Here is a 56,432-nt window from a genome sequence, read left to right as displayed (position 1 = left end):
CGGTGGTTGACCCCGCGGACCTCGACGCCGTCGAGCGCCAGCTGGGACGCGCGCCGCGCGGTGTCCTGGAGATCGCCTACCGATGCCCCAACGGTGAGCCCGGTGTCGTCAAGACCGCGCCGAAACTCCCTGACGGCACACCGTTTCCGACGTTGTACTACCTCACCCACCCGGTGTTGACCGCCGCCGCGAGCAGGCTGGAATCGTCGGGCATGATGCGGGAGATGACCGAGCGGCTGCGCAACGACGCGGACCTGGCTCGGGCATATCAAAAGGCGCACGAGTCCTATCTCGCCGAGCGCGACGCCATCGAACCTCTCGGGACGACGTTCTCCGGCGGCGGCATGCCGGATCGGGTCAAGTGCCTGCACGTGCTGATCGCCCACTCTCTGGCGAAGGGGCCGGGCACCAATCCCCTCGGCGACGAGGCGCTGGCTGCACTGGCCCACGATCCCGCGATGGAAGGCATTCTCGATCCGGAAAGGTGGGCCCATGAGTAGGGTCGGCGCCATCGACTGCGGTACCAACTCGATCCGTCTGCTAATCGCCGACCGGGTCGATGGCAAGTTGGCCGATGTGCACCGCGAGATGCGGATCGTCCGGCTGGGCCAAGGAGTCGACGCCACAGGGCAATTCGCGCCCGAGGCGCTGTCGCGCACGGAGTCGGCACTGGCCGACTATGCCGACCTGATGCGTCACCACGGCGTCGACAACGTGCGGATGGTCGCGACCTCGGCGACCAGGGATGCCGCGAACCGTGACGTGTTCTTCGCGATGACGGCCGAGGTGCTGGGGGCCGTCGTGCCCGGTGCGGTCGCCGAGGTGATCACCGGCACCGAGGAAGCGGCCTTGTCGTTCAACGGCGCGGTCGGCGAACTAGGCTCGGCCGCAGCGCCTTTCGTGGTGGTTGACCTGGGCGGCGGGTCGACCGAAGTGGTGCTCGGCAGTGACGAGATGACCGCCGGCTATTCGGCCGACATCGGATGCGTCCGGCTCACCGAACGCTGCCTGCACTCCGATCCGCCTACCGCAGAGGAGGTCGCCGCGGCGCGTGATGTCGTGCGGGAAGGGCTGCAGGAGGCGTTCCGGGCAGTGCCGGTCGATCAGGCCCGCACATGGGTCGGGGTCGCGGGCACCATGACGACGCTGTCGGCGCTGGCCCAGAAGATGCCGGTCTACGACTCGGATGCCATTCACCTGTCCCGTGTCCCGTTCGGCGAACTGCTGAGCGTGTGCGAGGCGCTGATCGCGATGCCGCGAGCACAACGCGCACGGCTCGGCCCGATGCACGAGGGGCGTGTCGACGTCATCGGCGGTGGCGCGATCATCGTCGAGGAACTGGCCGACGCGTTGCGGCAGCGGGCGGGTATCGAGGAGCTGACCGTCAGCGAGCACGACATCCTCGACGGCATCGCGCTCTCGATCGCCGGCTGACTGTCGACCGCCCGGGATATGCGCCCTTCGGCGGGCCAGGAGTACCTCGAGAAGGGGACTTCTTGCCCTGTTTCCTTCTCGGCTGACGGCGCATCCTTCGTCATGTGACTGCTTTCTTAGAGACCACCGGACCACCGACAGCCGAATTTCCCGATGCCGAGACGCTACGGACGGTGTTGTCGTTGGCGACCCGAGCTCCTTCCGTGCACAACTCGCAGCCCTGGTACTGGAAAGTGGGAGACGAGAGTCTGCATCTCTACGCTGACCGGTCGCGCCACCTGGCCAGGACGGACGCCGACGAGCGTGACTTGATGGTCAGCTGCGGGATGGCGCTGCACCACGCCATCGTGGCGCTGGCGGCTGTGGGTTGGCGAGCCCGGGTCCACCGGTTTCCCAACCCCGCCGATCGCGATCACCTCGCCTCGTTCGAATTGAGCCCCGCCGATCCCATCACCGCCGACATCGCCTTGGCGGCCGCCATTCCGCAACGCCGGACCGACCGCCGCCACTTCAGCCCTTGGCCGGTGTCGATGGTCGACATCGCGAAGATCGGAGCCAGGCTCGCCAGGACGGGGATCCTGATGCGACGCGTCGAGATGTCCATGGACATCAGGGCAATCGTTGCGCAGGCGGTGTGGCAACACACCCACGACGATGCGTATCTGGCCGAACTCGCCGCCTGGAGCGGAAGGCACGCCGCGACGTCGGGCATTCCGGCGCACAGCATCCCCGAATCCGACCCAACGGCCCCCCTCCCGGGCCGACTCTTTCCCGGTGGGTCATTGGCGCAACCGCAGGGCGCCTCCGCGCACGAAGACCACGCGATCCTGTTGGCGCTGGGATCTGTGGCCGACGACGATCTATCCCGGTTGCGGGCGGGTGAGGCGTCGAGCCTGCTGCTGTTGACCGCCACCTCCATGGGCTTGGCCAGCTGCCCGGTATCCGAGCCGCTCGAGATTGCAGAAACGCGGCGAGCGCTCAGGGACGAGGTGTTCGACGGCCGGGAGTACCCGCAGATGATGTTCCGGATCGGTTGGGCGCCCGTCGGTGCCGACCCGCTGCTGTCGACACCGCGGCGCCCTCTCAGCGAGGTCGTCGGCGCCCTCGGCAGTGTCCCCGCGAGCCTGTGATCCTGTGCACCCGATCGAAGTTGGAGGACGTGATGAGCATCTCGATCGTCGCTACTCACCAGCGCGGCCCCGCTGCGCTCATCGAATCACCTTGGGGTGCATAGCATGAACGCACACCACCCGAACGCCGAAACCATCCGCTCCGCACTGATGCTGGCGGTGAAGGCGCCGTCGGTGCACAACACCCAGCCGTGGCGTTGGCGGGCCGGTGAACAGAGCGTCCATCTCTACGTCGACCGCCGACTGCATCTGCCACACACCGACCCCGATTCCCGGGATCTCATGCTCAGCTGCGGTGCCTCACTGAACCACTGCCAGATTGGCTTCGCCGCCCTGGGCTGGCGCGCTGAAGTGCACCGGTTTCCCAACCCGGACGACCCGAATCACCTCGCGGCCCTGGAACTTCATCGGCACGACCCCACTGACGCCGACATCGCGCTCGCAGCGGCCATTCCGCGACGGCGAACCGACCGCCGCCGGTACGGCTCATCGAAGGTTGCACCCGCAGACCTCGCCTTGATCGCGACCCGAGCAGCCGCGGCCGGTGCGACCGTGCGTCAGGTGGACAATCTTTCCTCACTGCGGAGTCTCGTGAGCGAGGCGGCTCGACGCCATGCTGCCGACCATGGCTATGCCGCCGAACTCGCCACGTGGAGCGGTAAATACGCGGCAACCGCGGGAGTACCGGCGCGCAGCGCGCCCAAAGCCGACGGCAGCATCTCGGCGCGTACGTTCGCGGGCGCGAGTCTTGCCCAACCGGTGGGCTCCGAAGCGGAGACCGACAACGCCGTGGTCCTCGCTCTCGGCACAGACGACGATAGCGACCTGTCACGATTGCGCGCCGGCGAGGCGGCCAGCCTGGTCCTCCTCACGGCGACCGCGCTGGGATTGTCGAGTTGTCCTATGACGGAGCCATTGGAGGTACCCGAGACCCGCGCTGTTGTCCGGGCGGAGGTCTTCGACGGTGGTCTGTACCCGCAGATGCTGTTGCGGATCGGTTGGGGACTTCTCGGTGCCGATCCGTTGCCGCCCACCCCGCGACGCGCCGTATCCGAAGTCGCCGCGCGACTCGACGGGTCGCCACTGGCGTAACCGCTCGAAGTCGAATGGATTCCGGACATGGGCCCGGTCCAGGGATTTTCGACCACTTCACCGGTGACGAACGCCTCCGGAACCAAGCGGCGTCGCGGCGATACCGTCATGGAGTGGGTTGACGTCCGGCGGTGAGAGGGGCGCGAAATGGCAGCGACGACATCCGATAACGGCATTCTGGTCGCGGTTGACGGATCGCCGGCCGCAAGGGTTGCCACCGACTGGGCTGCGCGAGAAGTCGTGTTACACCGGTTGCCGCTCAAGGTCGTGCACGTCGTCGAATCGCCCGCCGTGCGGATGTGGCCGGAGATGGCCATGCCGGCCGCAGTCACCGAAAGTCTGCGGCGAAGAGGTCACGAATAACTCTCGGCAGCAGAGGAAACCGCCCAACGGGCCACCGCCGGCGAGGATCTGGCGATCACTACCGAGCTGTTGACGGCCGCGGTCCAGCCCACACTCATCGACCTGTCTGGAGAGGCCCGCATGATCGTGGTCGGCTGTCGCGGTCTGGGCTCGATCGGACGCCGTCTTCTCGCGTCGGTCAGCTGGACCCTCCTACACCACGCCAAGTGCCCTGTCGCAGTCATCCATGACGAGGATCCGCTGATGTCCGAACCGGTTTCGAAGGCACCGGTGGTCGTCGGGATCGACGGCTCACCGGCCTCGGAAGCCGCCACGGTGATCGCATTCGATGAGGCATCCCGCCGCGGAGTGAATCTCGTCGCCGTCCACGCATGGAGCGACATGAGCTACTACGAGTTGCCCGGGTGCGAAGCCGCGGCCCTGCTCCGGGAAGCCGAGGAAACGCTCGGCGAGCGCCTCGCCGGCTGGCAGGAGCAGTATCCCGATGTTCGGATCGAGCGCGTCCTCGTGATGGATCGGCCCGCACACCAGCTGCTCGAGCAATCGGATCGCGCGCAGCTGACGGTCCTGGGCAGCCATGGGCGCGGTGGTTTCGCCGGGATGCTGCTCGGATCCGTCAGCTCGACGGTCGCCGAGTCGGCGCGTATGCCGGTCCTGGTGGTACGACCGTCGTGACGGGTCATCACATGTCGGGGTCGCGGTGGGACCGCTCCAATTTGGAGATGTAAACGGCAGCCTGGGTGCGTCGTTCCATACCGAGCTTGGCCAACAGCCGCGAAACGTAGTTCTTAACCGTCTTCTCCGCCAGGAACATCCTGGCGGCGATCTGCTTGTTGGTCAGGCCTTCCCCGAGCAGATCCAGCAGGACCCGCTCCTGGTCGCTGAGTTTCGCCAAGGGATCGGAATGCTCAGCTGCCCCACGCAATTTAGCCATCAACACGGCGGCCGCGCGGTTGTCCAGCAACGACCGCCCAGCGCCGACATCCTTGATCGCCTGGGCGAGTTCCATGCCCTTGATGTCTTTGACCACATAGCCGCTGGCGCCGGCCAGAATCGCGTCCAGCATCGCCTCGTCCGAGGTGAATGACGTCAACATCAGGCACCGCAGATCCGGCATGCGGGAGAGAAGGTCCCGACACAGTTCGATGCCGTTGCCGTCCGGGAGTCGTACGTCGAGGACCGCGACATCGGGTTGCAGGGCGGGAATGCGCGCCATTGCCTGCGACACGGAGCCCGCCTCGCCGATCACGTCCAGATCCGGATCGGCGCTAAGGAGGTCGATGAGACCGCGCCGGACCACTTCGTGGTCGTCGACCAGAAAGACTTTCACCATGGGTGTCTCACTCCTGAGTTTGAGCCACGGTGTCTCACAATACGGTCTGCGCTTGGCAGATCAAGGCCCAACAGCACCCTTCGGTGGCGGCGGGCGCACTTCGAGCACTTCAGCGGTCGGGCGCCGCGGAGTCGCCGGGGGCCGGTCTTCGATCTCCGGTGCCGTACCGATGCGGATCAACACCTGGGGCGTCGTCTCAGTACCGATCAGCGACGCGACGATGTCCCGGCTCGCCCGCAGCTCGGTGATATGGGTGAGCGTGCATGAAGCCAGGCCGGCCATGGTGGCATCGAGCAGGACCGCCGACAGCATCTCCCCGCATCGAAGCACGCTTTCGCGCTCGTTGTCATAGGTGGACAGGACGACGATCCTCGCCCTGTCCTGACCGTAGGCCCGGCGCCTGTCTCGTTCGTCGTGAGAAACGGGGAAACTGCGTCCCACCCCGACGTGATCGCTCTCGGCCGCCGTGGGAAGAGAACTCGGGGGAATGCCCTCGCTGACCGGGAAAGGCGCTGTCCACCAGTGCAACTCCTCGTGGTAGTAGGGGTCGTAGAAGCGCAGGGACTCGGTTAGTCTCGAGGCCTGAACCAGTTCGGCGCGCAGCTCGTCGGCGATCACGTCCAGTCTGACGGCATCCGCGGTGACGCTTCTGCGCAATTGCGCCTCGACGGCCACCCACTCCGGCGGGGCCGCGAAGGGAAGCCGGTCGGTGCGCCGCATCAGTATCGCGTCGGCGCGACGACGGTGTCCTTCGGTGACGAATTCCATCGGGGAGAAGTCGACATTCGCCAGGTGCACCGGGCTGTTCGGATTCGGATAGCGGTCGATGTCAGCGTCCCAGCCGGCTGCGGCCATCGCCACCGTGAGGTGGTCGAGCACCGCGCCACAGCTCATCAGGGCTTCCCGCCCGGAACGGTCGGTCGAGTACAGGACACGGCTCTTGTCGAGAAACAGCTCAACCGAGGAACCGTCGGTCGTCCAATGCCACGGCTGACTGTTGTGCAACGACGGGGCCCGACACGCCAGGGCCACGGCGTTGGTGATGACATCGGTGCCGACAAGGGTGTGTCGCATTACTCGATCGTGGGCTCGAGTCACCGCCGAAACCAGGGCCAATGGTCCCATTCATCGGGGCTTCTGACCCTGTTCGGCGCTGCCGGCGGGAGTGGACGATCGAGTCATGAGCGCATCGGTAGTGGAGGCGGACAGCGGCGGTGTCGCGCTCGGCAATGCCGGCAACCTGCAAGCGCAGGCCCGTGAGACGCACACCGGTGTCGTGGTGCTCGTCGGCGACAGGGCATACAAGGTGAAAAAGCCCGTTCTCACCGACTTCCTGGATTTCCGTACGCCAGAGCTCCGGGCGGCGGCCTGCGAACGCGAGGTGGCGCTCAATCGCAGGCTTTCTCCCGAAAGCTACCTCGGCGTTGGCCACTTCGCCGGTCCGGACGGCGGATCAGACGAGCCCGTGGTCGTGATGCGGCGTTATGCCGACTCGTTGCGGCTGGCATCGATGATCCGTGACGGTCGGCCGGTGTACGACCAACTGGACGCCATCGCCCAGAGGGTCGCCGAATTCCACCGGCACGCGGCGAGAAGCGAGGTCATCGACGCGTGCGGGCGACCCGGCGCCGTTGCCGCACGCTGGCGACAGAACCTCGACCAGCTCGCGCTCTACACCGTCCGCGGGGTGCTCGGGGAGCAGGTCCGGGAAATCCGGCGCCTCGCCGAACGATTCATGGCCGGCCGTTCGGGGCTGTTCGAACGCCGGATAGCGCAGGGTCGTGTGGTTGACGGGCACGGAGACCTGCTGGCCGACGACATCTTCTGTCCCGGTGACCATCTCGCCATCCTCGACTGTCTGGAGTTCGACGACAGTCTCCGTTTCGTCGACGCCGTCGACGACGTGTCGTTCCTCGCGATGGATCTGGAATTTCTAGGCCGCCAGGACCTCGCCGAGCTGTTCCTCGATTCCTATCGCCGGCACTCCGGTGACACGGCGCCGAGCGCCCTGACACACTTCTACATCGCCTACCGTGCGGTGGTCCGGGCGAAGGTCGACTGCGTGCGCGTCGACCAGGGCCATGACGAGGCGCGTGCCGACGCGCGGCGACACATTGACATCGCGTTCGAACATCTTCGATCAGGGACTGTGCAGCTGATCATCGTCGGTGGTGGTCCGGGCACGGGTAAGAGCACGCTTTCGCGGGCTCTGGCAGAACTATTCGATGCTGAGGTCATCTCCACCGACGACGTTCGGAAACAGATGCAGGGCGCCGGCGCGATCACAGGTTCGGTGGGCGAGGTGAACACCGGTCTCTACTCGCCGCAGAATGTCAGCGCGGTCTACCAGGAGGTGCTGCGGCGAGCGACCAACACGCTTTCCGCGGGCAGGTCGGTGATACTCGACGGGACTTGGCGCAATGCCGAGCAGCGCGAGCGAGCCCGTCGTATCGCCGATCGCGTGCGTGCGCCGCTGGTGATCCTCACGTGCTCGGCTCCGCTGGAGGAGGCGGCGCTGAGGATCGAAACCAGAGCCGAGACAACCTCTGATGCAACCCCCCACATCGCAGCCGCGATTGCGCAGGGATCGGCCCACGTTTACGGCGGTCATCTGATCGACACCACGCGTTCCCTGGCGGATTCGGTCGCCCAAGCGCAGCAGATATGTTGCACCGCAATCTGACCAGCGATAGCAACCACACCGACCGCACCGGCGAAAAGGAGGCAACCGTGCAACGCTTGACGACCCTAGACGCGGGGTTCTTGGAGGCAGAGGATTCCGATCGGCACATCAGCCTGGCGGTCGGCGGGCTGTCGATCCTCGAGGGCCCGATGCCGCAGTACGACACGATTGCAGCGGGTTTGGCCGCCAGATTGGCTGACCTGCCGAGGTTTCGGCAGGTGTTGCATACACACCTGTTGGACCTGCAGCCACCCGAGTGGGTCGAGGTCGACGATCTCGACATCAGCCATCACCTCCACCGGGCGGCCTTGCCGCAGCCGGGAGACGATCATGCGCTGCACAGGTTCGTTGCCGATGTCATGGAGCGGCGCCTGGACCGCGATCGGCCGTTATGGGAGTGCTGGATCGTCGAAGGTCTCGCCGAAGGCAGGTGGGCGATCCTCATGAAGATCCACCACTGCATCGCCGACGGCATCGCCACGATGCACATGTTTTCCTCTCTGGCGGACGGGGGAGAAGGGGAGACGTTCGCCACGGAGATCCGCGCCGCGAAAACAGTCCCGCACCAACGGATCACATCGCCGAAATCAGTTCTGAATCCGTTGACCTGGCCGAGCGGACTAATCCGGATGGCCGCGAACGCGACCAACGCCGCGGCACTGGTCGTCGAGGGTGCTGCCGAGCTCGTTGGTGGAATAGTCAGCCCTGCCACCGAATCGTCATTGAACGGCCCCGTCACGGCGATGCGTCGCTACAGTGCTGCGCGCGTGGGCCTCGCCGACGTCACCAAAGTGACCGAAGCCTATGGCGTCACCGTCAACGACGTCGCGCTGGCCGCCTTGACCGACAGCTACCGCGCCGCGCTCACCCGCCGCGGCGAGAAGCCGACACGTACCTCGCTGCGCACGCTGGTACCGGTGTCGGTTCGGGCGAACGACGCGGTCGGTATCACCGACAACCGGGTCTCGGTCATGCTGCCGTTCCTGCCCGTGGAGAAGGAGGATCCGGTCGAGCAACTGCAGGCGGTGCACCGTCGTCTGACGAAGGCGAAAGCGAGCGGTCAGCGCGAAGCGGGGAGTATCGCCATGTCAGCGATGAACGCCGTCCCGTTCCCGTTGACCGCATGGTTCGTCCGGACGGTGACTCGTCTGCCCCAGCGCGGCGTCGTCGCCCTGGCGACCAACGTGCCCGGGCCCCGAAAGCGGATGACGATCCTGGGCCGAGAAGTCCTCCATGTGCTGCCGATTCCGCCGATCGCGCTTCAGTTGCGCACGGGAGTCGCGATCCTCAGTTACGCAGACGAGCTGGTCTTCGGTGTCACTGCCGATTATGACGCCACCCCCGACGTGGACGAGATCGCCGGCGGGGTGACGGTCGCGATAGCCAAGCTCGTGGAGCGGTGTTGACACGCCGGGTGACATAGGGAGCTCAGCCAACAACAGGCACCGCCACCGGCGTCACGGTGTCTGCACGCGGAGAGGGGATCCGATGGCCGAGAACACAAAGCGTCGTGGTGTCGTGGTCGGCACCGACGGCTCCGCTTCGGCGAAGGCGGCCATCAGATGGGCCGCCCATGACGCGAGCATGCGCAAGCTTCCGCTTACCGTCGTTCACGCCAACGCCGTGTCAACGGTGGCCGCGGCCATGGTGGCGTGGCCCGCAGGTGAGATCCCCCAGCAAGTCCTCGAGCAGGAGGAGGATGACGCGCGGGCCATACTCGCGGATGCCGTTGCCATGGCACGCGAAAGCGCCGACGGCAGAACGCTACTGACCGTAACCGATGAGATGTTCTTCGGCTGGCCGGTAACGACGCTGGTCGACGTCTCCAAGGACGCGGAGATGGTGGTTGTCGGCTGCCGAGGCCGGACCGGATTGCGCCGCACGCTGTTGGGATCGGTCAGCTCCGGGCTGATCCATCATGCTCACTGTCCGGTCGCGGTCGTCCACGACGATCATGCCTCGTCGGGTCGGCTACCCGTGCTCGTCGGAATCGACGGCTCGCGATCATCGGAAGCCGCAACCGCCCTGGCGTTCACCGAAGCATCCTGGCGCGGTGTCGATCTCATCGCGCTTCATGTCTGGAGCGACGCCGACATGCCGAAGTCCAGCATGGATTGGACCGACGTTTTGGCGGCTGCACGCAGGACGCTATCGGAGCGCCTCGCGGGTTGGCAGGAACGTTACCCGGACGTCGAGGTCACCACGGTGGTGGAGTTCGAGGGTCCAGCGCGCCGGCTGCTGGAACTCTCGGAGCGTGCGCAGCTGGTCGTCGTCGGAAGTCATGGTCGCGGGGGGTTCGCGGGGATGCTACTCGGATCCGTGAGCACCGAGGTCGCTGCCGCGGCTCGCGTCCCGGTCATCGTGGCCCGCGGGAGTTGAGTCCACGGACCCTCTGGGAGACCCCGTCGCCGGGATAGGACTGTCGTACAGCATGCTCAAGCTGGTTGACCCCAGTAATGTGCCTGCGACCGTGTTGCGACGGCGCGCGCCGACCCACACAATGGCCTGAGCCGTCAACTGGTCTGCGTTGCACGAGCCTCGACGTACTGCACCACATCATCGAGCGTCCGCAGGGACTGATAGTCCTTCTCCGGGATGTCGACGTTGAATCGTTTGTGGATGCGCTGCAGGAAGTTCAGCCAATCCATGGAATCGAGGTCGACCTGATCACGTAGCAGGACGGTGTCTTCGATCTCGTCGGCGTCGACTTCCGGTGCGATCGTGGTCAATTCGGACAACACCGTGGTACGGACATCGTCGGTAACAGGCATGGTGATCACTTCTCCAGGAGGTCGGGTTGTTGAAGCACTTCGTCGACAGCGGCGAGGAACAACGCGCCGCGGTGTCCGTCGCTGGCGCGGTGGTCGGCAGCCAGCGAAGCCTGCACGGTGGTGGCGATACGGATGGCGCCGTCCGCGGCGCATACGCGTTGCGCGGGTTTACCGAGGCCCACCATGGCGACCTGCTGCGGATAGATCACCCCGAACACCGAATCGACGCCTTGGTCGCCGAGGTTGGTGACCGTGATGGTCGGATCCGACATCTCCGAACTGCGCAATGAGAACGCCCTGGCGCGAGCGACCAGATCGGTGAGGTTGGCCATCAGCTCGTCGAGTTTCTTGTCGGGGACGTCGTGAATCGCCGGCGCCACCAAACCGCCGCCCCGCAGCGATATCGCCACGCCGACGTGCACCGCCGCTGCGGGTTCGAAACTGTCGTTGCGCCAGAACCCGTTGAACTCACCGAACCGCTGGGCGGCCAACGCGACCGCCTTGATTTGAAGGACCGCGGGAAGCACACGTTCGGTGATGGACCGCTCGGCGTTACGCTCGGCCAGCCAGCCCAGGGCCTTGTCGAGGACGATCTCGTGAGCCAGGTAGTAGTGCGGTATCTCGCGTTTCGACCGGCTCATCGCCGCGGCGATCGATCGGCGCATCTCCGCTCCCCGCTTGGCCGCCAGCTCCTTCGGCGACAACGCTTGCGCGGCAGGGGCCGTGGTCGCCGCGGGCGCCGGGGCTTGCGTCGTCCTGGTATGCGCCGCGGCGTGTTCGACGTCGTTGAGCGTGACGGCGCCCTGCGGTCCCGTGCCGGTCACCGCCTCGACATCGACCCCCATCGACTGCGCGAGGCGGCGGGCAGCGGGGGAGACCCAGCGCCGGTGGTGCTCGGGCGCCGTGACGACGGGTGGGACCGGCGGGGATGCCACCGGCGCGGGCGCCACGACAGGCCGAACCTGCGCGACGGGTGGAACTTCCACGGCGGGCGGAACTTCCGCGACGGCTGCCACCGGCTCGGCTACCGGTACCGGTTCGGCGGCTTCGCCCGGTTCGGCCAAGCGCGCCAACGGTGCTCCCACCTGAACCGTCGTACCGACCGGCACCAGGAGTTCGACGACGGTGCCCTCCTGCCAGCACTCCACCTCGACGGCGGCCTTGGTGGTCTCCACCACGGCCACGATCTGCCCGCGGGTCACCGCGTCGCCGGGCTTGACCAACCACTCGTCGAGCTTGCCCTCATCCATGTCGGCGCCCAGCGCGGGCATCGTGAACTCGATCATCGGCGGTCACCGAACATACTGCGAACCGCTTCGGCGATCTTCTCCGGTTGCGGCAGCGCCGCTTGCTCAAGGTGCTTGGCGTAGGGGATGGGTACTTCTTCTGTGCAGACGCGGGCGATCGGTGCGTCGAGGTCGTAGAACGCGTTCTCCACGATGCGCGCGCTGATCTCGCCGGCCAGGCTGCCGGTACGCCAGCCTTCGTCGACCACCACCGCCCGGTGTGTCTTGAGCACCGACTCGAGAAGCGTCGCGTCGTCGAGGGGCCGCAGCACCCGTAGATCGACGACCTCGCAGTCGATTCCGGACAGCGACAGCTCGTTGGCGGCGTCGAGAGCTTTGGGCAGGCTGCCACCGTAGGTGATCACCGTGACGTCCTTGCCTACGCGCCGCACCGCTGCCCGCTCGATGTCCGTCGGCACCAGCGCGTCGACGTCGGTCGAGGTGTTGTACAACTGCACGTGCTCGAAGATGACGACCGGATCCGGATCGGCCAGCGCGGTGGGCAGCATCCCGTAGGCGTCGGCCACCGTGGCCGGCGCCACCACCTTGATCCCGGGGATATGGGCATACCACCCCTCGAGGCTGTGCGAATGTTGGGCTGCCAGTTGGCGTCCGGCGCCGGTGGCCATGCGGACCACCAGCGGCACCGAGAACTGACCGCCCGACATGTGGCGCAGCGCCGCGGCGGTGTTGACGATCTGGTCGAGCGCCAGCAGGCTGAAGTTGACCGTCATCACCTCGACGATCGGTCGCAAACCGCCTAGCGCAGCGCCGATTCCCACACCGACGAAACCGAGTTCGGAGAGTGGAGTGTCGCGGATGCGGTCCGGCCCGAACTCCTCGAGCAGTCCCTTGGACGCGGCGTAGGTGCCGCCGTAAGCGCCGACGTCCTCGCCCATCAGCAAGACGCGTGAGTCGGCGAGCATCGCGTCGCGGATCGAATCGTGCACCGCGGTGCGGTAGGCCGTCTTCATGGCCGACTCCCCGCAGGAGTGAGCACATCGCGGGTCAGGTCGGAGACGTCCTCCCACGTGCCGGCCTCGGCGTAGTCGACCGCTTCGGCCAGTTCGATTTCGGCGGCGGCACGCATGGATGCGACGTCGTCATCGGTCAAGAGTCCCTCTGCCAGGCATCTTTCGGTGAAGGTGCGGACGGGGTCGCGTTCCTTCCAGTGTTCGACCTCGCTCTTCTCCCGGTACAGTTCGGGGTCGAACATCGAGTGCGGGCGGAACCGGTATGTGAGGAACTCCAGGAAGAACGGCCCCGCGCCACTGCGCACGTGGTAGGCCCCTTCCTGAGCGGCGGCGTGACAGGCCAGCACGTCCATCCCGTCCACCGCGAGTGCCGGTATCCGGTACGACGCCGCCTTCGCGGTCATGTCGGTCTGCGACTGCTCCACCGCGATTGACGTCCCCATCGCGTAGAGGTTGTTCTCGCAACAGAACAGCACCGGTAGCTGCCACAGCTCGGCGAGGTTCAGCGATTCGTGGAAGGCCCCCTCGGCGACGGCGCCCTCGCCGAAATAGCATGCGGTGACCCGATTTCGGCCCAGCTGCTTGTCTGCCAGCGCCAGACCCACGGCCAGCGGCAGACCACCGGCGACGATCGCATTCCCGCCGTAGAACCTCACGCCCGCATCGAACAGATGCATGGAGCCGCCTCGTCCGCGAGAGCAGCCCTCCTGCTTGCCGAACATCTCGGCCATGATCTTCGGCATCGGCACGCCGCGCAGCAGTGCGTGAGCGTGGTCGCGATAGGTGGCCACCACGGCGTCCTCGGGTTCGAGCACCCGAAGCGAGCCCGCGGCCACCGCCTCCTCACCGACGTACAAGTGCAAGAAGCCGCGAATCTTGGCCGCGCTGTACAGCTCTGCGCACTTCTCCTCCATCAGCCGCACCCGCACCATGTCGCTGAGCAGGGCGCGTGCCAATTCCTGGTCGGTCATGGTGAGGCCTCCTGGTGCTGCGGTGTTTCGACGGTGGAGGTGTCTCCCTCGGGTAATCCGAGTTCGCGCGCCTTGAGCAGCCGGCGCATGATCTTGCCGCTGCGCGTGTGCGGCAGGCTCTCGACGAATTCGATTTCCTTCGGTGCGACCGCGGCGCCGAGGCGCTTACGCGCCTGACCGGTCAGCTGTGCACGCAGCTCGTCGGTCGGATCGAAGCCATCCTTGAGCGTGACGAAGGCTTTCACCAGTTCCCCGACCGTGGGGTCTGGCTTGCCGATCACTGCGGCCTCGGCGACGGCCGGGTGATCGGTCAGCGCGTTCTCCACCTCGAACGGCCCGATCAGGTGGCCCGCGGACTTGATCACGTCATCGGCGCGGCCGACGAACCAGAAATATCCGTCGCGGTCACGCTTGACCAGATCGCCCGACATGTACAGGCCGTTGGCAAAGCTCTTGTGATACCGCTCTTCTTGATGAAGGTACTCACGAAACATCGACGGCCAGCCGGGTTTGAGGGCGAGTTCCCCCTCGATGTCGGGTTGGTCGATCGCCGACACCGAACCGTCGTCGTTGCGGCGCACCACAAAGGCGTTTACACCGGGCAGCGGGCGACCCATCGATCCAGGCTTGATGTCGAAGGCCGGCGTGTTGGCGATCATGATCCCACCGGTCTCCGTCTGCCACCAGTTGTCGTGGATGGGCAGACCCAACACGCGCTTGCCCCACCACACCGCCTCGGCGTTCAGCGGTTCACCGACGCTCGCGATGAATCGCAGCCGGGGAAAGTGGTATTGCGCAGCGACTTCCGGACCCGCCTTGATCAGCATGCGGATGGCCGTCGGCGCGGTGTACCAGACGGTGACGCCCTCATCTTGGAGGATGCGATACCAGCGCTGGGCGTCGAACTCGGCTTCGTCGATGATCGAGGTGATCCCGTGTAGCAGCGGTGCGATGATGCCGTAGGAGGTGCCGGTGACCCATCCCGGATCGGCTGTGCACCAATAGATGTCGTCGGGATGAAGGTCAAGGGCGTACAGCCCGGTGACATAGTGCATTGTCACCGCGCCGTGCACGTGGCGCGCGCCCTTCGGGGTGCCGGTGGTGCCGCTGGTGAAGTGCAGCAGCGAGGTATCCTCCGCGGTGGTGGGTTCGATCGGGGCGTATTCGGAGGCTTCGTCCATAAGCGGCGCCAGACTGAGCGTGCCGGGTATGGGTTCGGTCTCGGACCCATCGACCAGCAGAATGTGGCGGACCGACGGCAGCTGGTCGCGGATCTTGGCGATCTTGCGCTTGTAGAGCGCCGTCGTCGTCACCAGGACGGCCGCCTCGCCGATGGTGACGCGGGTGGCGATGGGCTCCGGACCGAACGCCGAGAACAGCGGCGAAACCACACTGCCGTTGCGCAGCGCGCCGAGCATCGTGACATACAGCTCCGGAATGCGGCCCATGATCAGAAATACGCGGTCGCCCTTACCCACGCCCAGCCCCCGCAACACATTGGTGAACCTGCGGGTGCGACGGCCGAGTTCGGCGTAACTGAGGTCCTCGATGACAAGGTTCTCGCTGGGGCCGCTGTCGCTGACGAACCGAAGGGCCGTGCGCGACGCCAGCGGTCCGTCGGCGTGGCGGTCGACCGCTGCATAGGCGATATTGCAGCCGCCGCGCGCCATCCCCTCGCAGGGGTCGGGGACCGCCGACCAGCGGAACGCCGCCCGAGTCTGCTCGTAGTCGGCGTAGTTGGGGCGGACCTTCCAGTCCTCGATGGTCTTTTCGATGACGGTCATGGCAGGACTCACATATCCGGTAGGGAAAGAACACCACTGCGCCTGGCGGGCCCGATGTTCACCATCACCCGCTCCAGCAGCGCGGCGTAGGCCGATCCGTCGACGAGGAAGTCGGCCCCGCCGTGATGCAGAAGGTAGGCGTCGAGGCGGCGGTCGAGCGACCAATCGGAGTAGATCCGACCGGCGAACTCGGACCGAAGGAACCGCCAGGCGATGGTGTCGAGCTCCGCAGTGGTCATATCGGCGCGGTCAGTCGGCACCATCGGCATCCCCAATCCTCGCTGTCGGTTGTCGCATTCATGATCGGCGCGACTGACCGACGGAGATAGAGACGAAAGTCACAAGATCAAGCCCCATCGGCCTCCGTCTATGGTTCGTGCCATTTGGCCCTCGGACGTCGGCCGGACGGCCCTATGCGACCAACGAGCCGGTCGTCGAGGATCGCGATATGCCTCCAAACCCAGTCGATCGGGTCAAGGACAAGGTGCGTACGTTCAACAAATACCTGCTGAATCCACTGATGATGCGGTTGGCAGGCCGCAAGCACTGGTATGCCTCCGTCATCCGGCATACCGGCCGCCGATCCGGGCGGCATTACGCCACTCCAGTCGTGGCCGATCAGGTGGACAACGCATTCATTCTTCCGCTGCCGTACGGCACCGACGTCGACTGGTTGCGCAACGTGCAGGCTTGCGGCGAAGCGATCGTGACAAGCGGCGGTCGCAATTACAACGTCGTCGCACCCCGAGTCATCGACGCGCAGACCGCGGGCCGGCTGCTCTCGACCCGGCGTGCACGGGCGTTCGAGCGGTTCGGGATTCACCAGTTCTTGATGTTGGACCGGGTCGGATGATCTCTATGGGCCGCCCACAAGGCGGAATGTCCGAGGAGGCTTGAGAAATGGTGACATGTCCGAACGGCCATCACAATCCGCCGGATTTCGATCTCTGTGGCGACTGTGGGGCGCCTATAGAAGAGCGGTGGCCGGAGGCGACCGCGTGGTACCGGACGAAATGGGCCCTCTTCGGCGCGGGCGCTGTTGTCGCGCTGATGGTTCTGGCGGCAGTGGTGGCGATAGATCGCGGAAGTGACCGAGCTCAGCCTGCAGCGACGACACCCACTGAGCGACAGTCCATCTCACAGTGGTGGGAGCGTGCGCATACTCCTGTCATGAAGCTACAGGATTCCATCGCCGATGCCCGGCACTCCATGGAGAGCCTGACTCCGATAGGTCTGGAGCAGGCATGCCAACGAATGCACGATCTCGCCGGCGTCAATGTGCACACCTACCTGCCAGCGCCTACCCCCGAACTCACCAGCGAGTTGGCGGCAGCGGCGGAGGACGCTCACGCCGCCGCACACATGTGCCTGTCAGCGGCAGCAGGGTCGCGGAACGCTTATGACGGCGAGTTCAAATCGAGCATCGAACAAGCCGAACGTCAGCTGGTCCACGCACAGGAACTCGTCAATGTGGCATTGCTCCACGATCAGTGATCGACTTCCGGTCCTGGCGTCCTGGCTCTCAGCCCCAGCCGGCGGTCACCGCCAGAGCAACCACACACATCAGCACGACGGCCGCGGTGACGCCGTAGGCCACCGAGGCCCTTGTGCTCAACTGAAATTCGCCCATCAAGTCAGCGTCACGCGCGACACCGATGATCACGCCCATCAAAGGGATGAGCAGAATCGCATTGAGAACCTGAGTGGCAACGAGGATCGTCACCAGCGGCGCACCAGGAACCATGACGACAACCGCGCCGAGCACCGTGACGAGGCCGAATGTGAGATAGAACGTTCTCGCCGTTCGGAAGGGGTCATTCAAGGCGGCCTCGGCCCCGGCGTACTCGCACACCGAATAGGCCGTCGACAACGGCAGAATGGATGCGGCCAGCACAGCGGCGCCGATCAGCCCGATCCCGAACAGGGTCGACGCCAACTCGCCGGCGAGCGGCTGCAATGCAAGGGCGGCATCTGCGGCGTCGGTAATGGAGCGACCATCGCGATACAGGGTTGCCGCGCAGGCCACCACGACGAAAAAGCCGATCACGCCAGTCAGCAGGGCACCGGTCACCACGTCGACGCGTTCTAAGCGCAGATCTTCGACCCGCAACTTCTTGTCGACGGCATATGACTGGATGAACGACAGTCCCCATGGCGCGAGCGTCGTGCCGACGGTGGCGGTGACGATTGCCAAGGCGTCCCGGTCGGCGGGCATCGTCGGCACCAAGAGCCCGTGTGCCGCGGCCCCCCAGTCGGGATGAGCGAGTATTCCCGAAGCGATGTAGGCGAGAAACACTGTCGACAACAGCAGCAAGAAGTGCTCGACGCGTTGGAAGTTCCCGCGCAGCACCAGGGTCGAGACGAGCAGCGCCGCGACAGGGACACTGATGTATCGGCTGACACCGAATAGCTCGAAACCGGCTGCGATCCCGGCGAACTCGGCGCATGTTGTACCGACGTTCGCGACGACCAGCGTGACGAGTGCCGCGCCGCCGACGCGTACGCCGTAGCGTTGGCGCACCAGGCCGATCAACCCCTGCCCGGTGACCACGCCCATGCGGGCGGCAAGGACGTGGAACATCACCAAGGCGAGGGTGGACAGCAGCAGAACCCAGAGCAGTTGATAACCGTAGTCGGCGCCGAGCACCGAATACGTGGTGATACCGGCAGGGTCATCATCGGACAGACCGGCGAGCAGCCCGGGACCCACCACCGCCACCAGCGCCCCGATCGCCAACCGACGGCGGCGCTTGATCACCGTCACGTCGGCCGCGTTGCGCGTCGCCGACGCGGCCACACTCCGAAGCGGCGAAAGTGCCTGTTCCTCAACAGGGGCGAGGCAGACAACCGGTCCCTCCACCGGGTGGCGTGGTCGGTCGGCATGGCAGCGACGACGTCGGCGGCCTTACTTTCGGTCAACGCTCGCAAAATCCGTTCCGCGTCAGCGGGGTGGCTGGCTTGGAGGACGTCTGCGGCCACCGCGGCTTCCTTGGTGCCGAGGACCTCGGCCGCGGATTCCGTGTCGAGTCGCGCGACGAGTGCCGCCAGCGCGCGCGGATCGAGTAGGTGAATCGCGGACCGGGGTGTTCCGAGCGCAATGGCATGCCCCCGCTCGGACGTCAGGTGTAAGTCTGTCCATGCGACGGCATCGGCAGGGAGGCGTTTCGCCAACCAGCCGAGGCCCAGGCGACGCAACACGGCATCGAATCCCACCTCGACGCCGACGACCTCCAGTCGGCCATCGTGGCGGCGGGCGAGCACCACGTCGGCCACACGGGTGAGTCGCTGCCCGGTGATATCGACGATCTGTGTATCGAGGACGTCACGCACCAGCATTATCTCGTCATGCGCCAGGGAGCCGGCCGCGACAGACAGTGATTCACCCTCGGTGTTCAGCCGAATGTGTTGCGGGTGAACGAAGTTGACGGCGTGGCACGGGACCAGAACCTGATGCCCTCGCCGTCGGGACAACACGACGTGTTCAGCGAGGGGCAGACCGGCATCACCGTCGGGGCGGGCGGTCACATCGGCGACGCGGCCGATCGTGCGTCCGTCCTGGCCGACAACCTCGCGGCGCACGATTCTGCTGAGCAGCAGCACGTCAGTGGCGCGCCTCGGACAGCATCAAAGACAACGCCTCAGCCCGCGGCCCAGGCCTTGGCCTGCTCCAGTTCGTCGAGACCGAAGAGCGCGATCTCACCGGGGACCATCCAGGCCAGGGCGTGCAGTGTGTGCACCACCCATTCCTTGTCGGTGACCACGGCGATCCTCTTGAAGGCCGAGTGATGACTTATCAAGGCGCCGAATCCCATCTTGACGTCCTCGACCAGCCCGCCAGGGCCAAAACCCTCATAGGTGGGTGCGATGACCTCGACGATCCGCAGCTCGTCGGTCTGCAACTCCTGCTTCAGCGTGGGCTCGAAGGCTCGCAGATCTTCACCACTGAGCCGACCGGACACTTGGAAACCGATCACACCATCGGGCATGTCCGGTAGCACTTCAATCATCGACGATCTCCTCTCGGCGAAGGACTCGGCACGCACAGATCACAACGCTACGACCAACTGCTGCCCGACGCGGGAATTGGTGGGTTCCGCCGCCACATCGATACCCGCCGACAGAGAAGCCTCGTTGATCGCTGAGAAGCGGCATTCACGCCCTGGCCACCAGCACCGACGATTCCGTGTGGGAAAACCGGTGGCGTCCGTGCGGGCCGAGGAGCCAGTGCACGACCGAGGGCACCTCCGCCATCACCCACCGATGTAATCCCCGCTGGCGGCCGAGTGGGCTGGAGTCGACGAGGGCGAGGCACTCTTCGAGCTCCCACCGGGTGCGCACGAACGGGATCATCAGGTGCAGGTTCGGGGATTTGCTGAAGTCCGACGTCGACGACATCCAGGGCGGCACGACGTCCGAAGGCGTTCACCTCGCCGCGATGGCGGGCAGTGTGGACTTGATGCATCGGTGCTTCACGGGCCTGGAATTGCGCGGTAACCGCCTCGTATTGTCGCCGTAGTGGCCGGAATCGCTGGGGGCGTTAGGCTTTCGCGAGCGGCCGGCACTAGGACCCATGGGCGTCGACGCGCGATTCACATGTGGTGATCGAGTTCGGCGAGCACCGCCTTCACGACACTGGGAACGGCGGCCGCGACATCGGACGTCATGCCGACGCCATGGTCGGCGTCGATGATGTCCACGCTGAACCCGACCAGGCGATCGGGCAGCTGCTGCAATGCTTCTCCCAACGTAAACGCTTGAGGCAGCCCGATCGCATGTGAGCTGACGACGCCCACCGCCCCGTCGTCGCCCGGAGTCCATCGCCGAATTCGACCGGGACTGGACCCGTCGCCCATCGCGGCATCGATGACGATCGCGAGTCCGGCGCCGCTCCACGCGTCGAGGAGGGCGCCAGGCTCACCCGTGCAGACGAGCACCCGCACACCCGGGAGGCTGCGACCGGCGATCTCCTCGGCGACGGCAGGGCCGACTCCATCGTCGCGGCGGAAGCTGTTGCCGATTCCGATCACCACATCGCCGCTCACAACCGGTCGACCGTCAGCGTCAGGAAGTGCGCGGAGCACGAGATGCAGGGGTCGTGGTTGCGAATCGCCCTCTCGCACAGCGTGGTGAGCGCGTCCTCGGCCAACGTGAGGTTTGCGCCGACGAGTTCGGCCATCTCATGTTCGATGGCCGCCTGGTTCTGAGCGGTGGGCGGGACGATCACGGCCGACCGCAGAAGACCGTCCGCACCGACGTCATAGCGGTGATACAGCAGCCCGCGTGGCGCCTCGCTGACACCATGGCCGATCCCATCCCGGGCGGGAACGTCTACGAAGGGGCGGTCGGGCACCCGATACTCGGCGATGATACGCAGCGCTTCCTCGATCGCATAGACGACTTCGACAGCGCGAACGAGGATGCTGCGGAACGGATTCCGGCAGACCGCGCCCAGTCCTGCTCGGGCCGCCGCCTCACGTGCGAGGGGCGAAAGGGTTTGGGAATTCAACGCGTACCGGGCGAGCGGCCCGGTCAGGTAGCGTGCGCCGTCCAATGTGGCGTGCAGCGCCGTTGACCGCTGCACCTGCGACTCGACGACGTGGTCGCTGAAGTCGCTTATCGCAAACGGTTGCCCGGCGCTTCGTCGAATCGTGCCGTTCTCGATCGGGTAGCGGTCGGGCGCTGTCAGCGCCAGGAACTCGTGGTCGAACTCGGCCTCCGGGAAATCGAATTCACTCACTCGGTCCAGCAACCAGAGTGCGTCGTCCACGGCGCTACGAAGTTGCTCGGCCAGGGGGCCGAGCTCGGCCGGCTTCGGGACCGAGTAGAACCCTCCTAGCCGTACATTGATGGGGTGGATCGCGCGTCCGCCGAACTTCTCCATCAGCCGGTTCCCGGCCTTTTTCAACGCCAGCCCGCGCTCGATGAACTCCGGATGGTCCCGAGCGAGGCTGATCCCGTCGGGATAGCCGAGGAAGTCCGGCGCGTGCAGCAGCACGATGTGCAGGGCGTGGCTGTGAATCCATTCCCCGCAGTAGAGAAGTCGTCGCAACGCCACCAGTTCCGGATCGACGGTCACCGCGCACGCGTCTTCGATGGCGTTGCAGGCGCTCACCTGGTAGGCGACCGGGCAGATGCCGCAGACCCTGGCTGTAATGTCGGGTGGTTCGGTATAGGCGCGACCGCGCAGGAACGCCTCGAAGAACCGGGGTGGTTCGTAGATGTTCAACTCGACGGTGTCGACGACCCCGTCACGCAGCGTGACGTGCAGGGCGCCTTCCCCCTCCACCCGCGTCAACGCCCCGACGCTCAACGTTCGGATCTCTTCGCTCACCGGTCGTTCCGTTCGTGGTCGAAGTTGACCGCGTTGAACGTCGCGAAGACGCGGTCGACACCGCCGGCGGACATTCCATCCCGGCGCAGAACCGGAATGAGCGCGGCGGTGTTGGGAGTGGCGGCGGGCCCGAAGCATCCGTAACAGCCGCGCCGATACGTGGGACACAGCGCACCGCACCCCGCGTGGGTGACCGGTCCCAGGCACGGGGTTCCGTCGGCAACCACGACGCACGTCACGCCGCGGTTCTTGCACTCCGTACAAACCGTTTTCGCCGGCAACCGCGGTTTGCGTCCCACCAGGAGTGCCGCCAGGGTGTCGAGCAGTTGCCCGCGGTCGATCGGGCAGCCCTGAATCTGGTAGTCGACCGCGACGTGCGCCGAGGCCGGCGTCGAGGTCGCGAGAGTGTCGATGTATTCCGGTTTGGCGTAGACGACCGAGGCGAACTCCGTGACGTCGGCGAAGTTTCGCAGGGCCTGCACCCCGCCTGCCGTGGCACACGCGCCGATCGTGACGAGCACTCCTGATTGCTCCCGGATCTCCTTGATACGACGCTCATCGGCCGCCGTCGTGATCGAGCCCTCCACCAGCGATACGTCGTACGGGCCGGCGACGGTGGCGCTCGATGCCTCGAGGAACGTGGCGATCTGCACCTGGTCGGCCAGCGCCAGCAGTTCGTCCTCACAGTCCAACAGGGTCAGTTGGCAGCCATCGCAGGACGCGAACTTCCACACGGCTAGTTTCGGTGTTCGCACCTACAACTCCTTCACGCTGAGCAGGGCCTCGGCGACGTCGTATCCCACCACCGGTCCGTCCCGGCACAACAGCAGGGGACCGAGCTGGCAGTGTCCGCACCATCCGACTCCGCATTGCATGTTCCGTTCCAGCGATACCTGGATCTTGTTTGCAGGCAGGCCTTTTCGAAGCAGCTCGACGGCGCTGTTATGCATCATTCCCTCTGGGCCGCACAGGAACGCGGTGGTGCGATCGGGCCGCATCGGTGTCCGCCGCAACGGCTCGGTGACGAAGCCGACCTCCCCGGGCCACCCCTGTATCGGTACGTCGACGGTCATGTGCACCTCGATCACGCCGCTGCGCGACCAGTCGGCGAGCTCGTGAGCGAAGAGAAAGTCTTCGCGCGAGCGAGCGCCCGCGATGAGGGTCACTCGACCGTATGAGTCGCGATCGGCCAGAGCGGCCAGGACGACGGGCCGAAGCGGCGCCAGGCCGACGCCGCCCGCGACGATCACCACATCGTCTCCTGTCGCGTCGGGCAGCGTCCAGCCGGTGCCGAACGGCCCGCGCATGCCGATCACGCCGCCGGGCGCGGTGCCGTGAAGTGCGCGGCTCACGGCGCCGACCGACCGAATGGTCTGGTGGATGGCCTCGCCGCCGGATTCTGGCACGCCGCTCACGGATATCGCGATTTCGCCGATGCCGAAGGCGTACATCATCATGAACTCGCCGGGTCGGGGCGTCGGTAGCGGTTCGTGCACCGGTTGCAGGAACAGCGTCGCCGAATCGCGATTCTCCTCGGTTCGGCGGTGTACCCGGTACGGCACCGGTGTCATCGCCGACGACGGCGCCTGCGGCGCTGCGGTTTCAGTCATCACCGGCGTCGGACTGCCGGGCGGCCAGGTTGTGCATCTCCTCGGTGATGTCGATCCCGGTGGGGCACCAGGCGATGCATCGCCCGCAACCGACGCAACCAGAACTGCCGAACTGGTCATGCCAGGTGCCGAGCTTGTGGGTAATCCAATGGCGGTATCGCGAGGCGCCCGATTGCCGAACGCTCCCTTCATGAATGAACGTGAAGTCGAACTCGAAGCACGATGCCCACTGCATCCATCGTTCGGCGTGCTGCCCGGTGAGATCGGTGGTGTCCTCGACGGTGGTGCAGAAACACGTGGGGCAGACCATCGTGCAGTTCCCACACGTCAGGCAGCGACTGGCCACTTCATCCCACTGCGGCGATTCGCGTGAGTCGATCAGCAGCTCGCGCAGATCGGCGGTAGGCATCTGACGGCCCATCTTGCCGGCCGCGTCGGCGACATCGCCGCGAGCGGAGTCGATCTCGTCGGGGGCGGCGTCGCGGTGCGGCAGCGCTGCCAGCACGTCGGCGCCGGCGTCGCTTCCGACGTCGACCAGGTAGCTGTGTTGGCTGCCGTCGATGCGTTCGGTGAGTGCGAGATCGTAGCCGGGCCCGACTTCGGGTCCGGTGCCCATCGACGCGCAGAAGCACAGGCCGCCGGGTTCGGTGCAGTTGACGGCCACGACGAAGATCCGCGCCAATCGACCGACGAACCCCTGGTCCGGATGACTACCGGCGCCGAGTACGCCGTTGAGGATGGCGATGGCCGACAGATCGCAGGCCCGCACACCGAGGAACGCGTACCTCGGATTCTCTTCGGACGTCATGCCTTCGGAGGACCACAGCTGCTGCCGAGGTGGATGAAGGAACTGCTTCCAGGATTGCGGTCCGGCCGAATGGCCGAACAATGCGCCGTCGTCGCGTCTGCGCAACCTGTAATGGCCGGGTCCGGTGTCCACGCCCCAGCCCCGGGGCAGATCGTCGGCGGAGGCCAATTCGGCCAGGACGATCGCATTCTCGGACCGAGTGGGTCCGACGACCCGGTAACCACGCTGCTGGAGCGTGGTGACCAGTTCCCCCATCGCGGCGGCCTCGATCACGGCGCTGCTCATGGGGTCTATCGTCCTGCTAAGCGCCGCCGAATGCAGGGCCTTTAGGGCACGAGTTGAAGGGACTTTCGGCAGCGTTGCCGGCCACGTCGTTTCCGTACCGTCGTAGCCATGTCCACACCGACGCAACCGATCGAGATCCTTTCCGAGAGCGAATGCTGGAAACTGATGTCGACCGCCTCCCTCGGGCGCCTCGTCACCAGCGTCGGCGGCGAGCCGGAGATCTTTCCGGTCAACTTCGTCGTCCAGAACCGAACCGTGCTGTTCCGCACGGCCGAGGGTACGAAGTTGAGCAGCGCGGTGATCAACAAGAACGTGCTGTTCGAGGCCGACGGCCACAACGCCGTCGAGGGTTGGAGCGTGGTGATCAGGGGTTTGGCCCGGACCCTTCGCACCGATGAGGAGACCGATGAGGCCGAACGGGCGCAGCTGCTTCCGTGGACGGCCACGGTGAAACCCCATTACGTGCGCATCCGTCCGCTGCGTGTGACGGGCCGTCGGTTTCTCTTCGGCTCGGAGCCCGATCGCGAGTTCACGATCGCCTGAGGTCCGATTTTGACATGCGAGGTCGACTGCGGAACGGAGAAGCGCAATGCAACCTGCACGGGAAGCGGCCGGCAACGCCCCGCGCCGGGTCAGTGTGTAGCCCAGAACCGTCGACTACATCCGATACAGCGCCGCCCCAGCCGTCACGCCCGCGCCCGCGGCGATGATCATCACCAAGCTGTCGGGCGGGGTGGTGTCGGCGGCCTTGCCGAGTGCGGCCGCCAGGGCCGCCGTGTGCATGTGTTGGTCGTCGCCGACCGTGATGCGTTCGAGCGGGACGTTCAGCTGCGAAGCCAGCTCTGCGCGAAAAGCGGGACTGGCCGGCGCCGCGACTATCGATGCGATCTCATCGATTCCGGTGTCGGATTCGGTGAGGCACCGCTGCGCCGCAAGCGCCGCGGTACGTGCGAAACCCCGTTCGGCAGAGACTGATTCGCGGATCCTCAAGAGATTGCGTTGTTCCACCATGGCGATCGTTGCCGACACCGTGTCGTCGTCGTCTTCCGACCGCTCCCACCAGACCGGCCCGAGCCCGCGTCCGTCTTCGGACCAGCCGCACAGCAGCGAGGCGCCTGCGGGGCTGTAGGGGAATTCCTCGCTCGAACCGTGTCCCGGATCGGCGTCGCCGGCGACCACCAATGCGCAGTCGATCACCCGCGACTTGAGGAAGCCGTCGACGATGTGCAGGGCGGTGAGCATTCCGCACGAGCCGTTGGCGACGTCGAACGAGAAGGTGCCGTGCCCGCCGGTGTGTGGCTCCTCGTCATTGGCTCCGATGTCGTCCTGGATCATCGAGGCGAGGGCGGGCTCGCCGAGGTTGCGGTCGCGGTAGATGCCCGCGTTGACGAGGAGGTCCACATCGTCGGCGTTGCGCCGACCCTTGCGGAGGCACTTCTTCGCCGCCCTGTCGATCAGCCGCAGAGCACTGTGACGGTTGCGCCAGCCGCCGTTGACAACGGCGATCTGGTCAATCACGGTTCCCATAGTGGCTCACCAACTCTCGGTCCAGCGTCAAGAGGACGAAGCCGATCTCCAAACCGGATGCCAACGCGATCAAAGCGATGGTCTCCCCGGGCGAGATGCGCCGAGCCTCGAGCTCTTCGATGAGCGCGACGGTGTGCGTCGTCGACGCGGTGTTGCCGTAACGGTCGACGGTGACGACCGGCTCGTGTTTCGGTGTGGCGCCGAACTTGGCCGAGACTTCGGCCATGCCCTTGCGAATCGCGCGCGCCGACGTCTGATGGGTGATGACGTGGTCGATTTCGTCGATGGATATCCCCGCCTCCCGGAGTACCTCGCGCAGCAGGGTAGGTGTGTTCGCCATGGCGGCCCTGTGGATGCCCCGTGCGTCGGTGAACATCCGCGCGCCCGGGTCGTTGCCCTTGGGATAACCGAGACAGAGCCGGCTGTACTCGGCCAGCGTTGTGAAACCGGCCAGGATGATGCTGCCCGAACCGACTTGAGCTCTTTCGAGTAGGAGCGCCGCCCCTGCATCGCCAAGGGTCAGGGACGCCAGTTCCTTGCTCATGATGTTGTGCACGTGGCGCGCGGCGTTGCGGCCCAGCTGGGAAATGTACTCGCCACTGACGATCAAGGCCCGCTTCACGGCGCCCTGCCGGATCATGTTGTTGGCAATGGTGACTCCGGTGAGCATCCCGGCACACGCGTTGTTGAGATCGAAGGTCATCGCCGAATGGGCGCCGATGGCGTGTGCCACGGCCGAACTCATCGTCGGCTCCAACCGCTGTGTGAGGCCGCCGCGAAACTTCGTGATGCTGCAGTTGATGAGCAGGTCGATCGACGCCGGATGCCGTTCGGCCTTCTCGAGGCAATCGATGGCCGCGGCTGTCGCCAGGGTGTAGGAGTCCTCGTCGCCCACCGAAACCCGTCGCTCACGAATTCCGGTCAGCCGCTCGAGATCGATGTGGGTGTGATGGCGTGTGGTCGACATCAGGTCGTCGGTCGCCAGGTGCGTGGCGGGCAGGTGCCGCCCCGCACCTGCCACCCGGGCCTCGAACATCGGGGACGGCCCGTGCGACGGCGGCTCCATCACCAGCCAATGTGTGCCTGTCATGCGCTCAGCATCCAATGTCGACGACGCGCGAAACAGAGCGTTTCGGCCGTGCGGCACAGGGACCTTCGGCCCTTAGTCGGTCACCCGCGTGGACGTAGGTTCGGACCATGGCAAGGGAGAATGGATGGCTTGCGACGGCGATGGCGTACTCCCTGCTGGAACGAGCAGTGGGCGCGACTATCCACAATGCGAAGTGCGTCCATCCGCAATGGCAGGACCCGTCCGTGGGCGACACCGTGTGGCTGGCGCGCCGGTACGGCGAAAAGGGCCGGCAAGTGGTCGCCGCGATCGAGCCGCCGGCTTACCTCGCGCTGGTGTCTGTCGAGGATTTCGCGCGATTGCAGCGCGGGGAGAAGGCCGGCGGGGCGTGGGTCTTCCATCTCCGCCGCACGGGCAGTTGGACGCGCCTCCTGGTCAGGGGCAGTGGGGGCGCGGCCGGACACGCCCTGTTCGACATCGTCCACTTCGTCATGGAACAGAAGATGCTGCGTGGGATCCGAGATCGTGCTCAGGGTGAGGCAGCGAAGGGTCGAGCCCGAGCCAAGGTGTACGAGTTGCCGCGTGAGCAAATGGCTGCACCTGGCTAGCGGGTCGACGGGGAGGTCAAATACCGCCGATTGCTGGCCAGGTCGGCGCGGCAAGTGGCAGCATGGCGGCATGGCTGACGTGGCACAGCCGGCCGAAGCGTGGGGTGAGGCCGCCAGGCCGCCGGTGCGAGAGACCCTGTCACAGTTGCGCCTCCGCGAGCTGCTCATAGAGGTCCAGGACCGCGTTGAGCAGATCGTCCAGGGCCGGGATCGACTCGACGGCCTCGTCGACGCGATGCTGGTCGTGACGTCGGGGCTCGAGCTCGATCAGACGCTGCGGACGATCGTGCACACCGCGATCGAACTGGTCGACGCCCAGTATGGCGCGCTGGGTGTGCGTGGCCACGACCACGAACTGGTCGAATTCATCTACGAGGGCATCGACGAATCGATGCGGGAGCGTATCGGTCACCTACCCGAAGGACGCGGCGTACTCGGAGTGCTGATCGACGATCCGAAACCCATCCGACTGGACAACATCTCACACCATGCGGCGTCGGTCGGATTTCCACCCCATCACCCACCGATGCGGACCTTCCTGGGCGTGCCGGTGCGGATTCGCAACGAGGTGTTCGGAAACCTCTACCTGACCGAGAAGGCGGGTGGCCAGCCTTTCAGCGAAGACGATGAAGTCCTCGTACAGGCGCTTGCGGCTGCCGCGGGCATCGCGATCGACAACGCCCGGTTGTATGAGCAGTCGAAGACCAGGCAGTCGTGGATCGAGGCCACGCGGGACATCGGGACCGAGTTGCTGGCAGGAACCGATCCCGCAACTGTGTTCAGGCTCGTGGCCGACGAATCGCGCCACCTGAGCGGCGCCAAGATGACGCTTGTGGCCGTGCCCGCCGACCCGGACGAGCCGGCCGAGGAGGTCGATGAACTCGTCGTCGCGGCCACCGCCGGCGATGAACCGACTGAAACCTTTCGGTTCATGCCGACCACGGAGACCGCGATCGGGAAGGCGTTCTCGCAGCGCACTCCCGGCAGGTTCGACAGCCTCGAGCTGGCGCCGAACGGGCCCGCGACCGGGCCGGCCCTGGTGCTGCCGCTTCGTACGTCCGACTCCGTCGCGGGTGTGCTGGTGGCCGCGCGACCGCCGGGCTCGTCTCCGTTCAGCGCCGACGAACTCGACATGATGTCGGCTTTCGCCGATCAAGCCGCGCTCGCCTGGCAGCTTGCCACCACGCAACGCCGGATGCGCGAACTCGATGTGCTCAGCGATCGTGACCGCATTGCCCGCGATCTGCATGACCATGTGATACAGCGGCTGTTCGCGGTCGGGCTGGCATTGCAGGGCACCATTCCGCGCTCGCACAAACCCGAGGTCAGGCAGCGGTTGAGTGAATGCGTCGACGATCTTCAAAATGTCATCCAGGAGATCCGCACCGCAATCTTCGACCTCCACGGTGCAGATGCCGGAATCACCAGACTGCGGCAACGCATCGACGAAGCCGTCGCTCAATTCGCGGATTCCGGAGTTCGGACGACGGTGCAGTTTTCCGGCCCGCTGTCGGTGGTCGATGCCAACCTGGCAGATCATGCCGAAGCGGTCGTGCGCGAGGCCGTCAGCAACGCTGTGCGCCACGCGAAGGCCTCGACTCTGACCGTCAATGTCGTTGTCGGAGACGATCTTTGCATCGAGGTGGTCGACGACGGATGCGGAGTCGCCGGCAGCATCACGGGCAGCGGGTTGACGAACCTCAAACGACGCGCTGAAGAAGTCTGGGGAGAGTTCGCGATCGAGGCTGCGCCCACGGGTGGTACCAGGCTGAGGTGGCGCGCCCCGCTGCCCTGACGGGGGGTTAGGACGAGGTCGCGCTCGTGTTCTCTGCCCGGTACCTCGGCAGGCCGCGTTCCCGGAATCGGCGGCCGGTCATCTTCTCGGTGCGGATCCGCACGAAGTGATCCCGACGACCGTCGACCCACGGCTGGATGAATGTGCCTGCCACTTCCAGCAATTCGTCGACATCGCTGATCGGCTCGGCGTGCCCGACGACGGTGACGCTCCAACCGGTCCGCAGATCGGCGTCGAGCTCATCGGCCTGGAAGGCCACGACCTGATTGTCGGTGGCCGCGGCGAGCTTCGGCCCGCCGGCGACTCGTATCACCACGTCGTCGTGCCACAGCCGGAAGTTGACCGGCTGCACCGCGGGTAAGGCATCCTCGGTGAAGACCAGCCGACCCACCCGCACGCCTTGCAGCAGGTCCAGGCACTGCCTGCGGTTGAGCTCCTCCAGTTCGTGTCCTTTGGTCATATTCCTCAGCCTCCTTGAACCAGAGCGAGAGTGCCGACGGGGGTGCACCGCCAGTGGCCGACGCTCAAGTCGGCCAGTCGGGTCACGGCTCGCTCGATCCCTTCGGCGAGTTCTTCGACGTCGGGTGCGGCGTCGTAATCGCCGATGATCCCGAACGCGAGGTGGTCGGCGTAGCTCAGGATCGCGATGCCGGTGCGCAGTCGCAGGGCCAGCGGCGGGATCGGGAGCAACCGGATGACCTCGCGGCCTTTGAGGTGCAACCGTTTACGGGGGCCGGGCACGTTCGTCGCCAGCGTCACGACGCCGCGCTGAGGGAGTCGGGTCAACGTGCGCACCGTCCACGCTGTCAGTGGGAAGGGGATCACGTTCGCCGCGGAGACCAGGAGGTTGCCGGCCTCGCGCTGTCCGCTCGCCTTCGACCTGCAGAGACGAGCGTGCACGGTCTGCAGCTGCTGAATCGGGTCGGCCTTGTCGACGGGGAGGTAGGGCAGCATCACCGACACGCGGTTGTCGGGTTCGTCGGCCGCATCCGGGGACCGCACCGAAACCGGCACCAGGGTGCGCAGCGCGGTGCGGCGGGGCTTCTCACCGCGACGCATCAGGAGGCTGCGGTAGCTGTCGGTGATCGCCGCCAGCGCGACGTCGTTGACCGTGACGTCGAACCGCTCGCAGATGCGGTGCACGTCCGGCAGTGACACCTCGACTGCGGCGTAGCGGCGCAGGTCGGACACCGGACCGGTCAGCGACGACGAGGGGGTCGGTCGCAGAAGCCCACCCGCTATCTCGACGGCTCCGTGCAGAGCCTGCGTCGCGGCAGAACTCACACCTACAGACGTCCGCCACGCCGCGGTCATCCAGTCGATCGGGTTGAGCGACAGGGCGGGCAGCCGCGGGCCTTTCGGCGCCGGCCGCGCAGAACGAAGCGCCCTCGCGGGTGCCTCGCCGTCGTGCCCGTCGCACAGACGCGCGAGCAGATGGGTCGCCGCGACCCCGTCGGCGATGCAGTGGTGGATCTTCATCAGCATCGCCCACCGGTTGTGCGCCAGACCGTCGACGATCCAGCACTCCCACAACGGCCTGTCGCGGTCCAGGCGGCGTTCCATGACTTCGGCGGCCCAGCGGAACAGGGCTGCGTCGTCGCCGGGCCGGGGCAGCGCCGCCCGACGGATGTGGTGGGTGATGTCGACGTGCGCATCATCGATCCAATCGGGGGCCTCGAGGTCGAGCGGATGGGTGCGCAATACCTGCCGGAAGCGGGGCACCGTCAGAACTCGCTCGCTGAGATCGGCGACCAGCGAATCGAATTCGGGCATCGGCCCGGCGAGGACGGCGACGGCGCCGATCGCGAGGCTCACGTGGGGGTCGGAGTCTTCGGCGTGCAGGAATCCGGCGTCCAGTGTCGTGAGCTGCTCCATTCCTCCACTCTCGGCGACCGGCGGACGCGTTAGTAGAGCCTTAGGTCCCTACTTCACCGCGGCGGCATCGCCGCGACCAGAGGCGCGTCGACGCCGACCGGGCCGAGCTTGGCGGCACCGCCCGGGACACCGAGGGGAGTGTCGCGGCCGGGCAGGACCTGGGAGAAGAACGCGGCATTGTCGGCGAGGTGGCCGTGCTCGTCTTCGGGCAGATCCGTCTCGAAGTAGATCGCGCCCTCTTCGCACGCCAGCTTGCACGCGCCGCAGTCCACGCATTCGTCGGGATTGATGTACAGCGATCGCGCGCCCTCATAGATGCAGTCGACCGGGCATTCCGGGACACAGGACTTGTGCATCACGTCCACGCACGCGCTGCTGATGACGTAGGTCATGGCCGCAGTGTAGGAACGGGCGGGCGCAGCCGTCGCGGGTCGAAGGCCGGTAGCTTCGAGGACCAAAGGCCCTGGCGCCGCGCGCCCGAATAGCTCCGCGGGCACGTCGGTGGAGGGATACTCAACCACTGTGGCAGCGGAACGGGCGGAGGCTGCTCGACCGTCCGGCTACCGGACGACCCGGATGGAAGCGTTCAGCGATGGCGTGTTCGCCATCGCGATCACCCTGTTGGTCCTCGAGATCGGTGTGCCCGACGGTTCCGAGGATGACCTGCTGGCTGCCGTGGTACGCCAGTGGCCGTCGTATCTGACCTATCTTGTGAGCTTCTCGACGATCGGTGCGGTGTGGCTCGAACACACGGTGATCACCGAATTCCTCGACCGCGCCACCCCCGCGCTCATCCGGCTGAACCTGCTGCTGCTGTTGCTCGTTTCATTCCTGCCGTTCCCCACTCGGCTGTTGGGGGACTACATCGCCGAGAGCGATGCCCAACGTGTCGCGGTGACCGTCTACGGCATCAACCTGCTTCTGGTGTCGGTGGTGGTTTCGTTGATGTGGCGTTATGCGGTGTGGCAACGCTTGATCAGGGCCGGCGTGGCCGACGCGGATGTCAGACTCATCACCAAGAGGCTCACTCCGGGCCTGGCCGGCTACGCCGTGTTCATTGCGGCGGGGCTGTTCGCCCCGGTCATCGCCGTCTTCGGCTACCTGATGATCGCCGTGTACTTCATCGTGCCCTTCGCTGCGCTGCGGGCCGCCGGACGAGCGCGCTGACCCGTGGAGTCGTGTCCGTTGGAGTTGAGCGTGGGCACGAGCTCGACGGACATTCGAGCTCGTGCCACGGTCGGCGCCTAGCTCATCGCGTGGCCCGGGTGTGCAGCGGTGCGTCGTACACCGAAGCCAACCGACCCAGCGTCAACGCGCCCAACAGCAGACCGAAATCGCGCAGGGCGACGTCGTAGAACCCGGGGTAGGTCAGCAGATTGATGATGATGCCCGCGAGCCAGAGGGCGACGACATATGCGGCGTATCGCGGTTTGAGCGCGACCGCGATTCCGGCCACGATCTCGACCACGCCGACGATCAACATCGTCTGGTGTGCGGTGAACGGGCTGAGGTCGACGATCCACGGCGCGAGGTAACCGTCCCATTGGGTCAGCACGTTGGTGAATTTGTCGAGGCCCATCACGATCGGCAGCACTGCGAACCCGATCCTCAGGATCAGGTAGGCGGCGTAGACGGGATCGGTGCGGGCGCGCAGCAGCGGGCTCGCCGAGTGGTCGAGTGAGGACGCATTCGAGGTGGTCATGATGCCGTTCCTTTCTAGAAATAAACTTTATGTCTTTTAGACCATACCCCTTGATCAGTTTTGTCAAGAGTTTTTAGTGATAGAATTCCGGCGTGGCTGCGCAGTTCACCGACCCCGCCTCCGTGGCGGCACTGACCAGCCTGGACGATCCGATCCGCCGTCGGCTCTACGAGTTCGTCGTGGAGCGTGACGATCCGGTCTCCAGGGAGGCCGCCGCCGCGGCGGTAGGGATCGGTCGCACCCTGGCCGCCTATCACTTGGACAAACTCGCCGACGGTGGCCTGCTGGCCGTCAGCTATCAGCGGCCCGCCGGTCGTGGCGGCCCCGGCGCCGGGCGTCCGGCCAAGCTCTACACCAGGACCGCGGACGAGATCGTCGTCAGCGTCCCGCCGCGCGACTATTTGTTGCTCGCTAGGTTGCTGGTCGCCTCGATCGAGCAGGACGCCGGAGGAGCGGTGCGGTCGGCCCTGGGTGCGGCCGCCCGCGAAACCGGACGGCGGGCCGCGATCGACGCCGAGGGTGACATGGTGGCCGCGTTGCGCGACTGCGGCTATCTACCTCAATCGGATACCGAGGGCTGTATCACCCTGCGCAACTGCCCGTTTCACTCGGTGGCGAAGGACCATTTGGAGGTGGTCTGCGGGCTGAACCTGCAGCTTGTCGAGGGTGTGATCGACGGCAGTTCAGCACCCGGTGCGCGTGCGGAACTCAGCCCTCGGCAAGGCCGATGCTGTGTGCTGGTGCACGGCGCCTGATTCACCAACCGCGGCGATGCGGGCGCGAACCGACCAACTCACCCTTGTCGACGACCTCGCGGCTGCGGTAGACGATGTAAGGCCGAAACAGGTAGCCGATGGGCGCGCTGAACACATGCACCAGCCGCGTGAACGGCCACAGACAGAACAGCACCAGGGCGATGATCACGTGGATGTGGAACCACAACGGCGCCTGGGCCATCAGGTCGCCGCGTGGTTGCAGGATCCAGATCGACCGGAACCACGGCGACACCGTCTGCCGGTAGTCGTGCTCGGCGCCGACGGGGGTCGCGCCGATCAGCGTGCACGCGAGGCCCGCGACGATGGCCATCACCAGGACCAGGTACATCACTTTGTCGTTGGCCGTGGTGGCCAGGAAGACCGGCCCGGTGGTGCGACGGCGGAAGACCAGCAACGCGATACCCGTCAGCGTGGTGACGCCGGCGATCGCGCCGAGCACCATCGCCTGGATGTGGTAGGCGTGATCGCTGAGTCCGATTGCGTCGGTCCATGATTCGGGAATCACCAGCCCGATGATGTGTCCGACGATGACGACCAGGATGCCGAAGTGGAACATCGGGCTGCCGATGCGCAACAGCCGTGATTCGTACAGCTGTGACGAACGGGTGGTCCAGCCGAACTTGTCGTAGCGGTACCGCCACCAGATGCCGACCGCGACGATCGCCAGCGTCACGTACGGCACCACGTCCCAGAAGATCTCCCAGCCCGACATGTCAAACTCCTTGTGCGCGTCGTGGCGGCACGGTCAACGTAAACGGTTGTAGACCAACCGATTCGGTGGGCGGGCCGGCGGCGGCCAGTCGCTGCGCCCGTTGGATGTCCTGCTCGGTACGGGCCGGAAGTGTTTGGCAGACGGCGGCGACGGCGGGTGCGTACAGGGATGCGGACTGCTGCAGTGCCTCGCACAGCAGGTCGATGGGGGCGCGGTGCTCGACGAGCAGGCGCCGCCCCGCCGCGGGGTCGACGGTGGCGGCGAACTCGAGCACCACGGGCAGGTAGTCGGGGGCCTCGCCTTCCGGCGGGTTGACGCCCGCCTCCCGGTAGGTGCGGGCGAATGCCAGCATGTGGTTGCCTCGGTTGCGGGTGTCTCCGGCCGTCCAGTACGTCAGGTACATCGTGGTGCGCCGTCGCATGTCGAAGGTGTCGACATAGTCGACCTGCGCCTGCATCGGGTCCTTGGCGCGCAACGCCGCCACGGTGCCGGCGAGCAGGTCTGCGGGTGTGGCGGAAAGATGCGCCAACAGCTCCTCGACGGTGGCCAGCCGCTCGGCCTGCTGGTCGTCCGGATAGGTCAACAGCAAGGCGGCCGCCTGCCACACGAGGCGATGTTCGAGGGTGGATCCGCGTCTGCTCCTGAGCAGTTTCATCGATCCGCTCTCCGCTCGGGAAAGATCCCGCTGGGCTCACCGCGGCCGTCCCAGTTGAGCAGGTTGACCCGCGACGGGCGCGACTCGGTGACCGCGATGCCCTCACTGGTCTGCCGGTGGTGCAGCGCATGGAAGCTCTCCACCGCGACGGGCACCGGGGCGCCGCTGGCCTCACCGAACGGACCCGACTCGTACATGCCGGGGCCGCCCTCGAACGACAGCGAGCAGCCGGGCTCTTCGAGCGCCTGAGCCTCAAGGGCGTGGGCGTCGGCGACGTATGCGGTCGGAATGACGTAGCGCTCTTCGTATTTCGCGAGCGCAAGCAGCCGGTACATCTCGTACATCTGCTCCTCGGACATGCCGACGGCCTGGGGGATGTGCGGCTGGGTCTCGCGGCCCAGGTTGATGTCGCGCATGTAGGACCGCATCGCGGCGAGCCGTCGCAGCACTCCTTCGACCACCGCGGTGTCCCCGGCCGTGAACAGCCCGGCGAGGTACTCGATCGGAATGCGCAGCGCCTCCAGCGCACCGAACAGGTTCCCGAGGGCCTCGCCGTCATGGCCGTCGCGGGCGACCGCGTCGACCACGGGAGACAGCGGCGGGATGTACCAGACCATGGGCATCGTCCGGTATTCGGGATGCAGTGGCAGCGCAACCTGATAGCGGTGAATCAGCGCGTACACCGGCGAGCGCTGGGCGGCCTCGATCCACTCCTCGGAAATGCCTTCCGCGCGGGCGCCGGCGATGACCTCGGGATCGTGCGGGTCCAGGATGATCGACTTCTGTGCTTCGTAGAGGTCGGTGTCCTTCTCCGTCGCCGCCGCCTCGAGCACCCGGTCCACGTCGTAGAACACCAGGCCCAGATACCGCAACCGGCCCACACACGTCTCCGAGCACACCGTCGGCAACCCGACCTCGACGCGCGGGTAGCAGAACGTGCATTTTTCGGCCTTGCCGGTCTTGTGGTTGAAATACACCTTCTTGTAGGGACATCCGGACACACACATCCGCCAGCCGCGGCAGCGGTCCTGGTCGACGAGCACGATGCCGTCCTCGGAGCGCTTGTAGAGCGCCCCCGACGGACACGACGCGACGCACGAGGGATTGAGGCAGTGCTCGCAGATCCGCGGCAGGTAGAACATGTAGGTCTGCTCGAGTTCGAGGCGGACCTGTTCGTTGACCTTGCGCAGCACCGGATCTCCGGAGACGATCTCCGGTGAGCCGCCGAGGTTGTCGTCCCAGTTCGCCGACCACTCAACCTTCATCGGTTCGCCGCTGATCAGGCTGCGGGGTGGGGCCACCGGCATGTGCTCGCCCAACGGCGCGTTCGTCAGGTTCTCGTAATCGTAGGTCCACGGCTCGTAGTAGTCGTTGATGCTGGGCATCTTGGGGTTGGCGAAGATCCGCAACAGCTTGTTCAGCCGCCCGCCGTCGCGCAGCCTCAACCGACCTCTGCGGTCGCGTATCCATCCGCCACGCCACCGCTCCTGATCTTCGTAGGTTCGCGGATAGCCTTGGCCGGGACGGGTTTCGACGTTGTTGAACCAGACGTACTCGGTACCGGGTCGATTGGTCCAGGCCTGTTTGCAGGTCACCGAGCAGGTATGGCAGCCGATGCATTTGTCGAGGTTCATCACCATCGCCATCTGCGCCATGACTTTCATTGGTAGACCACCTCCTGGTTACGCCGCCGGACGACGGTCACCTCGTCGCGTTGGTTACCGGTCGGCCCGAGATAGTTGAACGCGAAGGCCATCTGGGCATATCCGCCTGCCAGATGGCTCGGCTTGATCAGCAGCCGGGTCAACGAATTGTGGATACCGCCGCGCTTCCCGGTGGTCTCGCTGAGTGGCACGTCGATCACCCGCTCCTGCACGTGGTAGACGAACACCACGCCCTCGGGCATCCGGTGCGACACGATCGCGCGGCACACCAGCACGCCGTTGCGGTTCACCGCCTCGACCCAGTCGTTGTCGCGCACCGAGATCTTCGCCGCATCGGCCGGGCTCATCCACATCGTCGGCCCGCCGCGTGACAACGACAACATGAACAGGTTGTCCTGGTACTCCGAGTGGATCGACCACTTCGAATGCGGGGTCAGGTAACGCACCGTCAGCGCCACACCGTCGCTCCCACCCACCGCCGACTCGCCGAACAACCGCGACATGTCCAGCGGCGGACGGTATATCGGCAGCTGCTCACCGAGCTCTTCGAGCCAGTCGTGATCCAGGTAGAAGTGCATCCGGCCGGTCAGCGTGTGAAACGGTTTGAGTTCCTCGATGTTGACGGTGAACGGCGCGTAGCGGCGCCCACCGGTTTCGCTGCCCGACCACTCCGGGCTGGTGATCACCGGGACCGGCCGCGCCTGGGTGTCGGCGAACGTGATGCGGCGCTCTTCGCTGCCGCCGGCCAGATGGACCAGTCGGCGCCCGGTCCGCCGCTCCAATTCGCGGAACCCTTCGACGGCCAACCGCCCGTTGCTGGTGCCCGACAGTGCCAGGATCGCCTCGGCCATCCGTTCTGCGGTGTTGATCGCCGGTCGGCCTTCTGCGCGACCGGAGTTCATCACCCCGAACTTGGCCGCCAGTTCCTCGACCTCCTTGTCGGGTCGGACGGTCACACCCTTGGTGGTCAGCCCCAGCTTCTCGACGAGGGGTCCCAGCGCCGCCCATTTCTCGGCGATCGCCGGATAGTCACGCTCGACGACGGCGATCGGTCCCATCGTCTTACCGGGTACCGGGACGCTCCCGTCGGTGCGCCAATCCTTCTCGATACCACCGGGATACGCCATCGCGCCGGGAGTGTCGTGCTGCATCGCGCCGAGCACCACGTCGGACCGCACACCCAGATGCTTGGCCGCCAGCGCGCTGAACACCCGCGCGATCGCGCCGAAGGCCTCGAAGTCGGAATGGGTTTCCCACGGCGGGTCGACGGCGGGGTTGAACGCGTGTATGTACGGGTGCATGTCGGTGCTGGACAGGTCGTGCTTCTCGTACCAGGTGGCCGCGGGCAGCACCACGTCGGACAGCAACGTCGTCGAGGTCATCCGGAAGTCGATCGACATCAGCATGTCGAGTTTGCCCTCGGGGAGGTCGTCGGTCCACGTTATGTCGTTGGGCCGCATGGCTTCCGGAGTCGTCTCGGCCTGGAGGTTCGAGTCGGTGCCCAGCAGATGGCGCAGGAAGTACTCGTTGCCCTTACTCGACGACCCCAGCAGGTTGGCCCGCCAGACCGACAGCACTCGAGGCCAGTTGGCCGGGTTGTCCGGGTCGGTGACGGCCAGTTTGAGGTCGCCTTGCGCGAGCTTCTCGGTGACATAGGTGGAGATGTCCTGACCGGCGGCGCGGGCCTCGTCGGCGACGTCGAGGCTCGAGCGGTCGAACTGCGGGTAGAACGGGCTCCAGCCCATCGCGGTCGACGCGGCGAGCACGTCCATGGTGTGCCGGTCGCGGAACCGGCCGCGGCCCAGCGGGCTCGACAGCGCATCGGCCCGGTAGCCGTCGTAACGCCACTGATCGGTGTGGACGTACCAGTACGACGTGCCAGGCATCTGTCGCGGCGGCCGCGCCCAGTCGGTGGCCATGGCCAGCGCCGACCATCCCGTCACCGGGCGGCACTTCTCCTGTCCGACATAGTGCGCCCAGCCGCCGCCGTTGCGCCCCATCGCGCCGGTGAGCAACACCAGCGCCAGCACCGCCCGGTAGGTGGCGTCGCCGTGGAACCACTGGCATATGCCGGCACCCATGATGATCATCGACCGGCCACCGGATTCTTCGGCGTTGCGGGCGAATTCGGTGGCGATCCGAATGGCCTGTGAGGCAGCCACGCCGGTGATCGACTCCTGCCAGGCGGGGGTGTACGGCTTGGGATCGTAGTAGCCGGTAGGCCAGTCGCCGGGTAGGTCCGGCCGAGCCACACCGTAGTGCGCCAGCATGAGGTCGAACACCGTGCACACCAGGTGTTCGCCGACCCGTCGCACCGGCACGCCGCGGCTCAGCGTCTCGCCGTGGCCGTCGAACGTGTCGAATCGCGGCAACACCACCTCGGCCGTCTCACCGCCCTCGGTGAAGAGCACCGTCAACGCCGGGACGAGTTCGCCCAGTTCGAGGTTCCACTTGGTGACGCCGTCGTCGCCGAAGCGGAATCCCAACGAGCCGTGCGGTACGGCGACGGAGTCGGTCGCCGCGTCGAGGAATACCGGTTTGAAGGCCGCGTTCTCCTGCGCCGCGGCTTGGCCGCCGAGGTCGGCCGCGGTCAGGTTCTTACCGGGGACGAGCCTGCCGTCGCGCTCCTCGAGCTTGACCAGGAACGGCAGATCGGTGAACTTGCGGACATAGTCGACGAAGAACGGAACACGCTGTTTGACAAAGAATTCCGAGAGCACCACGTGGCCCATCGCCATGGCCAACGCACCGTCGGTGCCCGCCGCGCACGGCATCCACTCGTCGGCGAACTTGGTGTTGTCGGCGTAGTCGGGGCTGACGCTGACGACCTTCGTGCCGCGGTATCGCACCTCGGTCATCCAGTGCGCGTCCGGCGTGCGGGTGACCGGCACGTTGGAACCCCACATCATCAGATATGAGGCATCCCACCAGTCACCGGATTCCGGTACGTCGGTCTGATCGCCGAAGACCTGCGGTGAGGCCACCGGAAGGTCGGCGTACCAGTCGTAGAAGGACGTCATCACGCCACCGAGCAGCTCGATGAACCGCGACCCTGCCGCGAAGGAGACCATCGACATCGCGGGGATGGGGGAGAACCCCGCGATCCGGTCGGGTCCGTACTGCTTGATCGCATGCACGTGGGCCGCGGCGACCATCTCGGTCGCCTCGGCCCAACTGACCCGCACCAGACCGCCTTTGCCCCTTGCCTGTTGATAGCGGCGGCGACGTTCGGGGTCGTTCTGGATGTCGGCCCACGCGAAGACCGGATCCGATACGCGCGACTTCGCCTCGCGGTACATCCGGACGAGTTCGCCGCGCGCGTACGGGTAGCGCACCCGCGTCGGCGAATAGGTGTACCAGGAGAACGCCGCGCCGCGCGGACAGCCACGCGGTTCGTACTCCGGCCGGTCCGGCCCCACCGAGGGGTAATCGGTCTCCTGGGTCTCCCAGGTGATGATGCCGTCCTTGACGTAGATCTTCCACGAGCACGAGCCGGTGCAGTTCACGCCGTGCGTCGAGCGGACCACCTTGTCGTGGCTCCACCGATCGCGATAGAAGATGTCGCCTTCGCGGCCGCCGCGACGGTGGATGGTCCGCCCGTCGTCGGATGCCTCACCGGGAGTGAAGAACCGGCCGCTGCGCTCGAGCAGTTCTTCGATCGGGCCGCCGATGTGGGGCGGAGTGATCGTCACCGTGTGGCCTCCTTCGGTTGCGGCTCATGAGCGTGCAGCCGCAGTGCGGTGTAAGCGAACGCGATCAACGCGGTCACCACGAGCAGGATCAGTCCGACGGAGTAGTCGTTCTCGACCGCGTCGTAGGTGGAGCCCATCACCAGCGGCGGGAAGTAACCGCCCAAACCGCCTGCGGCCGAGACGATTCCGGTGATCGAGCCGACGGACTGCGCCGGTGACCGCCGGGCCACCCAGGCGAACACGCCGCCGGTGCCGACACCGAGGAACACCGCCAGCGCGATGAAGGTGACGGCCGACCACACATCCGGTGGCGGCTGAAGTATGGCGATCGTCGCCATCAGCGCCGTGCCGCCGAAGGAGCCCAGAACGACGTACTTCGGTGCGATGCGGTCGGCCAGCGCCCCGCCGACCGGACGTGCGAGGACGGCGGCCAGTGCGAAGCCCGCCGTGCGCGCGCCGGCGTCGACGGCCGAGAAGTGGTAGATCGTCTTGATGTAGGTGGGCAGATAGTTGCTGAACGCCACGAACCCGCCGAACACGATCGCGTAGAGGAAGGACATCTCCCAGGTGACGCGAAGTTTGGCAGCCGCCTTCAGCTTGGGCATCACCCGGTCGGTGTTGGGCGCGAAGGTCGGTGAGTCGCGCATCAACAGCAGGCACAACACCGCGGTGATCGCCAACGCGACCGCGATGATCACATGGGTGAAGAAGAGCCCGAACCAGCCCACGAACCGGGGTGTGAAGAACGCCGAGAGCGCGGTGCCCACCATCCCCATCCCGAAGACCCCGGTCGCGAATCCGCGCCGCGAGGGGTCGTACCAGTTGTTCGCGAACGGAATCCCGACGGCGAAGATCGTGCCCGCGATGCCCAGGAAGAACCCGCACACCAGCAGCATCGGATACGACCCCGCCGAACCCGCGGCGCCGACCGCCAGCACCGGCACGATCGAGATCAAGGAGATTGCGATGAACAAGGCGCGCCCGCCGAACCGGTCGGTCAGCGAACCCACGACGATCCGCCCGAGCGCGCCCACCAGGATCGGTGTCGCCACCAGCATCGAGGCCTCGGAACTGCTCAATGACAAATCGCCCGCGTATGTGGTCGACAGCGGGCCGATCATGTTCCATGCCCAGAAGTTGATGGCCGAGACCCACGTGGCCAGCGCCAAGTTGATGCCCCGCCGCGCGCCGGTGTGCGGCGTAGTCGCCGTACTCACTCGTCCAGACAACCACTTATCTGCAACGCTCGCATGTCTTTCGGGTGAAGCACTGCAGCGCAAGGAATTACGCTCGGTCTAGCTACTGAGGGACAGGCCGGCCGCGACGGCGAAGCCCAGCACCGCGGCCAACCCCGCCTGTTCCCGAGCCTTCTCGGTCGCTTCGGGAATCATCGACGTCACGAGCATGACCAACAGGGCGCCCGCGGCGAAACCGTCTATTCCGCCTTGCAATTGGCTGCCCGCGGTTTCCTGGAACTGATACCCCGCCAGTGTGGCCAGTGTGCACAGCAGCGCCACGGCGATCCAGCCGAACACGATCCGCCGCCGCGGCGTGCCTGCCGCCTTCAGATCGCTGGCCGATCCGATCGCCTCTGGAAGGTTCGAGACGAATATCGCGACCAGCAGCGAGACGCTCACCGCACCGCCAGCGGCGATCCCGATGCCCAGCACCGCTTGCTCGGGGATGCCGTCGAGCAATGCACCGAGCGCGAGGGGCAGACCCGCCGCGCCTGTGCCTCGGCCGCCGATCCGGGCGACCCCCATGTCGGCGAGGAAGAACGCGACACCTCCGACCGCCAGACCCAGGGCGACCGGAACCGCCCCGCCGACGTGGAAGCCCTCCTCGGCCAGTTCGAACGAGATGCTGGCCACCAACGCTCCGGCGCCGAAGCCGAGCACCAACCCGATCAGCCGAGCGTTCCAGTCGCGTCCGACCCCGGCCAGTGCGCCGATGACCAACGAGGATGCCGCGATGCCGCCCCAGAGCAATGCGGTGAGCATCGCATCAGCCTAGGCGCGAATTCTCCTGCGCCGCTTGGTCGGGTCGTGCTGCCCCGCGAGCGTCAACCCGAGAATCGACATGACGACACCCAGGCCGAACCACATCCAGTCGAACGCGCTGGCCACCACGTATCCGTACACCAACAGCGCGAAGTAGGCCAGCCCGGCGCCGAGAAAGTAGGCCCGAGCGGCGGCGTACGTGCGCGCCATCACGAGGCCCAGTGCGCCGATCACCAGGTTGACCACGTTGCCCAGTCCGGACACCGAGATCATGCCGAGCAGGGTGGCCCCGGATCGGTGGTCGGCCCACGCCAGCCGGTCGTAATCCTGGGTCACGCCCGGGATGAAGCCGAGGGCGCCGAGAAGGATCAGCGCCACGCCGATGATCAGCGCGGCCCCCTGCACGGCCATGTACTTCGGTGTCCTTGCCATGCCTCGCCTCCGTCCGAGCCCATGTTGACGGACTCGCAGGTGATACCCGCCGGGCGTGGACGCTAACCGGCGTAGGCGGCGTGGACGCTTACCGGGTGTTGCGGTTCAACGGGGTGTTGGCGTCGATGACCCGGCGCGACAGCAGCACACCCAGCGCGATCATTCCGACCCCGAGGATCAGATGAAGCCAATTGTCGGCGGTGTTCAACGGCACGAAGTTCGCCGCGCTGTCATGGTCGATGACCAGGCCGTACAAGAAGAGAAGCAGGTAGATGACGCCGCCGCCGATCAGATAGATGCGGGCCGCATCGAACGTGCGCGCCATCAAGACCCCGGCCACACCGAACAGCAGGTGCACGAGGTTGTGCAGGATCGAGACGTTGAAGATCCCGAGCAACATGGCTCCGGAGTGATGCCCGGCGAACGTCATGGTGTCGTAGTTCGTCGTGATCCCCGGAATGAAGCCCAGGATGCCGACCAGCAAGAACACTGCGCCGACGGCGAGTGCTGCCTTCTGCACAGGCGTGCCGTAGCGCGTCGCGGCCGATCGGCCCGGCGGATGACTGCTGACCATCGTCGTTTTCCTTTCGTCGAGGTCAGCGATGGCTACCCGGCGAAAAGGCATGCAAACGTGGTTTGGCGATCCGCCGCAACGAAGACATGCGGCTCAGTGCTGCGAGCGAACCTGAGCCGATGCCGTGGGGCATGGTCTTTTCCTGATGGCCTATTTCTTGATGTAGCAGTTCGGCGGGTTCCCGCAGTGATGACCCTGATCGCACTTGTGGCAGTGGCAGGTACAGCCGCTCTTGGCCTTGACCGCAGATGTACGCATCGCGAATCGACTCCTTTGTCGTGAGCCGGCCTGCTTTCGGTCAGGCACGGACTCACCTCCGAATATAGGCCGATGCGAACGGGATCGGAGTGGCTCAGTTCTTCAGGATCGGTTTGAGCGCTTCGATCACCGCGGGATCTTCGATCGTGGACGGCAACGGCTCCTCACGGCCGTGGGCGATGCCCCGCATCGTCTTGCGCAGGATCTTCCCCGACCGGGTCTTCGGTAACGCGGGTACGACGTCGACAAGCTTGAAACTGGCTACGGCGCCGATGTTCTCGCGCACCGATTCGATGAGCTGCTCGGCGAGCCCGTCGGCCGAAGCGCCCGACTTCAGCACCACGAAACCCCGCGGCACCTGACCCTTGATGTCGTCACGCACCCCGATGACGGCGCACTCCGCTACCGCCGGGTGCGTGGCCAGCACGGCTTCGATGGATCCCGTCGACAACCGGTGTCCTGCGACGTTGATGACGTCGTCGATACGGCCCATCACGAACAGGTAGCCGTCCTCGTCGAGATATCCACCGTCGCCGGTGAGGTAGTAGCCGGGATGCTCCGACAGGTAGCCGGCCTTGTACCGGTCGTCGTCGCCCCACAGGGTGGACAGGGTGCCCGGCGGCAGCGGTAGCCGGATGCAGATGTCGCCTTCCTCGTTGGCCGCGCAGGGTGAGCCGTCGACGTGCAGGGTCTGCACGTCGTAGCCGGGCATGGGAACGGTCGGCGATCCCGGTTTGATCGGCATTGGTTCGAAACCCATCGGATTGGCGGCGATCGCCCACCCGGTTTCGGTCTGCCACCAGTGGTCGACGACGGGGATGCCGAGTTTGCGCGCCGACCACTCGTAGGTGTCCGGGTCGAGTCGCTCGCCGGCCTGGAACAGGTACTTCATCTTCGACAGGTCGTAGCGGCCGATGTACTCGCCGTCGGGGTCCTCCTTGCGGATCGCGCGCACCGCCGTCGGCGCGGTGAACAGTGCCTTGACCCCGTGCTCGGATGCGACCCGCCAGAACGCACCCGGGTCCGGCGTGCCGACCGGCTTGCCCTCGTAGAGCACCGTCGTGGCGCCCAGCAGCAGCGGTCCGTACACGATGTAGGAGTGGCCGACCACCCAGCCGACATCGGATGCGGCCCAGAAGACTTCGCCCGGCGTGATGTCGTAGATGTTTCGCATGCTCCAGAGCAGCGCCACCGCATGCCCGCCGTTGTCGCGCACGATGCCTTTGGGCTTGCCCGTGGTCCCGGATGTGTACAGCACATACAGCGGATCGGTTGCGGCGACCGGCACGGGGTCGACGGGCGCGGCGACCGCCACGTCCTCCCAATCGAGGTCGCGGTCGGGAGCCAGTTCGCAGCGCTGTCGGTCGCGTTGCACGATGACGCAGTTGCGCGGCGGGTGCTCGGACATCTCGAGTGCTGCGTCCAGCATCGGTTTGTAGGCGACTGTGCGGGACGGTTCGATACCGCAGGACGCGGAGACGACGACCTTGGGTTGCGCGTCATCGATGCGCGCCGCGAGCTCGTGCGCGGCGAACCCGCCGAACACGACCGAGTGGATCGCCCCCAGGCGCGCACACGCCAGCATGGCGATCACCGCCTCGGGGATCATCGGCATGTAGATCACCACGCGGTCGCCCTTTTCGACTCCTAGCCCGCGTAGCCCACCGGCGAATTTCGCAGTCGCATCGCGCAGTTCACCGAAGGTGTACGTGCGTTGTGTCCCGGTGACCGGTGAGTCGTAGATCAGCGCCGGTTGATCGCCTCGGCCGTCGTCGACATGTCTGTCGAGCGCGTTGAAACAGGTGTTCAGCTCGCCGTCGGCGAACCACCGGTAGAACGGCGGATTGGAGTCGTCGAGGATCTCCTTTGGTTCGCGGGTCCACGTCACCGCGCGTGCGGCCTGGGCCCAGAAGCCTTGTGGATCAGCGATGCTGGCGTCGAACAGCGCTCGGTAACCGGCCATACCGGCACGGTAGCGCGACGGCAGTTCCTATAGTCGCGTTATGGCTTCTGCTCCTCCATCGATCGAAGGGGCGCGTCGCTCTCATGTCACCGCTCGCGGTGTGCGCTTCCACATCACCGAAGCCGGACCCGCCGATGGACGCCCGGTATTGGCCCTTCACGGTTGGCCGCAGCATCACTGGGCATACCGTGACCTGCTCGCCGATCCGCCGGCGGGATTCCGGATCATCGCGCCCGACCTGCCGGGTTACGGCTGGTCCGGCCCACCGCCGCACCGGTGGGCCAAGGAGGATGTCGCCTCGGACGTGCTCGCCCTCATGGATGAGTTGGGCCTCGATCGGGTGCTGCTGCTGGCTCACGACTGGGGCGCCTTCGTCGGGTATCTGATGATCCTGCGAGCACCGGAGCGATTCGACGGCTTCCTGGCCTGCAATATGGCCTACCCGTGGTTGTCGACGCGCCATGTGTTGCCCCGGCTGTGGCGCTTCGCCTACCAGATCCCGATCGCGACGGCCGGTGTGCTGGTGCAGCGCCGCACGCCGTTCATCGAGTCGATGATCTTCGGCATCGGCTCGAACATGTCCAAGGCTGACATCCACATCTTCGCGGACCGGTTCCGTGACCCGGTGTGCGCCAGGGCCGCGCGTGACACGTACCGGACCTTCCTCACCAAAGAACTACTGGGCAGCGCGCGAAACCCTGAAACGCGACGGGCGACGGTACCGATCCGCGCGCTGTTCGGACTCGGCGATGCGGCGGTGCACCCGTCGTGGGTGGCCGCCGAAACCGCCAACGCCGACGACTATCGACTGGAGACGGTCGACGCCAGCCACTTCATCGTCGACGAGCGACCCGATCTGGTGCGCGCGGCGCTGATCGCCCTGGCGGAGGAGACCGCCTAGTTCGGTGCGGCGGGCAGGTCGATCTCGACGGTCAGGCCACCGCCGGGGGTGTCGGACGCCGAGATCGTGCCACCCATCGCCTCGACGAATCCCGAAGCCACGGACAGGCCGAGCCCGATGCCGATCGAGTCGTCGTCGCCGAGCCGCTGGAACGGGGCGAACGCCTGCTGTTCGCTGCCGCGCGGGATGCCCGGGCCCTCGTCGACCACGGCGATGAGCACCCGGTCAGCCACCTGGCCCGCGGTCACCCGCACCAGGCTGCCGTCGGCATAGCGCAGCGAGTTGTCGATCAGGTTGGCCAGCACGCGCTCGAGCAGTTCACTGTCGGCCAGGGCCGCGTCACAGTCGATCTCGACCTTCACCCGTTCGCTGCCCGGTCGGGTGATCTCGTCTGTGTCGGCGCGGATCCCGAGCAGCGCACGTTGTACGACCTGTTCCAGTTCGACGCGAGCCATCTGCGGTCGGACCGCGCCGGCGGCCAGGCGCGCGGAATCCAGCAGGTTGGCCACCAGCGTGGTCAGCTGATCGACCGACTCCTCCACCGTGGCCAGCAGTTCGGCGGTGTCGTCGCCGGAGAAGTCGACATCGCTGTTGCGGATCCGGGAGGTGGCCGCCCTGGCGGCGGCCAGCGGGGTGCGCAGGTCGTGGCTGACCGCCGTGAGCAGCGCGTGCTGCAGTTTGTCCGCCTGACCGACGACTTCGGCCTTGTTCGCCTCGGCCACCTCGCGTTGCCTGACCAGGTTGACGGCCTGCTTCCCGACACCGCTGAGGACGCGGCGGTCACGCGTCGTCAGCGCCGGCCCGGACAACAGCATCCAGTACTCGTCGTCTCCGATCTCGACCGGAGTGTCGGCGTCGTCGACGTCGGCGCACGGGTCGGTTCCGGCGTGGGCGAGCACTTCGCCGGTCTGGCTTCGAACGATGCTCACGGCGCGCTGGGAGTAGGTTTCGCGGACCCGCTCCAGCAGGCTGTCGAGGTCCGCGTCGTTGAGCACGCCGTCGGCGAACAGCGCCAGCAGCGTGGCCTCCTGACTGGCTCGCCGCGCTTCTCGCGCCCGTCTCGAGGTCCGATCGACGAGCGCGGCGACGGCGACGGAGATCACCAGCATCACCACCGTCGCCATGAAGCCGTCGCTGTCGTGAACGGAGAACGCGTTCGCCGGAGCCACCAGGAAGTAGCTGATCAGCGCGCCGGACAGGACGGCGGCCGTGACGGCCGGGGCGAGCCCGCCGAGCAGTGCCGTACCGAGCACCCCGATGAAGAACAGCGCGCCAGGACCACCGATGCGCAGGAACCGCTCCGGCAGCAGCAATGTCAGCGCGCAGACCGCGATCGGAATCGCGAAAGCGGCAAGCCAGGACGTGAGCCGGCGCTGTCGTGGCGAGAGCCCGGACCACGAGATGCCGGTGTTGGCCTGGTCGTGGCTGACCATGTGCACGTCGAGACCGCCGGCCTGCTGGATGACGGCCTCGCTGATGCCCTCGTCGAACATGCGCGACAGCCGCGAACGTCGCGATGTTCCGACCACCAACTGCGTCGCGTTGATGTCGTGCGCATAGGCGATCAGAGTGGAGGCGACGTCGTCGCCGACCACGGTGTGCATGGTGGCGCCCAAGCTGGCCGCCAGGTCACGCACGGCCTTCTTCTGCTGATCCGAGATGGCCGTCAGACCACCGCCGTCGACGATGTGCACCACTCGCAGGTCGGCCCCCGAACGGGAGGCGATTCGCGACGCCCGTCGCACCAGGACCTCGGACTCTGGGCCGCCGGTCACCCCGACCACCACGCGTTCGCGGGGCGCCCACCGGTCGCTGATCTTCTTGTCGGAGCGGTACTTGGCCAGCGCCGCGTCAACCTGGTCGGCGAGCCACAGCAGGGTCAATTGCCTTAGGGCCGTGAGATTTTCGGGCCTGAAGTAATTCGACAACGCCGCGTCCACACGCTCCGGCGGATACACGTTGCCGTGAGCGAGGCGGCGCCGCAACGCTTCCGGCGTGATGTCGACCAACTCGATCTGATCGGCGGCGCGCACCACCTCGTCGGGAATACGGTCGGATTCCTCGACTCCGGTGATTTGCGCGGCAAGGTCGGAAACGCTCTCCAGGTTTTGGATGTTGACCGTCGTGATCACCGTGATGCCGGCGTTGAGCAGTTCCTCCACGTCCTGCCAACGCTTCTTGTTCTTGCTTCCCGGGGCGTTGGTGTGGGCGAAGTCGTCGACGAGCACGACCTTGGGCCGCCGCTGCATGATTGCGGGGACGTCGATCTCCTGGTGTTGTACGCCTGGTCGGCCAGGGTTCTCGACGACGCGCGCAGGTATCACCTCGATGCCCGCCAGCTGCTGCCCGACCTTGCGTCGACCGTGTGTGTCGACCACGGCGGCAACCACGTCGGTTCCGCGCTCGAGGCGGCGGTGCGCCTCGGCGAGCATCGAGTAGGTCTTGCCGACACCGGGCGCCGCGCCGAGGTAGACGCGCAGGTCCCCGGTCTTTCGTCCCAGTATGCCCATCCCCACTCAATTTACGTTGTGTAGGGCGTGGCTCAAACCCTTCTCGGCACTCCTGCGTTGCCGCCTCTCTGCACTTGCCGGCTCCGTGGCTCATGGTGTCGCGCGAAATCACTTGTGTCTCTTTGGTTTCAGCGGTCACAAAAGGGCCTGGTATGTCGGTGGGTGAAGTTAGCGTTGCAATGTGGGATTCGAACGTATGAGCGAAGTGATCGCGGGGATGGCCGAGCAGCTGTCCGCGCTGGTCGCCGAGTCGTTCGACGCCTTGACCACCTCTGAGCAGTTGGCGCTGACCGCGCAATGGGAGAGCTTCACCCGCGGGTCGGCGACGGTGGGCCATCGCCTGGTGGCCGGACTTCAGCAGGCCCCGCTCGCGGAGTTGGGGGAAAACAGCGTGGCCGGCGCGCTGACGGTGTTGCTGCGCCTCTCCAAGGCCGAGGCGAGCCGCCGGGTGGCCGAGGCAAAAGAGTTGGCGCCGCGGCGGGCGATGACTGGCGAGACACTCGAACCGGTGCTGGTGCAGACGGCGGCCGCCGTCGAGAAGGGCCTGGTGGGCGCGGAGCATGTGCGGGTGATCCGGCGGTTCTTCGCCAAACAGGTCCCGGCCTCGATGCCCTATGACGTGCGTGAGGCCGCCGAAGCGCAGCTGGCCGAGTTGGCCACCAAGCACACGCCCGAGGAGTTGCGCGCGGCGTCGGAGCGGTTGGCGGCGTATTTGAACCCGGATGGGGATTTCTCCGATGAAGTGCGCGCGGCGCACCGTTGGCTGCGACTGGGCCGGCAGCGCCTCGATGGGATGAGTGAGCTGCGCGGACTGATTGATCCCGCTACGCGGGCGGCGTTGGAGGCGGTGCTGGCGGTGTGGGCCGCCCCCGGCAAGAACAACCCGGCCGATGACGCCCCGCCTGTACACGGCGAGCCGCCGCCCGAAGCGGTGTCGGCTGACACCCGTACGACCGGACAGCGCAACCACGATGCGCTGAATGCCATGTGCCGGAAGTTGCTCGCGTCGGGCACGTTGGGCAGCCATAACGGCTTGCCGGCGACGCTGCTGATCACCGCCAGGCTCAAGGAGCTCGAAGCGGGCACCGGGCATGGGTTCACCGGGGGCGGGTCATTGCTGCCGATGAGCGAGGTGATCCGCCAGGCCGCCGAGGCGCATCACTATCTGGCGATCTTCGATGACCACACCGAAGAGATTCTATACCTGGGTCGGGCTAAACGCTTGGCGTCCAAAGCCCAGCGGCTGGCCCTGTTTGCCCGCGATCGCGGCTGCACCCGACCCGGCTGCACCGCCTCGGCTTACCAGTGCCAGGTGCATCACGGGGACAACGATTGGGCCGCTGGCGGTCAGACCAACATCGATGAGCTGACCCTGGCGTGTAGCCCCGACAATCGGCGGGTCAAACCCGGCGGCTGGCGCACCTACATGCGCAAAGACGGGCGCACCGCGTGGCTTCCTCCGCCGCAGCTCGACAACGGCCAAGCCCGCGTCAACAACTATCACTACCCCAACCGCTACCTCGTCCCCGACGAGGGAGACGACGAGGACGGCGGAGAGTGTCACGACGACGGCGGTCCTGACCACGGCGATGATCGCGACGCCGGCTGACGGCTGGTTTCTTACGCGGCGATGCTCGCGACGGCGGCTGACGCCGCGGTGTGCGGCGTGCGTTTGGTGAAGGCCCCGTCGGGTAGCCCGCCACCATGGCTCAAGGACGACCACTCGCGCTTGTGACAGGCGCTTCGAGCGGCATCGGTTTCGAGTTGGCGAAGCTGTTCGCCGACGACGGCTACGACCTCATCGTGGCCGCCGATGACGACGGCATTCACGCCAGCGCCGACAAACTCGCGGCCAGCGGGACGGAGGTCCGCGCGGTTCAGGTCGATCTCCGCCAAGAGGACGAAGTCGATCGGCTCTACGGCAGCGCCACCGGTACCGGCCGCCGCTTGGACGCCGTCGCCCTCAACGCCGGTACCGGAGGCGGCGGCCGATTCGTCGACCGCGGGCTCGAAGAGGATTTCAACATCATCGACCTCAACGTCCGGGGTACGACGCATTTGGCCAAGCTGGTGCTCGCCGACATGGTCAGCGCCAACTCGGGCAAGCTGCTGTTCACATCGTCGATCGTGGCGATGATGCCCGGCTCGTATCAGACGGTCTACAACGCCTCCAAATCGTTTGTGCAGTCGCTCGCCGAGGCCCTGCAGGACGAACTGCGCGATACCGACGTCACCGTGACCTCGCTGATGCCCGGCCCGACGGATACCAACTTCTTCAAGCGCGCGGGCATGCTCGACACGTTGGTGGGGCGCATGCCGAAGGACGATGCCGGAAAGGTCGCCAAGCAGGGGTATGACGCGCTGATGGAGGGAAGGAAGAAAATTGTTGCGTCATCGCCACTTTCGAAAGGGCTTGGTCTGATGAACCGTTTCCTGCCCGACTCGGTGAAGGCCGCCTCCAACCGGCTGATCTCGAGGTGAGCGTGTCAGGCTCCGCCGACGCCGTGGTGATCGGCGCCGGCCACAACGGATTGGTCGCCGCAGCCATGCTCGCCGACGAGGGCTGGGACGTGCTGGTTCTCGAGGCGCAGGAACAACCGGGCGGCGCGGTCAAGAGCGCCGAACTGTTCCCCGGCTATGTCAGCGACCTCTACAGCGCGTTCTATCCGCTTTCGGTCACCTCACCGGCCCTCAAAGCGCTGCACCTCGAGGACCACGGCTTGCGATGGTCGCACTCACCGGCGGTCGTCGGCCATGCGAGCTCCGCCGATGACGATGACGCACCGCTGATCTGGCGCGAACTCGACCGCACCGCCGAGGATCTCGAGCGCCGCACACCCGGCGACGGAGCACGCTGGCGCGACTTGTTCGCCCAGTGGCAGCGCATCAAGCAACCGCTGCTGGAGACGTTGTTCGCGCCGTTCCCGCCGATGCGTGGAGCGGTCGGACTGCTACGTGAGCTGGGTACCGCCGAGGCGCTTCGGCTGGCGCATCTTCTCCTACTACCGGCTGGTGTGATGGCCGAGCAGTTGTTCGGGGGCGAGGCCGCGCGACTCCTGTTGTTGGGCAACGCGATGCACGCCGACGTTCCCATCGACGCACCCGGCAGCGGCGTCATGGGCTACATGCTGATCATGATGGCCCAGGACGGCGGCTTCCCGGTTCCGGTAGGCGGCGCCGGCCAACTGACGGCGGCGCTGGTGAACCGGGCGACGTCGGCGGGGGCACGCATCCAGTGCGGGCAGCGGGTCGACCGGATCGGCGTTCGCGGCCGACGCGCGGTGTCCGTGCACACCGCCGGCGGCGAGACCGTGCGAGTGCGCCGCGCGGTGATCGCCGATACCTCGGCGCCGATGTTGTACCGCGACCTGCTCCCGGCCGATGCCCTGCCCGAATCGGTCGTCCAGAGCATCGACCGGTTCGTCTGGGACACACCGGTGTTGAAGATCAACTACGCGCTCGACGCGCCGATCCCGTGGCGATCCAAAAGCCTGAGCGATGCGGGGACGGTCCACCTCGGCGCCGACCACGACGGCCTGATCCGGTGGATGGCCGACCTCAACACCGGCACCGTGCCGCTGCATCCGTTCCTGCTGCTCGGCCAGATGACCACCTCCGATCCCAGCCGATCGCCCGCCGGCACCGAAAGTGCCTGGGCCTATACGCATCTGCCCCGCGGCGTCGCCGACGACGCCTCCGCTGATCAGCTGTCAGCGGCGGTGGACGTGGTGTTGGAGAAGCACGCGCCGGGGTTCAGCGACCACATCGTCGGCAAGTCGATTCAGCGGCCGTCGGACCTGGAGGCCAGCGACGCGAACCTGCATGCCGGTGCGGTGAACGGTGGAACGTCACAATTGTTCCAGCAGTTGATCTTCCGGCCGTTCCCGGGTTTCGGCGGCGCGGAGACGCCGGTCGAGAACGTCTTCCTCGGCAGCGCGGGCGCGTCACCGGGCGGGGGTGTGCACGGTGTCTGCGGTCGCAACGCGGCGCGTGCCGCGCTGTCCAACGCGGGTCGACTGGGCTGGCCGCGCCGACAGCTCAACCGCGCGATCCTGTCGCTGATGACGCGATGAGCCGGTGAGCGGCTCCAAACGGTTACGCGACGTCGCCAAGAAGGTCTTCGGGTGGCAGACGCTGCGGCCAGAACAACTCGAGGCGATGACCGCGATCCTGGATGGCCGCGACTCGCTGGCGGTGATGCCGACGGGCTCGGGCAAGTCGGCGATCTACCAGGTGCCGGCGGTGTTGCTGCCGCGGACGGTGATCGTCATATCGCCGTTGATTGCGTTGCAGCACGACCAGATCGCCGCGCTCGAGGAGTCCGACGCTCCCGATGCGGTGGCGATCAACTCGCGCCAGAGCGCAACGTCCCTCGACCGGGCGTGGGAGGCCGTCGAGCGCGGTGAGGCACGGTATGTGTTTCTGGGTCCGGAGCAGCTCATCAAGGACGACGTCATGAAACGACTGGCCGCGGTGAAGCCGTCGCTCATCGTCGTCGACGAGGCGCACTGTGTGTCGGCGTGGGGACACGAGTTTCGTCCTACGTACCTTCGGGTCGGCGACGCGATCGAGCGTTTGGGCAGGCCGCCGGTCGTCGCGCTCACCGCGACGGCGTCGGCGGTGGTCCGCCGCGAGATCGTCGACATCCTCGGCCTACGCGAGCCGACGGTGATCTCCGGCGGGTTCGACCGGCCGAACATCTCACTCGAAGTCCGTCACCACACCGACGACGCCCGGAAACGCCAGGACGTCGTCGAACTGGTGCAGCAGCTTGCAACGCCGGGGCTGCTGTACTGCGCCACCCGCAGGGACACCGAGTTCTATGCCGAGCAGCTCACACAGCGTGGTGTGTCGGCCGTCGGGTATCACGCGGGGCTGAACACCAAGCAGCGCAACGAAGTTCATGATCGGTTCCGGAACGGCGAGGTCGACGTCGTCGTGGCCACTTCGGCGTTCGGCATGGGCATCGACAAACCCAACGTCCGGTTCGTGGTGCACGCATCCGTGCCGGACTCCGTCGACGCGTATTACCAGCAGGTGGGGCGCGCCGGCCGTGACGACGAACCGGCAGAGGCGATCCTGTTCTACCGGGCAGAGGACCTCACCCTCGGGAACTTCTTCGCAACCAGAAATCCGGACGAGGAGTTGCTGCGGCGGGTTTACCGCGCCCTGGACGCCCGGAAGCCGAAGCGGCTCAAGGGCCTTCGTGAAGAACTCGGTGAGCGAGGCCGCCGGCTCACGTCGTCGATCAACCTGCTCGAGCAGGCGGGTGCGGTGGAATCGGCCAGGTCGGGCTTCACCAACACCGGCATACGCCCCGACGACGCGGTCCGCAAGGCCGTGGAAATGGCCGAGATCGGGGAGCGGGTCGACCGGACGCGCGTCGAGATGATGCGCTCATACGCCGAGACGCCGGACTGCCGCAGGCAGTTCCTGTTGGCCTACTTCGGCGACTACCTCCCCGAGCCCTGCGGCAACTGCGACCGCTGCCGCGACCACACGGCCACCGACCGCGGTGAACCGGCCATCGCCATGGGCACGGCCGTCGAACATCGCGAATGGGGAGCGGGCACCGTGCTCGGCGGAGACGCCGACCGGATCACCGTGCTGTTCGACCTCTACGGATACCGGACTCTGGACGTCGACGCCGTGCGCGACAACGACCTGCTGGACGTGCGGGCGGCTAGTAGCCCGGCGTGACGACGTCTTCCAGTTCCTGCAACTCGGGCGACGGCCCGGGCGGTGCGTGGGGCGGCACTTGATTGCCGGTCGACCCGGTGCATTCGGCGCCGCTGACCCCGGGCGGGCACGCATTGTTGACTGCTGAGGCGGTGTTGGGCACCAGGTACGGCACACAATGTCCGCTGTAGAGGTCGCTGTCCTCGCCGGGTGGGCAGGCGGCGAGTTGGCCAGGCGGGCTGGGGGAGGTGGCGACGACGGCGGCAGTCAGCGGCGCCGCCGCCACCGCGACCGCAAACGCACCGGCGATCGTCAGCCGGCCTCCGATACGGAATTTCCTCACCGTTGACATCCTGGCGCTTTCGTCAGTGGATGTCGACACTATCGCGTGCCAGCGCTCGGCCTGTGAGACTTTTGTAATGGTGGGGACGGTGGGACTCGAACCCACAAATGTCGGGCGTTTTAAGCGCCCCGCCGATGCCAATTAGGCTACGTCCCCTTCTAGGTAGCTGAGTTTAGCTTGGGCGCGGGCCTCTTGTTCTTGCCTCTGAAGGTTGGAGTAAGCGAGTGGCAGTTCGGGCACAGCAGTCTGAGGTTGTCCAGCGCGTTGTTCTGGTGGTTGCCGTCTTTGTGATCCAGTTCCAGCGGTATCGGTTGTCCCATCCAGGTGTCGAGCTTGCAGCCGGAGCACCTTTGCTCGAGGATGCCTTCGTTGACCAGGCGCTGACGCAATCGATGAGACTGAACTGGATACTCATTCGATAGGTAGTCTTCTATCGGTCGCATACGGTCAGGCACCCTCGCGCCCTTTGACCAGGACTGACCCGTGAAGTGGGACGTATCGAGATCGAGTCGCTTGATCGCTCGCTGAAGGACACGATAATTTCCGCCCTCTGGCACGACACCTAATAACCTGAGTGCACCGGCAATTGATTGAGACTTCCGGATCGCCTCGCGGTACTGATCGTCGCTGATCTTGTAGCGGCTCACTCGCTTTGGTTCAGGCAGTTGCGCTATGAATGCCTCGGCCTCGGAGACAGTGCGGAACCGTCGTCTGAGACGTTTTCTCTTGCCGGTGAGGTAGAAAGTTACTCGAGCCTCATACCGATGTCGGTGTCGCCTGAAAACTGACCCCGTGTCGACGCCCGAATTTTGACCCCCTTCGACCAATTCTCGGCTTACGAG

Annotated in this window: 54 protein-coding genes, 1 tRNA gene and 3 pseudogenes (1 of these 58 running past the window's edge); 22 read left to right on the top strand and 36 right to left on the bottom strand. The window is 66.2% G+C overall.

Translation table 11 applies throughout. The annotated features are described in order from the left end of the window. The 6 genes and pseudogenes from AU198_RS21220 to AU198_RS21195 all read left to right on the top strand — a co-directional run. Positions 1 to 10: the 3' end of an FtsB family cell division protein gene (locus tag AU198_RS21220; protein ID WP_064350550.1), read on the top strand. It extends 698 nt beyond the left edge of the window; 10 of the gene's 708 nt are visible here — the last part of the coding sequence; its start codon lies beyond the left edge, outside the window; it ends in the stop codon at positions 8 to 10. Continuing rightward, positions 3 to 500 carry a DUF501 domain-containing protein gene (locus AU198_RS21215; protein WP_064350549.1) on the top strand — a complete coding sequence of 166 codons (498 nt, stop codon included), beginning with the start codon at positions 3 to 5 and terminating at the stop codon, positions 498 to 500. The genes AU198_RS21220 and AU198_RS21215 overlap by 8 nt, the downstream gene beginning before the upstream one ends. Then, positions 493 to 1,434 (top strand): Ppx/GppA phosphatase family protein, encoded by a 942-nt coding sequence (locus AU198_RS21210; protein WP_064350548.1) that lies wholly within the window; start codon positions 493 to 495, stop codon positions 1,432 to 1,434. The genes AU198_RS21215 and AU198_RS21210 overlap by 8 nt, the downstream gene beginning before the upstream one ends. Positions 1,435 to 1,538: 104 nt before the next feature. Then, positions 1,539 to 2,564 carry an Acg family FMN-binding oxidoreductase gene (locus AU198_RS21205; protein ID WP_064350547.1) on the top strand — a complete coding sequence of 342 codons (1,026 nt, stop codon included), beginning with the start codon at positions 1,539 to 1,541 and terminating at the stop codon, positions 2,562 to 2,564. Between the two features lie 105 nt (positions 2,565 to 2,669). Further along, positions 2,670 to 3,656 (top strand): Acg family FMN-binding oxidoreductase, encoded by a 987-nt coding sequence (locus AU198_RS21200; RefSeq protein WP_064350546.1) that lies wholly within the window; start codon positions 2,670 to 2,672, stop codon positions 3,654 to 3,656. A 147-nt stretch (positions 3,657 to 3,803) separates the two neighbouring features. Further along, a pseudogene (locus tag AU198_RS21195) lies at positions 3,804 to 4,694 on the top strand (universal stress protein). A gap of 7 nt (positions 4,695 to 4,701) precedes the next feature. Here AU198_RS21195 and dosR read toward each other — a convergent pair. Both dosR and AU198_RS21185 read right to left on the bottom strand, forming a co-directional pair. Then, a complete protein-coding gene (gene dosR / locus AU198_RS21190; RefSeq protein WP_064350545.1) occupies positions 4,702 to 5,352 on the bottom strand; it encodes a hypoxia response regulator transcription factor DosR/DevR in 651 nt (216 codons plus the stop codon). A gap of 60 nt (positions 5,353 to 5,412) precedes the next feature. Further along, positions 5,413 to 6,426, bottom strand: a complete 1,014-nt coding sequence (locus AU198_RS21185) for an Acg family FMN-binding oxidoreductase (RefSeq protein WP_064350544.1) — start codon at positions 6,424 to 6,426, stop codon at positions 5,413 to 5,415. A gap of 106 nt (positions 6,427 to 6,532) precedes the next feature. Between AU198_RS21185 and AU198_RS21180 the strand changes: the two genes are divergently transcribed. The 3 genes from AU198_RS21180 (at position 6,533) to AU198_RS21170 (ending at position 10,414) form a co-directional block, all read left to right on the top strand. Next, entirely contained in the window at positions 6,533 to 8,035 is a 1,503-nt protein-coding gene (locus AU198_RS21180) for a bifunctional aminoglycoside phosphotransferase/ATP-binding protein (RefSeq protein ID WP_082691154.1), read from the top strand. 47 nt (positions 8,036 to 8,082) lie between these two features. Beyond that, complete coding sequence (locus AU198_RS21175) at positions 8,083 to 9,441, top strand: WS/DGAT/MGAT family O-acyltransferase (RefSeq protein WP_064350706.1); 1,359 nt, start codon at positions 8,083 to 8,085, stop codon at positions 9,439 to 9,441. 82 nt (positions 9,442 to 9,523) lie between these two features. Further along, complete coding sequence (locus AU198_RS21170) at positions 9,524 to 10,414, top strand: universal stress protein (protein WP_082691145.1); 891 nt, start codon at positions 9,524 to 9,526, stop codon at positions 10,412 to 10,414. A 134-nt stretch (positions 10,415 to 10,548) separates the two neighbouring features. On the opposite strand, the gene AU198_RS21165 is transcribed toward AU198_RS21170, so the two are convergent. The 6 genes from AU198_RS21165 to AU198_RS21140 are packed head-to-tail and all read right to left on the bottom strand — an operon-like array spanning position 10,549 to position 16,084. Next, positions 10,549 to 10,806 carry an acyl carrier protein gene (locus AU198_RS21165; protein ID WP_064350704.1) on the bottom strand — a complete coding sequence of 86 codons (258 nt, stop codon included), beginning with the start codon at positions 10,804 to 10,806 and terminating at the stop codon, positions 10,549 to 10,551. A 5-nt stretch (positions 10,807 to 10,811) separates the two neighbouring features. Further along, a complete protein-coding gene (locus tag AU198_RS21160; protein ID WP_064350542.1) occupies positions 10,812 to 12,092 on the bottom strand; it encodes a dihydrolipoamide acetyltransferase family protein in 1,281 nt (426 codons plus the stop codon). Beyond that, positions 12,089 to 13,066, bottom strand: coding sequence for an alpha-ketoacid dehydrogenase subunit beta (locus AU198_RS21155; protein WP_064350541.1), 978 nt, complete (start codon positions 13,064 to 13,066; stop codon positions 12,089 to 12,091). Before AU198_RS21155 ends, AU198_RS21160 begins: the two co-directional genes overlap by 4 nt. Further along, the gene (gene pdhA, locus AU198_RS21150) at positions 13,063 to 14,037 is read right to left on the bottom strand and encodes a pyruvate dehydrogenase (acetyl-transferring) E1 component subunit alpha (protein WP_064350540.1); all 975 of its coding nucleotides are present in this window, start codon (positions 14,035 to 14,037) and stop codon (positions 13,063 to 13,065) included. Before pdhA ends, AU198_RS21155 begins: the two co-directional genes overlap by 4 nt. Further along, a complete protein-coding gene (gene acsA, locus AU198_RS21145) occupies positions 14,034 to 15,821 on the bottom strand; it encodes an acetate--CoA ligase (protein ID WP_064350539.1) in 1,788 nt (595 codons plus the stop codon). Before acsA ends, pdhA begins: the two co-directional genes overlap by 4 nt. Before the next feature lie 8 nt (positions 15,822 to 15,829). Continuing rightward, positions 15,830 to 16,084, bottom strand: a complete 255-nt coding sequence (locus AU198_RS21140; protein ID WP_082691153.1) for a hypothetical protein — start codon at positions 16,082 to 16,084, stop codon at positions 15,830 to 15,832. Between the two features lie 185 nt (positions 16,085 to 16,269). Between AU198_RS21140 and AU198_RS21135 the strand changes: the two genes are divergently transcribed. Both AU198_RS21135 and AU198_RS25940 read left to right on the top strand, forming a co-directional pair. Continuing rightward, complete coding sequence (locus AU198_RS21135; protein ID WP_064350703.1) at positions 16,270 to 16,674, top strand: nitroreductase family deazaflavin-dependent oxidoreductase; 405 nt, start codon at positions 16,270 to 16,272, stop codon at positions 16,672 to 16,674. Between the two features lie 317 nt (positions 16,675 to 16,991). Then, on the top strand, positions 16,992 to 17,315 hold the full coding sequence (locus AU198_RS25940; RefSeq protein ID WP_084377214.1) for a hypothetical protein: 324 nt from the start codon (positions 16,992 to 16,994) through the stop codon (positions 17,313 to 17,315). Positions 17,316 to 17,343: 28 nt separating this feature from the next. Here AU198_RS25940 and AU198_RS21125 read toward each other — a convergent pair whose 3' ends face one another. The 4 genes from AU198_RS21125 to AU198_RS26730 form a co-directional block, all read right to left on the bottom strand. Next, entirely contained in the window at positions 17,344 to 18,585 is a 1,242-nt protein-coding gene (locus tag AU198_RS21125) for an NRAMP family divalent metal transporter (protein ID WP_231744743.1), read from the bottom strand. Beyond that, positions 18,582 to 19,421 (bottom strand): magnesium transporter MgtE N-terminal domain-containing protein, encoded by an 840-nt coding sequence (locus tag AU198_RS21120; protein ID WP_064350536.1) that lies wholly within the window; start codon positions 19,419 to 19,421, stop codon positions 18,582 to 18,584. Before AU198_RS21120 ends, AU198_RS21125 begins: the two co-directional genes overlap by 4 nt. Positions 19,422 to 19,459: 38 nt before the next feature. Continuing rightward, on the bottom strand, positions 19,460 to 19,828 hold the full coding sequence (locus tag AU198_RS21115) for a SpoIIAA family protein (RefSeq protein WP_064350535.1): 369 nt from the start codon (positions 19,826 to 19,828) through the stop codon (positions 19,460 to 19,462). A gap of 145 nt (positions 19,829 to 19,973) precedes the next feature. Continuing rightward, positions 19,974 to 20,171: a hypothetical protein gene (locus tag AU198_RS26730; RefSeq protein ID WP_064350534.1), complete on the bottom strand. Its 198-nt coding sequence runs from the start codon at positions 20,169 to 20,171 to the stop codon at positions 19,974 to 19,976. Positions 20,172 to 20,181: 10 nt separating this feature from the next. Here AU198_RS26730 and AU198_RS26725 point away from each other — a divergent pair. Then, positions 20,182 to 20,334 (top strand): annotated as a pseudogene (locus AU198_RS26725) (hypothetical protein); the annotation flags it as partial. 76 nt (positions 20,335 to 20,410) lie between these two features. On the opposite strand, the gene AU198_RS21100 reads toward AU198_RS26725, so the two are convergent. From AU198_RS21100 to AU198_RS21080, 5 genes are read right to left on the bottom strand one after another with little or no spacing between them, the layout of a single operon-like run. Continuing rightward, positions 20,411 to 20,863 (bottom strand): hydrogenase maturation protease, encoded by a 453-nt coding sequence (locus AU198_RS21100; RefSeq protein WP_064350532.1) that lies wholly within the window; start codon positions 20,861 to 20,863, stop codon positions 20,411 to 20,413. Then, on the bottom strand, positions 20,860 to 22,152 hold the full coding sequence (locus tag AU198_RS21095; protein WP_064350531.1) for a Ni/Fe hydrogenase subunit alpha: 1,293 nt from the start codon (positions 22,150 to 22,152) through the stop codon (positions 20,860 to 20,862). Before AU198_RS21095 ends, AU198_RS21100 begins: the two co-directional genes overlap by 4 nt. Then, a complete protein-coding gene (locus AU198_RS21090; protein ID WP_064350530.1) occupies positions 22,149 to 22,907 on the bottom strand; it encodes an NADH-quinone oxidoreductase subunit B family protein in 759 nt (252 codons plus the stop codon). The genes AU198_RS21095 and AU198_RS21090 overlap by 4 nt, the downstream gene beginning before the upstream one ends. Continuing rightward, positions 22,908 to 23,762 (bottom strand): FAD/NAD(P)-binding protein, encoded by an 855-nt coding sequence (locus AU198_RS21085; protein ID WP_064350529.1) that lies wholly within the window; start codon positions 23,760 to 23,762, stop codon positions 22,908 to 22,910. It lies immediately after the preceding gene. Next, complete coding sequence (locus AU198_RS21080) at positions 23,755 to 24,855, bottom strand: 4Fe-4S dicluster domain-containing protein (RefSeq protein WP_064350528.1); 1,101 nt, start codon at positions 24,853 to 24,855, stop codon at positions 23,755 to 23,757. Before AU198_RS21080 ends, AU198_RS21085 begins: the two co-directional genes overlap by 8 nt. Positions 24,856 to 24,963: 108 nt before the next feature. Here AU198_RS21080 and AU198_RS21075 point away from each other — a divergent pair, with 108 nt between their 5' ends. Further along, entirely contained in the window at positions 24,964 to 25,398 is a 435-nt protein-coding gene (locus AU198_RS21075) for a pyridoxamine 5'-phosphate oxidase family protein (RefSeq protein WP_064350527.1), read from the top strand. 114 nt (positions 25,399 to 25,512) lie between these two features. Here AU198_RS21075 and AU198_RS21070 read toward each other — a convergent pair whose 3' ends face one another. Next, complete coding sequence (locus tag AU198_RS21070) at positions 25,513 to 26,382, bottom strand: beta-ketoacyl-[acyl-carrier-protein] synthase family protein (protein WP_064350701.1); 870 nt, start codon at positions 26,380 to 26,382, stop codon at positions 25,513 to 25,515. Continuing rightward, positions 26,366 to 27,472: a 3-oxoacyl-ACP synthase III family protein gene (locus tag AU198_RS21065; protein WP_064350526.1), complete on the bottom strand. Its 1,107-nt coding sequence runs from the start codon at positions 27,470 to 27,472 to the stop codon at positions 26,366 to 26,368. The genes AU198_RS21070 and AU198_RS21065 overlap by 17 nt, the downstream gene beginning before the upstream one ends. A gap of 107 nt (positions 27,473 to 27,579) precedes the next feature. Here AU198_RS21065 and AU198_RS21060 point away from each other — a divergent pair, with 107 nt between their 5' ends. Further along, positions 27,580 to 28,059, top strand: coding sequence for a hypothetical protein (locus AU198_RS21060; protein WP_197416184.1), 480 nt, complete (start codon positions 27,580 to 27,582; stop codon positions 28,057 to 28,059). Positions 28,060 to 28,129: 70 nt separating this feature from the next. Beyond that, complete coding sequence (locus AU198_RS21055) at positions 28,130 to 29,854, top strand: sensor histidine kinase (protein WP_197416183.1); 1,725 nt, start codon at positions 28,130 to 28,132, stop codon at positions 29,852 to 29,854. Between the two features lie 7 nt (positions 29,855 to 29,861). On the opposite strand, the gene AU198_RS21050 is transcribed toward AU198_RS21055, so the two are convergent. Genes AU198_RS21050 through fdxA form a run of 3 tightly spaced genes read right to left on the bottom strand, consistent with a single transcriptional unit; the run spans position 29,862 to position 32,121 of the window. Further along, positions 29,862 to 30,314, bottom strand: a complete 453-nt coding sequence (locus AU198_RS21050) for a pyridoxamine 5'-phosphate oxidase family protein (RefSeq protein ID WP_064350525.1) — start codon at positions 30,312 to 30,314, stop codon at positions 29,862 to 29,864. Positions 30,315 to 30,319: 5 nt separating this feature from the next. Next, positions 30,320 to 31,729 (bottom strand): WS/DGAT/MGAT family O-acyltransferase, encoded by a 1,410-nt coding sequence (locus AU198_RS21045; RefSeq protein WP_064350524.1) that lies wholly within the window; start codon positions 31,727 to 31,729, stop codon positions 30,320 to 30,322. A 53-nt stretch (positions 31,730 to 31,782) separates the two neighbouring features. Beyond that, positions 31,783 to 32,121, bottom strand: a complete 339-nt coding sequence (gene fdxA / locus AU198_RS21040) for a ferredoxin (RefSeq protein WP_064350523.1) — start codon at positions 32,119 to 32,121, stop codon at positions 31,783 to 31,785. A 130-nt stretch (positions 32,122 to 32,251) separates the two neighbouring features. Here fdxA and AU198_RS21035 point away from each other — a divergent pair, with 130 nt between their 5' ends. After that, on the top strand, positions 32,252 to 32,896 hold the full coding sequence (locus tag AU198_RS21035; RefSeq protein ID WP_156431704.1) for a TMEM175 family protein: 645 nt from the start codon (positions 32,252 to 32,254) through the stop codon (positions 32,894 to 32,896). A gap of 82 nt (positions 32,897 to 32,978) precedes the next feature. Here AU198_RS21035 and AU198_RS21030 read toward each other — a convergent pair whose 3' ends face one another. Beyond that, the gene (locus AU198_RS21030) at positions 32,979 to 33,431 is read right to left on the bottom strand and encodes a DoxX family protein (protein WP_064350521.1); all 453 of its coding nucleotides are present in this window, start codon (positions 33,429 to 33,431) and stop codon (positions 32,979 to 32,981) included. 92 nt (positions 33,432 to 33,523) lie between these two features. Here AU198_RS21030 and AU198_RS21025 point away from each other — a divergent pair, with 92 nt between their 5' ends. Next, positions 33,524 to 34,186 (top strand): helix-turn-helix transcriptional regulator, encoded by a 663-nt coding sequence (locus AU198_RS21025; protein WP_064350520.1) that lies wholly within the window; start codon positions 33,524 to 33,526, stop codon positions 34,184 to 34,186. 1 nt (position 34,187) lies between these two features. Here the strand turns inward: AU198_RS21025 and narI are convergent. The 9 genes and pseudogenes from narI to AU198_RS20980 form a co-directional block, all read right to left on the bottom strand. Next, positions 34,188 to 34,922: pseudogene (narI, locus tag AU198_RS21020) on the bottom strand (respiratory nitrate reductase subunit gamma); the annotation flags it as partial. After that, the gene (gene narJ / locus AU198_RS21015) at positions 34,921 to 35,574 is read right to left on the bottom strand and encodes a nitrate reductase molybdenum cofactor assembly chaperone (protein ID WP_064350518.1); all 654 of its coding nucleotides are present in this window, start codon (positions 35,572 to 35,574) and stop codon (positions 34,921 to 34,923) included. The gene narJ and the pseudogene narI, both read right to left, overlap by 2 nt. After that, positions 35,571 to 37,238, bottom strand: a complete 1,668-nt coding sequence (gene narH, locus AU198_RS21010) for a nitrate reductase subunit beta (protein ID WP_064350517.1) — start codon at positions 37,236 to 37,238, stop codon at positions 35,571 to 35,573. The genes narJ and narH overlap by 4 nt, the downstream gene beginning before the upstream one ends. After that, positions 37,235 to 40,930 (bottom strand): nitrate reductase subunit alpha, encoded by a 3,696-nt coding sequence (locus AU198_RS21005; protein ID WP_064350516.1) that lies wholly within the window; start codon positions 40,928 to 40,930, stop codon positions 37,235 to 37,237. Before AU198_RS21005 ends, narH begins: the two co-directional genes overlap by 4 nt. Next, entirely contained in the window at positions 40,927 to 42,105 is a 1,179-nt protein-coding gene (locus AU198_RS21000; RefSeq protein WP_286141479.1) for a nitrate/nitrite transporter, read from the bottom strand. The genes AU198_RS21005 and AU198_RS21000 overlap by 4 nt, the downstream gene beginning before the upstream one ends. Before the next feature lie 120 nt (positions 42,106 to 42,225). Then, positions 42,226 to 42,930 carry a ZIP family metal transporter gene (locus AU198_RS20995; RefSeq protein ID WP_064350514.1) on the bottom strand — a complete coding sequence of 235 codons (705 nt, stop codon included), beginning with the start codon at positions 42,928 to 42,930 and terminating at the stop codon, positions 42,226 to 42,228. Between the two features lie 9 nt (positions 42,931 to 42,939). Further along, positions 42,940 to 43,362 (bottom strand): DUF4383 domain-containing protein, encoded by a 423-nt coding sequence (locus AU198_RS20990; RefSeq protein ID WP_064350513.1) that lies wholly within the window; start codon positions 43,360 to 43,362, stop codon positions 42,940 to 42,942. A gap of 88 nt (positions 43,363 to 43,450) precedes the next feature. Continuing rightward, positions 43,451 to 43,936 (bottom strand): DUF4383 domain-containing protein, encoded by a 486-nt coding sequence (locus tag AU198_RS20985; RefSeq protein WP_064350512.1) that lies wholly within the window; start codon positions 43,934 to 43,936, stop codon positions 43,451 to 43,453. Positions 43,937 to 44,288: 352 nt separating this feature from the next. Further along, positions 44,289 to 46,157, bottom strand: coding sequence for a propionyl-CoA synthetase (locus tag AU198_RS20980; RefSeq protein WP_064350511.1), 1,869 nt, complete (start codon positions 46,155 to 46,157; stop codon positions 44,289 to 44,291). Between the two features lie 40 nt (positions 46,158 to 46,197). On the opposite strand from AU198_RS20980, the gene AU198_RS20975 reads away from it, so the two are divergent. Then, the gene (locus AU198_RS20975) at positions 46,198 to 47,058 is read left to right on the top strand and encodes an alpha/beta fold hydrolase (protein ID WP_064350510.1); all 861 of its coding nucleotides are present in this window, start codon (positions 46,198 to 46,200) and stop codon (positions 47,056 to 47,058) included. Here the strand turns inward: AU198_RS20975 and AU198_RS20970 are convergent. Further along, on the bottom strand, positions 47,055 to 49,568 hold the full coding sequence (locus AU198_RS20970; RefSeq protein WP_064350509.1) for a DUF4118 domain-containing protein: 2,514 nt from the start codon (positions 49,566 to 49,568) through the stop codon (positions 47,055 to 47,057). The genes AU198_RS20975 and AU198_RS20970 overlap by 4 nt on opposite strands. A gap of 181 nt (positions 49,569 to 49,749) precedes the next feature. On the opposite strand from AU198_RS20970, the gene AU198_RS20965 reads away from it, so the two are divergent. The 4 genes from AU198_RS20965 (at position 49,750) to AU198_RS20950 (ending at position 55,268) form a co-directional block, all read left to right on the top strand. After that, positions 49,750 to 51,177 (top strand): HNH endonuclease signature motif containing protein, encoded by a 1,428-nt coding sequence (locus AU198_RS20965; protein WP_231744741.1) that lies wholly within the window; start codon positions 49,750 to 49,752, stop codon positions 51,175 to 51,177. Positions 51,178 to 51,272: 95 nt separating this feature from the next. Further along, a complete protein-coding gene (locus AU198_RS20960; RefSeq protein ID WP_064350507.1) occupies positions 51,273 to 52,049 on the top strand; it encodes an SDR family NAD(P)-dependent oxidoreductase in 777 nt (258 codons plus the stop codon). After that, entirely contained in the window at positions 52,046 to 53,641 is a 1,596-nt protein-coding gene (locus tag AU198_RS20955) for a phytoene desaturase family protein (RefSeq protein ID WP_064350506.1), read from the top strand. Before AU198_RS20960 ends, AU198_RS20955 begins: the two co-directional genes overlap by 4 nt. Positions 53,642 to 53,645: 4 nt before the next feature. Further along, positions 53,646 to 55,268 (top strand): RecQ family ATP-dependent DNA helicase, encoded by a 1,623-nt coding sequence (locus AU198_RS20950; protein ID WP_064350505.1) that lies wholly within the window; start codon positions 53,646 to 53,648, stop codon positions 55,266 to 55,268. Here AU198_RS20950 and AU198_RS20945 read toward each other — a convergent pair. The 3 genes from AU198_RS20945 to AU198_RS26300 all read right to left on the bottom strand — a co-directional run bounded on the left by AU198_RS20945 (position 55,252) and on the right by AU198_RS26300 (position 56,237). Beyond that, entirely contained in the window at positions 55,252 to 55,590 is a 339-nt protein-coding gene (locus AU198_RS20945; RefSeq protein ID WP_231744740.1) for a hypothetical protein, read from the bottom strand. The genes AU198_RS20950 and AU198_RS20945 overlap by 17 nt on opposite strands. Positions 55,591 to 55,667: 77 nt before the next feature. Beyond that, positions 55,668 to 55,746, bottom strand: a tRNA-Leu gene (locus AU198_RS20940). 2 nt (positions 55,747 to 55,748) lie between these two features. Beyond that, positions 55,749 to 56,237: an HNH endonuclease signature motif containing protein gene (locus tag AU198_RS26300; protein WP_156431703.1), complete on the bottom strand. Its 489-nt coding sequence runs from the start codon at positions 56,235 to 56,237 to the stop codon at positions 55,749 to 55,751. Positions 56,238 to 56,432: the final 195 nt, after the last annotated feature.

The sequence above is a fragment of the Mycobacterium sp. GA-1199 genome (assembly GCF_001500045.1).
Taxonomy (GTDB): domain Bacteria; phylum Actinomycetota; class Actinomycetes; order Mycobacteriales; family Mycobacteriaceae; genus Mycobacterium.
This window is presented reverse-complemented; position numbering and strand designations above follow the sequence as displayed.

Excerpts from the sequence above, each read along its gene's own strand:
- AU198_RS21185 (WP_064350544.1), bottom strand. The coding sequence starts at position 6,426 with ATGCGACACACCCTTGTCGGCACCGATGTCATCACCAACGCCGTGGCC.
- AU198_RS21180 (WP_082691154.1), top strand. The coding sequence starts at position 6,533 with ATGAGCGCATCGGTAGTGGAGGCGGACAGCGGCGGTGTCGCGCTCGGC.
- fdxA (WP_064350523.1), bottom strand. The coding sequence starts at position 32,121 with ATGACCTACGTCATCAGCAGCGCGTGCGTGGACGTGATGCACAAGTCC.
- narJ (WP_064350518.1), bottom strand. The coding sequence starts at position 35,574 with ATGAAACTGCTCAGGAGCAGACGCGGATCCACCCTCGAACATCGCCTC.
- AU198_RS21210 (WP_064350548.1), top strand. The coding sequence starts at position 493 with ATGAGTAGGGTCGGCGCCATCGACTGCGGTACCAACTCGATCCGTCTG.
- AU198_RS21140 (WP_082691153.1), bottom strand. The coding sequence starts at position 16,084 with ATGGTGCCGACTGACCGCGCCGATATGACCACTGCGGAGCTCGACACC.
- AU198_RS21080 (WP_064350528.1), bottom strand. The coding sequence starts at position 24,855 with ATGAGCAGCGCCGTGATCGAGGCCGCCGCGATGGGGGAACTGGTCACC.
- pdhA (WP_064350540.1), bottom strand. The coding sequence starts at position 14,037 with ATGACCGACCAGGAATTGGCACGCGCCCTGCTCAGCGACATGGTGCGG.
- AU198_RS20990 (WP_064350513.1), bottom strand. The coding sequence starts at position 43,362 with ATGGCAAGGACACCGAAGTACATGGCCGTGCAGGGGGCCGCGCTGATC.
- AU198_RS21050 (WP_064350525.1), bottom strand. The coding sequence starts at position 30,314 with ATGACCAAAGGACACGAACTGGAGGAGCTCAACCGCAGGCAGTGCCTG.
- AU198_RS21200 (WP_064350546.1), top strand. The coding sequence starts at position 2,670 with ATGAACGCACACCACCCGAACGCCGAAACCATCCGCTCCGCACTGATG.
- AU198_RS20960 (WP_064350507.1), top strand. The coding sequence starts at position 51,273 with ATGGCTCAAGGACGACCACTCGCGCTTGTGACAGGCGCTTCGAGCGGC.
- AU198_RS21060 (WP_197416184.1), top strand. The coding sequence starts at position 27,580 with ATGGCAAGGGAGAATGGATGGCTTGCGACGGCGATGGCGTACTCCCTG.
- AU198_RS21165 (WP_064350704.1), bottom strand. The coding sequence starts at position 10,806 with ATGCCTGTTACCGACGATGTCCGTACCACGGTGTTGTCCGAATTGACC.
- acsA (WP_064350539.1), bottom strand. The coding sequence starts at position 15,821 with ATGACCGTCATCGAAAAGACCATCGAGGACTGGAAGGTCCGCCCCAAC.
- AU198_RS21160 (WP_064350542.1), bottom strand. The coding sequence starts at position 12,092 with ATGATCGAGTTCACGATGCCCGCGCTGGGCGCCGACATGGATGAGGGC.
- AU198_RS21070 (WP_064350701.1), bottom strand. The coding sequence starts at position 26,382 with ATGGGAACCGTGATTGACCAGATCGCCGTTGTCAACGGCGGCTGGCGC.
- AU198_RS20985 (WP_064350512.1), bottom strand. The coding sequence starts at position 43,936 with ATGGTCAGCAGTCATCCGCCGGGCCGATCGGCCGCGACGCGCTACGGC.
- AU198_RS20995 (WP_064350514.1), bottom strand. The coding sequence starts at position 42,930 with ATGCTCACCGCATTGCTCTGGGGCGGCATCGCGGCATCCTCGTTGGTC.
- AU198_RS21085 (WP_064350529.1), bottom strand. The coding sequence starts at position 23,762 with ATGACTGAAACCGCAGCGCCGCAGGCGCCGTCGTCGGCGATGACACCG.
- AU198_RS21045 (WP_064350524.1), bottom strand. The coding sequence starts at position 31,729 with ATGGAGCAGCTCACGACACTGGACGCCGGATTCCTGCACGCCGAAGAC.
- AU198_RS20980 (WP_064350511.1), bottom strand. The coding sequence starts at position 46,157 with ATGGCCGGTTACCGAGCGCTGTTCGACGCCAGCATCGCTGATCCACAA.
- AU198_RS21075 (WP_064350527.1), top strand. The coding sequence starts at position 24,964 with ATGTCCACACCGACGCAACCGATCGAGATCCTTTCCGAGAGCGAATGC.
- AU198_RS21065 (WP_064350526.1), bottom strand. The coding sequence starts at position 27,472 with ATGACAGGCACACATTGGCTGGTGATGGAGCCGCCGTCGCACGGGCCG.
- AU198_RS21030 (WP_064350521.1), bottom strand. The coding sequence starts at position 33,431 with ATGACCACCTCGAATGCGTCCTCACTCGACCACTCGGCGAGCCCGCTG.
- AU198_RS26730 (WP_064350534.1), bottom strand. The coding sequence starts at position 20,171 with ATGATCCCGTTCGTGCGCACCCGGTGGGAGCTCGAAGAGTGCCTCGCC.
- AU198_RS25940 (WP_084377214.1), top strand. The coding sequence starts at position 16,992 with ATGAAGCTACAGGATTCCATCGCCGATGCCCGGCACTCCATGGAGAGC.
- AU198_RS21115 (WP_064350535.1), bottom strand. The coding sequence starts at position 19,828 with ATGATTGAAGTGCTACCGGACATGCCCGATGGTGTGATCGGTTTCCAA.
- AU198_RS21155 (WP_064350541.1), bottom strand. The coding sequence starts at position 13,066 with ATGAAGACGGCCTACCGCACCGCGGTGCACGATTCGATCCGCGACGCG.
- AU198_RS20975 (WP_064350510.1), top strand. The coding sequence starts at position 46,198 with ATGGCTTCTGCTCCTCCATCGATCGAAGGGGCGCGTCGCTCTCATGTC.
- dosR (WP_064350545.1), bottom strand. The coding sequence starts at position 5,352 with ATGGTGAAAGTCTTTCTGGTCGACGACCACGAAGTGGTCCGGCGCGGT.
- AU198_RS21170 (WP_082691145.1), top strand. The coding sequence starts at position 9,524 with ATGGCCGAGAACACAAAGCGTCGTGGTGTCGTGGTCGGCACCGACGGC.
- AU198_RS21135 (WP_064350703.1), top strand. The coding sequence starts at position 16,270 with ATGCCTCCAAACCCAGTCGATCGGGTCAAGGACAAGGTGCGTACGTTC.
- narH (WP_064350517.1), bottom strand. The coding sequence starts at position 37,238 with ATGAAAGTCATGGCGCAGATGGCGATGGTGATGAACCTCGACAAATGC.
- AU198_RS21055 (WP_197416183.1), top strand. The coding sequence starts at position 28,130 with ATGGCTGACGTGGCACAGCCGGCCGAAGCGTGGGGTGAGGCCGCCAGG.
- AU198_RS20970 (WP_064350509.1), bottom strand. The coding sequence starts at position 49,568 with ATGGGCATACTGGGACGAAAGACCGGGGACCTGCGCGTCTACCTCGGC.